The sequence below is a fragment of the Micromonospora sp. C51 genome (genome assembly GCF_018070435.1).
Taxonomy (GTDB): domain Bacteria; phylum Actinomycetota; class Actinomycetes; order Mycobacteriales; family Micromonosporaceae; genus Micromonospora; species Micromonospora sediminimaris.
Map to the genome: position 1 here is coordinate 1 of NZ_JAGPXQ010000005.1, position 57134 is coordinate 57134.

Below are 57134 nucleotides of genomic sequence, written 5' to 3' on the forward strand. Positions count from 1 at the left end.
GCCGCCCAGCGCCGCCCAGCCTCGCCCCGCTGGCGCCCCGCTGGCGCCGCCCAGCGCCGCCCAGCCTCGCCCCGCTGGCGCCCCGCTGGCGCCGCCCAGCGCCGCCCAGCCTCGCCCCGCTGGCGCCGCCCAGCGCCGCCCAGCCTCGCCCCGCTGGCGCCCCGCTGGCGCCGCCCAGCCTCGCCCCGCTGGCGCCGCCCAGCGCCGCCCAGCCTCGCCCCGCTGGCGCCCCGCTCGCTTACGCGCGCGTAGCCAGCCGGCCGGCGGCGCGTTTACGCAGGTCAGCGCGCTTAAGGTAACCCTGGGTGCGTGACCTGGTCGGCGGGGGGGTTCCGGCCTTACGCGCGCGTAGCCGGCCGGCCGGCGGGTTTCCGCAGGTCAGCGCGCCGATCGGCGCCTGCGTGCGCGATGGCCCGTGGCGGGCGCCTACGCGCGTAGCCGGGCCCCGGCCTACCCTTGGCGCTTGCCCAGCGCTTACACGCGCGTGCGCCGCGCCCAGGGCCGCGCGGCCCGGTTGGGGCGCGTTGAGTTGCAGCTCGCGCGCTTGCCGGCCCGCCGATCGCGCACGCCGGCGCCTGGGCGCACGCCTGGGCCCGGTCTGCGCGCGGCGGCCCACGCCTAGCGCGCGTCGCGCCGAGGAGCCGGCCGCGTGCCTACGCGCGGGTGGCTGCGGCCCGCGCTGGCCTGCGCGGCGCGCGCCTCGGGCCTCGTGGCCCGCCTACGCGCGCGTGCCCGTCGCGCGTAGGCGGGGGCGGCGCGGGGGCGCGGGGGCGCGGGGGCCTTTCGGGAATGGGGCGGGCGCGGGCCCGCGCGCCTGCGCTTTTTATTCTTTCGCGGGGGCGGGCTAATTGCGCGGGGCGCGTTTCTAGAGAATTGCGGGGCGGGCGCCGTATTGGGTTTCGGTGAAGCTGGGAAAGCGCTTCTGACCTGGGGATTTGACAAGTAGCGCAGTCGTCTGAAAGCATTTTCGGCATCCCAGCAAAAGCCGTTTCCGAAACGGCCAACCCAACAACGGCCGAACCGTTCGGCCTATCTCAAGGAGGCGCGCGCAATGGTTCACACGCTCGTACTGCCCGCGAACATCGACCCGACGATCATCTGCGCCCAGCAGGACTGCCCGCGTAAGCAGCGACACCACGTCGGCGACCACGGCTGCGGTTACCTCGAATCGCCCGACCACGCTGGGCTGGTGCGCAAGAACCGCTGCAACTCGGTCGACTGCGCCTACAGCGCGCGGCGCCACCACCGGCCGGGCGCCTCGAAGCACTGCCGGTTCCTCGCGCCGCGTAACGGCCGCGTCATATGGCGCTGACCGGCGCTGCCCGGTACTCACCGGCCCGCTTCGGCGGGCCGGGCGGGTGCCGAGTGGTGCCGGGCAGCCCGCCCGATACCCCAACCAGCCCGGCCGAGCGCGCCGGGCACGTCAACAGGAGGAACCAACATGCGAGTCATCAGCGCAACCGAGGTCGAGTTCACCACGCCCACTGAGATCGAGGTCGCCGACCGGCACGCGGAGCTGCTCAACAGCGGGCTGAGCTACGAGGGGGCGGTCGAGCGCATCGAGAACGGCGCCCGCGAGGACGAGCAGAACTGGGTGCTGCAGGCGCTCGCCGAGCCGAAGTTCCGCACGTACCTGAGCACCGGCAGCCCGGAGCTGGCCGCCGACGCCCGACGCCAGCCCGCGTCCGTTCCGGAGCTGAAGGGCGAGCGCACGTCCCACCGGGACGGTCGCTACCGCGTCTACACCCGCGAGCACCTGCCGTTCGACGCGCTGCCGGAGGGTCACCCCGGGGCGCTGGTCAGCCTCGATTGGAGCGTCGCCGTGACGCGCGAGGGCCGCTGCGGGGAGTACACGTACGCGGTCGGCGCCGTCCGGCTCGTGGACGGCAAGGACCTGGTGCAACACGCGCTGGAAGGCACCCCGTGCGAGAGCTACCGCGACGGCTACCGCATCGCGTACGAGGCCGGGCTGCTCGGCTTCATGGTCTACGAGTACGACGCGGCCCGGTACGGGCTGCCCACTGTGGCCGACGCCACCGCCTGACCAGCAACGCCCCACGGCGCCCGCCGCCCCCGCGAACAGCGGGGACGGCGGGCGCCCGCGTTTCTACCACCCCGTCACCGCCCGAAACCCAGCCCGCCCGGCCAGGCACGGCCGCGCGTAACCACCGGAGGAACCGCCATGACCAACACGACCACGGCCGCCCCGATCGCCCCGCGCACCACCGTCGGCACCGCCACCATCGCCGCGCTGCACACCGACCCGTACGTGGCCGTCAACCTCGGCGGCGTCGAGTACCGCCTGAACATCGACCTGGCGCGCGTCTTCGAGCGGACGTCGCGGCCGATCGTCGAGGCGGTGGTCGTCGAGGCGCAGCGGCTGATGCGCCGCCACGTCGGCTACGCCCCCGCCCCGGGCAGCCGCGCGCAGTTCGACAACCGGCGCGGCACGCTCACGTTCGCCGTCGCCGAGATCCCCGGCCGCTGCGACACCTGCCTGCACGGCTGCGCCTGCCAGCCGCTCAGCGACGGCTGCGCCCACTACCGGTGCCGCGCGTTCCCGGCGCCCGACCTGGTGAACTCCTGCCCCGGCGTCGCGGTGATCAACCCGCCGCGCCCGCAGCGGCCCACCACTCGCCACGCCCACCTGGCCCACCGCTGACCACCGGCCCCCGACCGCACGCCGATCCCATCCACCCACGCACGAAAGGCATCGCCATGACCACCACACCCGCACACCCCGCCAACCACACCACCGCCCGCTCCAACGGCGACAGCCGGCCGTTCACCAACGTCCAGAGCGTGATCGACCTTCACCTGGGGCGCGTGCTCAGCGACATCGACGGCGCGCGGACCGCGAACTCGCACCTGCGGCGCACCGCGCCGCAGGACCGGACGGGGCGCGAGGTCGCCCTCCGCCTGTCCGGCGCCGCATTCGGGCGGCGCATCGTCGGTGCGCTGCTGGCCCTGCGCCGGGCGGGCCGGCGGTTCATCGCCGTCGACCGCTGGGAGGCAACCCTGGAGGCGCTAGAGGACCTGCCGGCCCCCGGACGCCCGCTGCAGGTCGTGTTCATCTCCCGCGAAGAGGTCCTGCCGCGCGTCGGCTCCTTCGTCTATGCGATGCAGGACGCGACCGGCGCTCACGTCGGCGTGCTGCGGCGCTACCGCAACGGCGAGTGGTTCGCCGCCCGGCTCGGCCCCAACGGCGAGCGGGCCTGGGCGGGCGGTCACGCGTACGCCGAGGCCGCCGCATACGGCGTCGGGTGGCTGATCGCCGACCGCTGACCGGCGCTGCCCGGCGCTCACCGGCCCGCTCCGGCGGGTCGGGCGGGCGCCGAGTGGCTCCGGCCGCTACCGCACCACATCCCAACCCGCTCAACGCCCGAGAGGACCCACCATGCCCGCGAAAGCCAAACCCAAGACCCCAACCCCACCGCCGGCCGCGCCCAGCCTGCAGCTCACCGTCGGCCGCGACGCGCTCATCGACGCCGTCACGTTCGTCGCCCAGGCGCTGCCGAAGCGGCCGAAGGTGCCCGTGCTGGGCGGTGTGCTGATTCACGCGTCGCACGTCGGCGTGATGCTGGCGTCGTTCGACTACGACGATTCGCGCGAGGTCGACGTCGTTGACGCGTCGACGGTCATCCCGGGCCGCGTGCTCGTCGACGGCAAGACGCTGCAGGCGATCGTCAAGAAGCTGCCGAAGAAGGGCGGCCTCGTCACGCTCACGGGCGTAGGCGTGAAGGTGGCGGTGCAGTGCGGGGAGTCGACGTTCGACCTGCCCACGCTGCCCGTGGACGACTACCCCACGCTGCCCGCCATGCCGCCCGCCGTCGGGTTGGCTTTCGCGGACGCGCTGCTGGCCACTGTGTCGTCGGTCGCGGGCGCCGCCGCCACGTCCGCGAAAGCCGGCGAGTGGCTGCGCGGGGTGAGCGTCAGCGCGCAGAACGGCGTGCTGACGCTGGCCGCGACCAACCGGTACCGGGCGGCGGGCCGTGAGGTCCCGTTCACCGCCATGGGCGGCGCGTTCGAGGCGCTCGTCAACGCGAAGGCGCTGACCGACACGCTCACCCGTTACGCGAAGATCAGCCGCGCGGTGGTGCAGATCGGCTACGGCGACGGCGACGGCGCTCGCCTGTTCAGCGTCGCGGCCGGCCCGTACCGGGCGACCATGCGCCCGATCGACCGGCCCAACGGGGCGAAGGCCCCGCGCGACTTCATGGACGACGCGAAGCGGGCGCGGACGGGGTACGCCGACGTCGACACCACCGCACTGGCGGAGGCGGTCGAGCGGGTGAGCACGGTGCTCGCACGGGAACGGCCGGTCAAGCTGGCGTTCGACAGCGGGCGGCTGGCCCTGGAAGCCAACACGCTGTTCGGCAGCGAGCCGGCCGGCCGTGACGAGGTGCTCTGCACCTACGCGGGCGGGGCGACGGTCAAGCGCGTCCTGCCCAAAGACCTGATCGAAGCGCTCAAGGCGCTGCAGGCGCAGCGCGTGCGGCTCGTGCTGGGCACCGGGCAGCCGCTGCTGATGGAGCCGCTCGACGCGGCCGGTCGGGAGCTTCCCGGCGCGTGGCACCTGCTCGTCAACAACGCGCCGTACGTGGGCCCGCTCGACGCGGTCCGGATCAGAATCGCGGTTGAGGAGCACGCGGCGGCGTGGTTCCGCCACCCGATGGTGGGGGGCGACCGGGAGGCCGTGGCGCGGTACGTCAGCGAGGGGCCGCTCAGCGCGGTGTGCGACCGACACACGCTGCAGGTGGTGTGGGAGAACGTCGCGGCGCTGATCGCGCGACACCCGGAGTGGCTCGAACTGTCCGCTGAGCAGGTTGCGCAGATCGTCGCGCAGCGCGCGGCGGAAGCCGAGAAGGATGCGAACGACGCGTGGGCGAAGGTCCAGGAGGAGAAGTACGGCGAGGCGCTGTCCCTCATCGACGCGGCCGAGCGGAAGGCGCCGGACCACCTGGTCAAGGGCAAGCACACCTGGGCGGACCTTCGGGCGAAGGTGGAGGCACGCCGGACGCGCGCGGAAACGGCCGACGCGGAGAAGGCGCCCACCGCGGAGCCGGCGGACGCGGCCGGCGCGGTCGAAGCGGCGGGCGAGGAGGCGCCCGTGGTCGCGGTCGAGGCGGCGCCCGCCGTCGACCCGCAGCCTGCGGGCGGGCCGTTCGAGCCGCGCCTGGAGCGGCTGCAGCCGTACCTCACCCACGGGCCGGACTACATCCGGGCGGTGGCCGAGGGCGTCAGCTACGCAATGCGCAAGCGCGACACGGGCGGTTCGACGTGGGACATCGACATGCTGGAGGCGGAGGTCGCGGCCGGGTTCCGGGAGAGGACGGACCTGTCGCGGGCACGGGCCGGCCTGCCGGTCGCACCGACGGCGACGCTCGCCCAGGTGGAACGCGCGAAGCAGGTGTTCGACCTGTACGCGGCAGGGAAGTACGCGGAGGCGTTGGCGGCCGTCGAGGTCGGCGAGGCCGAGGGCGCCGACGTGGTGCTGGGCACCACGGTCAAAGGCAACGCGTACGGCTGGCAGCAGGTGCGGGAGCGGATCGTGGCCAAGGCCGGCACGGATGTGCAGCCCGCCCCGGTCGCCCCGCCCGCCCCGGTCGCCCCGCCCGCCCCGGTCGCCCCGCCCGCCCCGGTGGTCGAGCAGACGCCCGCCCCGGGCGAGGAGCCGACGACCGCCGTCGCCCCCATCGTCGGGTACATCGGCAAGAAGACGGGCACGGTGCGTTGCGCATACGACGCCAAGCGGCTGGGCCAGTTCGGCCAGCGCGTCCACGAGGGCGAGCCGGAGGCGGCGCAGCCGTGCGACGTCTGCGGGAAAATGCTCGACGGCAGCGAGCCGCAGCCGCCGGTGGTCGACCTGGAGCAGGTGTTCGCCGCGCCGATCGCCCCGGCGGCGCCCGTCGCCCCGGTCGCATTCGTCGCACCGGCCGCCTCCGAGGTGCCGCAGCCTGCAGTGCAGGCGCCCGCCCCAGTGGTCGACGTATTCACGTCCCCGGCGGCGCACGTCGAGCCGGCCCCCGCGTCCGCCCCGCAGGCGGTCGACCCCGGCGTGCAGTTGGCCGCGCTGACCGACCTGCCGGCGCACGTCATCGCAGCCGCCACGGCGGCGGCCCGCGCCGCGCTCAACACCACGCCCGCCCAGCCGGTCGCGACGCCCGCCCCGCAGGCGGTCGACCCCGGCGTGCAGTTGGCCGCGCTGACCGACCTGCCGGCGCACGTCATCGCAGCCGCCACGGCGGCGGCCCGCGCCGCGTTCAACACCACGCCCGCCCAGCCAGCCCCGCAGGTCATGGAGCGGCTCGTCGGCAACGCCGCGCCGACGGTCGCAGCGGCGGAGCCGGCCGGTGAGCGGCGGACGTACGCGATGGCGGCTGGTACGCGATACAAGGCGACCGGCAAGGCGCTGCAGGGCGCGCTCGACCTGTGGCAGAGCGGCGCGTACCGGGTCAAGGTCCACAAGGACACGCGGACGCTGACCGTCGCGGTGACCGGCGGCGTGGCCGAGTGGCCGTTGGTCGACGCGATGGTCGCCCAGGCGCTCGGCGGGACGCTGACCGTCGTCTGACTCATCCACGCAGCACCCGGGGCGCGCCCTGTCGGCGGGGGGTGCCCCGGTGCTTTCTCCCCATCAACAACACGCTCGAAAGGCCAAACATCATGGATGACATCAACGGCACAACCCCGACGCGTTTGGCGTTCACGGTCACGGAATCCTGGCTCGGCGGAGACGTCGCGGTGTGGCAGGTACGCGTCAACAGGCGGCTCGTGGCGAAGGTGGCGTGCGAGAAGAGCCGCGGCATGATCGACTCCGACGAGTTGCGCGACGCACTGGCGAGCCGCTACGGCGTGCGCAGGCAGGCGGTGCAGTTCGATCGCAAGCGCACCGACCGCTCGCGGATCGTCCCACGCGCCGGCTACATCGACCTACCCGATGGGGTGCCGGCGACTCTGCGGGCAGGCAACGGGTTCGAGTTGGACAGTGAACACGGCGGGGTGTTCCGCGTGAGCCTGCACCGGGGAGGTGTGCTGGTCGACCGGCGCCACGACCTGACCGAGGACCGCGTCGCTCAGGTGATGCGCGAGATGCGGCAGGCACACCGGGATGCAGAGCTGGCCGCGATGCGTTGCAACCACACCAGCGGAAAGCCGGGCTGCGACAAGCGCGGATGCCCGGGTCAGCCGCCGTGGCCAATCGTGCTGGATCGCGACGTCGTGCACATCGGCGCGGAGGCGACTCCGACCGAGACGGGCGCGGCGACGATCGGACGGATGATCGCCGACGGGCTGCGGCGGTTGACCGGCGTGGAGGTGACCGGGCTGACGTGCGGCAACAACGGTTGGGCGGACATCCGCCCAAACGCGCGGAAGATCGGCGGGTGGAGGATGCAGGCGGCCGGCCTGGACGTGACGGTCGTGTCGCACGAAGTCGCGTACGACGGGCGCCACATCCCAATCCCGCAGGTGACGGTGTACATCGGCGACGGAGTGATCCTCGGCGACGCGCAGCGGTCGGCTCGCCCGAAAGCGGAGTGGACGGGTGAGGTGGCGCGGATGGTAGCCCCGCACGTGGAGCGGGCCAGCGACGCTGCGGCGCTGGCACAGCCGGCGCCGAAGGACGGGTGGCGGCTGAAGTGCCCGCCCGTCGGGTACCTGGTACGGCACGCGACCGGGCTGGCGACGGTGGTGGAGCCGCGTGTCGACGGCGCCGTGCTGGTGGTCAACGACTCGCAGGGCCGGGAGCACTACGCCGACCGCGACGCGGGCGGCTGGTGGACGGTGTTCCCGCCGGAGCCGAAGGCAATGCTGCCCCGGGCGCAGATCCGGCCAGGTGTCAAGTTCCACGCCAGCGCGCTGTACGAGTGCCCCGTCTGCCACCACGCGGTACCGATGCAGTCGCTGTCGCGCAACCTCGCGCCGCACGAGGGGTGCGACTTCGCCGGCGGTGAGGGTCTGTGGCTGTGGCAGGCGCCGCCGCTGTGGCCCGCGATGCTGCGCGTCGAGGCGGGTGAGTACGTCAACCGCAGCTTCGAAACGGCGTCGTGGTGGGATCGACACAAGCTGGTGCCGGGCGACTACCCGCTGCGCCTGGTCACCCTGCAGGGTAAGGAGGTCAGCACGCCCGAGTACGCCTACGCCGTGTCGGGGCGGGTGCGGACGGTGCTGGTCGAGTCGTACCGGGAAAACCGGCTGTTCTCGGCGGTCAGCGCGGACCACACCCGCCCGAACACGCCGAGCAGCGTGGCTGTCAGCATACGGCCGTACGTGTGCCACGAGGGCGTGAAGGTGCTCGACGGGCACGCGACCATCGTCCCCGCGGAGCCGGAGGCCGCGACGGAACCGGAGGCGGTGCCCGAAGCGACCATGACGGAGGCCAAGGCGCCGCCCGTGCCCGAGCCAGCGGTGGAGGCAGCGCCGGCCGCCGAGGCCACCCCGCCCGCCCAGCCGAAGCCGGCGGGGATGAAGCCGAGGCGCGAAACGTACAAGGGCCGCAAGCTGCTGGTGCGCAAGCGCCCGCGCCACTGGGGTTACCTGGAGGTCAGCGTCAACGGGCAGGTGGTGTCAATGCCGATCGGGTCGACACCGGAGCAGATGGACGCGCAGATCAGGCAACTGCGCGGTGAGATCGACTTCGTCGACCGGTGGAACATTGTCGAGCCCGGCCGGTACCCCGACCACTGGTTCAAGGGCGCGCCGAAGCCCACCACCGAGGAGATCGCGTCGGCGCACGCGTGGCACAAGGAGGAGCAGAAGCTCAAGGCGCAGCTCGCCGAGCCGGCACCCGCCGAGCCGCAGCCGAGCCCCAGCGGGCCGACATACGACCTGGACCGCCTGCCGCCGATGATGCGCGGTCGGATTGTGAAGCACCTCGACCGGCAGCCGGTGCGCCACGACGGGGAGGTTACGTCCTTCCGGGAGGTGTACAGCCGCGCCGTCGGCAAGTACAAGCAGTGCACGCAGGTGGCGGGCAAGACGGTCACGGACTACCGGTTCAGCCTCGACGAGCAGGGCATCCGGTTCCTGAGCGTCCCGAAGTCGGTGTGGACGGTGGCCCGGTTTGGCGACGCCGATCAGCCCGTCGAGCCCACCGCCACGCAGCCGTCCGGCGAGGCGGCTCCCACGACGGAGGCTCCCTGGCAGGAGCCGATCACGGAATGGGTGATGTGGGGCCGCAACGACGCCTACGTGCCCGAGCCCATCAAGCTCACGGGCGGCAGCCTGCGGCACTGTGAGGCCCGCAAGCGGGAGCGCGAGGCCGAGGGCGGCTGGGGCGAAACCCTGCTGATCCTGCCGAAAGGCCAGCCGTACCCGGCCGAGCAGGCGACGGTGACCGCCGCGCCCACGCCGGAGCAGGAGCCGCAGCGCGAGCTGGCCACGGCCGGGGCGCCCACGGGCGGGCGGCACGACCCATGGGCGTCGGAGCTGGACCTGTAGGGCAACGAACCGCACGCAGAAGGCACCACGCCCCGGGGCACCGCCCCGGGGCACCCACGTTTTAGGGCAACCAGGCAACGCCGGCCCCTCCGCGCACGAGCGGGGCCAGCGCCGTTTCTAACACGCAGGAGAAAGGACATGACGTGAGGGCGTTAACTTCGAACATCAGAGTCGCGGCCGGGCGGTGCGACGGCTGCGGGTACGTCACCGCCCTGTACGGGCAGCCGCAGACCACACCGTGCGGCAAATGCAAGGGCCTGGTCAAGCTGACCCACACCACAGGCACTCCGGGGCGCACGCCGTGCGATGACCGTTGCCAGTACGCCATCGGCAACACCTGTGACTGCCTGTGCGGGGGCGAGAACCACCGCGTCGGGTACATCGCGCCGCCGCCGTGGGTGATCGAACGGGACGCGCAGCGGCACGCCGAGAAACTCGCCAAGGCGGAGCAGGAGGAAGCGAAGCGGCGCAAGGCGGCCGAGCATGGGCGGGCGGAGCTGCTCGCCGCGTACCCGATCCTCGCGGACCTGGACGACAGCCGGTACGCGTTCATGGGCGAGTTCGCCGACAGCATGCGCGAGGCGTTCCGGCGCGGGCAGATGACGCCCCGCCAGATCGAAGCGGCGTGCCAGCTGGTCGAGCGGACCCGGGAGCGCGACGCCCGGGACGCGCAGCTGCAGGCGTCGCGGACTGTTGCCCGCGCGGCGGGCGTGCGGGCACCCGTCGGCAAAACGACGTTCACGGGCGAGATCGTCAAGGCCAAGCGTAAGCAGGTGGCCACGCGGCGGCGCAGCTCCGTCGACGGCAACCGCACGGTGATCAAGGTGACCGTGCGGGGACCGGAGGGGTGGACGGTGTGGGGCACGCTGCCGCGTGCGGCGTACCCGGCGCAGTACACCGCCGACAGCTTCGACGCGTGGCTGCGCGCGCTTCCAGGGCAGACAATCACGCTCACGGCGACCGTCGCGCCGTCTGACGACCCGACGCACGGGTTCTTCGACACCCCGCGCCTGGTCGCCGGGCCCACGGCCGCGCCGACGCCGACCCAGGTGCCCGCCCCGGTGGGGGTGCCCGAGCCCGCGCAAGGGCCTGCCCCCGCACCCCTGCCTGCGCAACGCGACCCGTGGGCGGACCTGCTCGCGGAAGCTATCAAACACCCTTTCTGAGCTGCAGGTTTGACAATCCGTCGAGTCAGTGACCTAACATTGGCCGAACGTTTGAGCCGATGATGTTGCTCCGTTCCGAAGGAACCCACCAGCCCGCAACCACGCGCCCCACGAAGCCCGACGATTCCACGACAGCGACACGCATGACGGCGGCGAATGGCGCCGTCCGCAGCTCACCGGTCCGTCCCAACGGTCCACACAGCTGCGGGCGGCGCCGTTCGCCGCTTTTCGCCCCCCACCCACACCCGAGATAGGAAGGCCACCCGTGATCATCGAAGCCGCTCGCACCGCTCCCGCCCGCAACTCCACCCGCCCCGCCAGTACCCGCCGCCTCGTATCCGTCGAAGCGTTGCTCGACTTCCACCTACGCCGTGCCCGGCTGATGGTCCACACCGTCCGGTACAAGACCTGGAGCGTCGCGCAGCCCTCGGACCGGGTCGCCCCGTGGGATCGCCACACCCGCGCCGACGTAGCCCTAACCCTCCAATGGGTCGCCAGTGAACGGCGTATCGTCGCCGCCCTGCTGGCGCTGCGCCGGGCCGGTGTCGAGCAGCTCACCGACACACGCTGGGCAACCACCCGGTTCACCGTCGCCAACCAGCCGACACCCCCACGGTCGCTGCAGGTGGTCGCATGGGGTGAAGGCGTGATGCGTGACCTCGACGGCCTGCGCGTCGGGACGCTCTGGTGCGACAGAAGCGGCGCCTGGTTCGCGGTCCGGCGCGGCCGGAACGACAACACCCCGGCGGGCTGGATGATCGCCGGCGACTACGAGACCGCCGAGAGCGCCGCGTACGCCGTCGGGTGCCTCATCACCGACCACTGACCGGACCCCGGCTCCACAGATCGGCCCGCCCCAGCACACCGGGGCGGGCCGATCGGCGCTTCAGCCGCCGTCCAGAACAGACCGCTCAACGGGAGGAATCACCGTGTCCGCTACTCGCCCCGCCCCCGACCCCAACGCCGTCCCACCACGTCCCAACACCGGCGAAGCCTGCTACAGCATCGCGTCGCTGATCGACCACCACCGGCGCAAGGCACGCAACTTCATCACGGGTTCAGAACACCACCGCTGGAACCTCGGTCAGACCTGGCACTACATGAGCATCTACAGGTCCCACCCGGGCGACGTCGCTGCCTGCCTCAGCTCCGCGGCCGACCAACGGCGACTCCTGGCCGCCCTGTACGCGTACCGACGGTCCGGGGTGACGCATATCCGTGGTTCGCGCTGGGTGGGCCTCAAGGACGCGATCCTCAACGACGCGCCGCCGAGGTCTCCGCTCATGGTCGTCAACACCGGGCACGGGGGGCTCGTCGAAGACGACAGCGGACGAGGGTCCTACCCGCTGGCCGTCGGCGAGCGCTTCGTCGGCGAGGTGTGGAGCGACCGGGACGGCAGGTGGTGGGCCAGCCGCATGGGACCGGCCGGCACTCCCGTGGGGATGACCACCTCCGGTTCGCACCGCCACCCCGACGCCGCCGCATACGCGGTCGGCTTCCTCGTCGCCGACCACTGACCGGCGCTACTGCCCACCCAACCCGGACTACCGCGGAAGGAACCACCCATGACGACCGATGGCATGCAGGACATTACGGCCGGCGGCAAGGAGCAGGCACAGGCGCTGTACGAGGCCACAGTGGCCGCGTTGAACGAACGCTACGAGCTGGTCTACGTCGACTACCGGGACCAACTGAGTGACCGGGACGTGCAGGACCTGCTCAACGGCGACGCGGACACCGTCTACGACCGGTTCGACGAGGGCTGGCTGAGCGAGAACCGGAGCCACGGCGCGACCTACGAGGTCGAGCAGATCACGACCGAAGAGGAGCGGAACCTCCTGGAGGAACACGGCCGGCTCGACGACCTCCGGCTGGAGATCGAGAACCGCGACGAGTCCGACCCGGTGCGCGACATGTGGCGTAACACGCCACACACGCTGATGACCGTCAAGCTGGACCACGACGTCCCGGACTACACGCTGCGCCCGGATGACGAGTTCGACGAGATTCTCGCGGAGATCGCGAACGCCGCCGGGATCGACCTGGACGGCAACCGGGACGCGCTGACCGATCTGTTGGCGAACGCCAGCTATGGCGGGCAGCTCCTGCTGATCTGGCACGGCGACGCCGAAGACGCGATCGGCGCAACCAAGGCCACCTGGACCGATCCGCACCTGCTGATCCTCAACTCCTTCAACGGCAGCGGCTTCGATGCACAGGTCAAGGGCGCAGTCACCCGCGATCTCAAGCCGGGCGACATCACGGTCGACAAGGTGCGCGCCGGCTACTCCTGGCACCAGACCGCCTGCCCGCACCCGCCCGCCTACGCCACGACGGTCGAGTTCGAGAAGCCCACGGCCCCAGAGCAGCCGGACCTGCACAAGACCGTCAACGGCGCCCCCCGGTGATCGCCTCCGGCACTCGTGGCCACGCCAAGGCGGTCGGCCTCCACACCACTCAGCGCTGACCGTCGCTTCCCGGTGTCCGCCCGCCCCCCGCAGCGGGACGGGCGGGTCGCCGGGTGGCCCCGGCCACTACGGCAACGACCCGATCCACGCTTTAACGAAAGGACTAAGCCCGATGGGCACGCTGCGCTCCTTCCGCGACAAGTTCCGCACCATCCGCAACGGACTGCTACGCCGACACCCGATCGCCGACGCCGCAGTCGCCGCCGTCACCGCCATCAGACCAGCCGCTGCGCAGGGGGACCGCAACGCCACCCGGGAAGCCGGCAACGGTGCGAGGGACTGGATCGGCGGTTGGCGGAACAACGACGTCGACAAGCTGACCCGGCATGCGCGGACGCTCAACGTCAGCCCGGAGAAGCTCGCCGAGATGGTCGAGATGGCCACTCTCCACGACGCCCGAATCAGGTACCTCACCGGCCGCTGGCCGGTCCCTGACGCCGACGAGGCGTTCACCCGCCTCATGCGCGACGCCGCCGACACCGCTGCCGTGATCAACGCAATGGGGCTTCGGACCCAGGTCGCGTTCCTGATCCGCGAGTACGGCCCGACCTACACCGACCTCGCCCTGCGCAACTACGCGGGCTGACCGAGAAGGGAACGATCACGATGGGTGCAATCAACGAGCAGTGGCTGCGGTTGCTCGACCACATCACCGAGCGCGGCCAACGCGACGCCGCCGCCGAGGCTGCTCTACCGACCGACGCCGGGCTGTGGGCGATGGCGCGGCAGCAGGCACCGCTGTTACTGCCAGCCGAGGCCGACCCCGACCTGGTCGACCAACTGTTCGACGCCTACAACGAGGCACGGCGGCCGACTCGCTTCAACATGTACGCCGTGGCCGCGTGGGTCGCTGCGGCCGGTCTCCACGCCGTAGTCGAATCGACGACCGGAAACACGGCCACGCTGTTCGCCGGCAAAGCGCCGGCACGGTGGACGGTCAAGGCGGGCAGCGGCTGGTTCGTGCGTCGCTCGTCCGATGGGACGTTCCCGCCGATCGCGATCGCGGACACCTCCGAGTTCTCGGTCGGAGCAAACGACGACGACGAGACGCCCACGGTGCCCGTTCCGTCGGCGACGACCCCGTACGAAGTCGCCCAGGTGGTCATACAACGGGTCAAGGGCGGGCCGCCCATGACCACGCCGGATGGTCGAGCGCACCCCATCGACGCGCCGCAGCACTCCTGCATCTACTTCGGCTGCGGCGGGCTGCACTGCTGGTGCGGCGGGCCGCTGACGACGTACGCGACGGGGCTCTCGCTCGGTATCAAGCCGGGCATCTGCCGCCTCGACCTGTGGCACATCCCGCACGTGCCGTACGGCATCCGCCGCCGCTGACCATCCGACGCCCGCACGGCGCCGGCCGGACCAGATCGGTCCGGCCGGTGGCCGTGGGGCCTCGGGTGAACCTATCCCGCAACCCCTACGGAAACCCTTCCCGAAACCCTTCCCGCATGCCTCCCCGAAAGGACCGAACCGCCGTGCAGACCATCGCGCTTCCCGTCAACACCCGCCTGTTCTTCCCCGGCGACGCCGAGCACCCGACCCGCGACGACGCCACCACCAACCACCTGCACTGCCTGCTGATCAGCGACGGCGAGGACCGCGTCGCGTACTTGGGCAAGCCGCGCGACCTGGTGGGGTTCGTCGTGCAGCAGGCCGCCCGCGCCCTCGACGCCAGCGCCGCCGAGCAGGCCGCCGAGACCGGCCAGCACCCGGCGGCCGTCAGCGACGCGATCATGTCCACCCTGCTGCAGAACGTGCAGGCCCACGCGGACATGCTCGACGGTTACTACAGCGACGCACAGGACAAGATCGACGACCTGGAACGGCAGCTGCGGGAGCTGCGCCGCGAGACGCGCAAGCAGGTCAACCTGCACGTCAATCGCGCCACCCGAGCGGAGATCAAGGCGGCCGGCCTGGCGAACCTGCTCGAACAGGCACACGCCGACATCAACCGCCTCACCGCCCAGATCCGCAGCCTGCGGGCGTTCAGCGTGCAACTCGCCACCGGCATCTACCCGCTCACCGAGGTCCAGACGCGCGTGCTCGAACTGGTCGAGGCGGAGATGGCCCGCACGACCGACAACAACCACGAGCCCAGCGTGGGCGACTACCTCGCCGACCTGGTGCAGTTCCTCGGCCGTGAACTGCGCGAAGGCCCCGACAGCGAGGCCACACCCGCCGAGCCCCCGGCGGTCACAGTCGACGCCGACCGCTTCAGCCAGTGGATGGGCGAATGGCTGCGGGAGCGCGACGGCGGCGTCGACACCTTCCAGGTCACCGGCGACCACGTCGAGGCACTCATCGTCGGGTTCAACGACCTGCCCGGTCAGGTGACCGGCTGGAACACCCGCCCCGAGATCAAGGGCGTGGAGCTGCTGCGCGCCCGCCACGACGAGGCGTTCGTCCTGTCGATCGAGCTGCGCAACGGTGTGCGGCTCAGTACCGGCCCCCAGGGGCTGGATCTGTTCACCGACCCGATCGCGCAGATGTACACGGGCCTGGACCTCGCGCTGCACATGGCGCGCTGCCTCGCCCACCGCGTCAACGACGCGTTCGCGGCGTACCGCGACCGCTGACCGCCGCCGCCCCCGGTGCCGCACCGGGCGCCGGGGGCGGCCTGGTGCACCGCCCATCACAACCCGAACGACGAAGGGAGACACACCCGTGAGCGACAACACCAACCCCACCACCGTCCTGCGCATCGACAAGCCGTGGGACATCGCGCATCTGCGGGCCGACCCCGCCCGCCAAGCCGCCGACCAGGCCGCCCGAGCCGCCGAGCGGCGGTACGCCGCACTCGCCGGCGCGAAGGCCGCCGACATGCTGACGCAACTGCTCCCCACGGCACACACGGTGCTGGTCGAGGTCAAGGAAGACGAGGACAACCGCGTCACGCTCGACCTGCTGACCGTGCGCGCAGCGGACGGCGCGCTGCTGCTGTTCACCGGCGACTTCGAGGAGATCCCCGAAGCCATCGCACTCCAGGACGCCGCCGAGTCCGGCGGTAAGCCGGTCCCGTCCTTCGACCGCGACACCCACCAGGCGATCGAGTCGCTGCTGTTCGAGGTCGTCGAGTGGGGCCGCAGCTCGGTACTCACGCAGGTGATCGAGGACATCCCGGTCCCCTTCTCGTACAAGCGCAGCCTGCGCGACGGCCTGCTGTGGGAGATGACGCTCCCGGACGTCACCGAGGAGGCCAGGAAGGCACATCCGCAGGTGATGAGCGAGGGCGGTCGGCTGTTCCCGGTGTCGTACGAGTCGCAGGACGTCGACGAGCGCGATGGGGTCGTCACCTACTGGCTGCCGTTGGTCGATGAGCAGGGTCAGTCGACGTTCCTGGACATGCGGTGCTGGGCGGGCCGGGAGGCGGAGGCGTCCGACCTCGCGGTACGCACGATGTGGCGGTTCCCCGACGGGTCCACCTGGTACGGGTCGGCGCTGCCGAGCGACGCTGACCCCACGCCGCAGGAGCACAAGACCGACGGCGAGCGCACCCACACCGTCGTCGGGCTCACCGACGAGTGCCGCCGCCTGACCGTCGCGGGAGTCTTTGAGGGCGAGCACCACGCCGCCGACAAGTCGCCCGGCGACAACGGGTCGGACCGGGTCGCGCTCGTGGTCATCGCCGCCACCCCCGAGGAGGCGGAGAAGAAGGCGCACAACCTGGCCGCCCACTCCGACGACGACCCGCCCCGGCGGTACACCGAGCACAACAACCAGCTCGGCGACTGGTGCCCCTGGTCGGGCAAGCACGCCCCCGCCGACAGCGACGACGACGACCCGTGCCCGGCGCTCTGCCCCGACAGCGGCACCGAACAGGCCGACGAGCCGGACGACACCACTGCCTGACTGGCGCTCACGGAGGCCGGCCCCCACGCGCGGGGCCGGCCTCCGGTCAGCACTGGCGTCTTCCAGCGCCAGTGCCCGCGCTTCCGCACCCATCCAACCCGAGACAGGGAGACGTCATGCCAGACCTACACCCGAGTGTCCGCGAGGCCCTCACCAACGCCGAGGTGACCCGCAACCACGTCAAGATCCGCGAGCAGTTGCCCCGCCCCGTCTACGAGGCGGTGGACGCGGCCCTGCAGGCGATCGGTGGCAAGTACAACCGCCACGCCAGGGCGCACGTGTTCGACACGGACCCGACCGGCGCCATCGCACAGATCCTGGCCAGCGGTGACGTGCCCCTGCCGGCCCGCACCGCCGACGGCTTCGTGGCCACACCGCCCGCCGTCGCCACGAAGCTCGTTGACGTCTACAGCGACCTGCTCCTCAGCGACCCTGGCGTGCGGGTGCTGGAGCCGTCCGCCGGGGACGGGGCGCTGCTGCGCGCCATACTCGACGCCCAGCCAAAGGCAGAGGTGTGGGCAGTCGAGCCGGACCGCGAACGCGCCCACAAGGCGGCCGACGTCGCCCGGCTGATGGTTGAGCCGACGATGGTGTGGGAGAAGACCAGCGCTCGCCGCGCCGCGATGCCAGCGCCGGGCAGCGTGACGGTGGTGCGCAGCAGCCTGGAAGAGTTCGCCGCGCAGCGGGTGAAGCTGGGCAAGGGCGCGCCCGTGTTCGACGTGGTGGTGATGAACCCGCCGTTTTCCGTGCCGGGCAACGACGCGCTGTGGGTCGACCACGTGAACCTGGTGTGGGACATGCTCGCCCCGGGCGGCCGGCTCGCCGCAATCGTCTCCAGGGGCTACGTGTTCCGTCAGGACAAGAAGCACGTTGCGGTGCGGGCGCTGATCGAGGAGCACGGCGGCTGTTGGGAGGACCTGCCCGACAACACGTTCGCCGTGGGCCGGGCGAAGGCCGGGTTCCGTACGGGCATCATCTACGCGACGAAGCCCACCGCCCCGCCCGCCCCTATGGGGCGCAGCGCCCCGGCCGCCGCACCGAAGACCGCACCCGCGGTGGCCGAGACGCCGCGCCTGCCGTACCTGTTCCGCGACTACCGGGAGCCCATCGAGCCGGTGCGCGTCGAAGAGCCGGTGCTCACGTGGGACGCGGCCAAGACGATGCCGGCGCAGGTGGTGTACGTCTCGTGGCTGGAGCGCGATCGCGTGTTGCTGCACCTGGCCAAGTGCGCCACCTGCCCGGAGCCGGTGTGGGGTTGGGCTGACGGGGACCACGAGGCGGGTGACCTGCTCGGCGTGCACTCGTGCGCGATGAGCCTGTGGGCCGAGAGCGAGGGGAGGCAGGGCCCGGCCATCGCCCTCTGTGTCTCCTGCGGGAGCGACGGGGCCAAGTACGACCAGGCGTTGAAGCTGGCGGAGCCGCTGTGGACCGACCGGGACGACGAGGACACGCCCGACGTCGAACCGGCAACTCCTGCTTACGACGGCCGCGAGGTACTCCAGGCGGCGCAGGTCCCGGTCGGCGCCTACGTCGCCGCGTCGGGCGTCGACGCGAGCGGTCGACCCGTCGCCGCGACCGGCTACGTCAAGAGCTGCAACGAACGGCGGCGGCAGGCGGGGGCACAGCCCACGTGGACGTGCCTGACACTGACCCCGACGCCCACGGGCGACGGTTGGAAGCCGCAGGAGGTCCTGCTGGAGCACACCGCCCCCGTCTACCGGGCGCCCGTGCCGGTGCGGCCGGCCGACGTGTTCCAGCAGGTGCAGGCCGCCGTCTACCAACAGGTGGTGGGGCCGCGCGGCCTCAAGGGCACGTGGACCCTCACCAAAGGGCCGCTCGACGAGGACTGGATCTTCCGGGCGCCGCTCGACGAGCACGGCCGTGAGGTGATCGTCGGGCGGGCGGCGTGGACGGGTGAGCGGGTGCTGGTGACCGTCGAGAAGAAGCTCACCACGGTCACCGGGATGCTCTACAACGCGGACACGCAGATCGCCGAGGCGCTCACCACCTTGGGCCTGCCCGTGGTGGCGAGCGGGGCCGGACGCGAGCGCAGGTACGAGATCGGCGGGCGGAGCATGCTGCGGCCCGAGGCGGCGAACTTCCTCCTCGCGGGCGGGTACGACGCCGCGATCAAGGGCGGCCCCGTGGTCGTGCACCCGGACAGGCTCGCGGGGCACACGGCCCTGCAGGCGCTGGCGGGCGGCCCCGCCCCGGTGGGGGTGGGTGTGCAGGTGGGTGCCAGCGGGGACCCGTGGGAGGAGCTTCTGCGGCTTGCCGTCCAACTCTGACAAGCCGCTGACCTGGGGGTTTGACAGACCGCGAACCCTCCGACCTAACATTGGCCGATTCGTTGAGCCGTTGTCAGCGAGGTGATCGAAAGTGAGCTTCAACCAACCCGCACCCGGCCCCGTGTGGCGGGCGCTCCTGGAGGCCGGCGGCAACCTGCCGGTTGACGAGAAGGAACGTGCACGCTACGCCCGAGTCCAGGAGTCCATCCGCGCGGCGTACTGGCTGCCGCCCGAGGCCACGGAGGAGGAACTGGCCGAGGTGCGGGACGACCCGCACGACCCCCGCCCGATCGAAGCCCTGCAGGCGGTGTACCTGAAGGAGTACGCCGACCGGCTCGACCCGAACGCCGCCCTGGACGACGTCGACCGGGCGGCGTTGCCGTGGCGCACGTTGACCCACGCCGAAGCGCGGGCCGCGTATGCGGCGGCGGCGAAGGCGGCCAGCGGCGCCCGCCAGCCGCCGACGGAGCCGCCGCGAACGGCCGACCCGTGGATTCATCTGCTTCACGTCGCGCGCCGGATGTGACCTCGGGGCGGGCGGGACTCACCGTTCCGCCCGCCTCACACCCCGGCCCCACCTACGCCAACTACGGCCGAAAGCATCGGCCGATGATCTGGAGGGATGCTCCATGACCGCTACCGTGACCCGCGAACGCCCCCACGATCCGTTCGCCGACCTGATCACCGACGTCGCCAAACGAGCCGCCAACCAGGCCGCCCGGCTGCTCACCGCCCAGCAGTCCACCGGCGACCCGCTGTGGACCCCCGCTCCCGCCAACGGGCTCACCTTCGTCGACATCTTCTGCGGCGCCGGCGGCAGCTCCATCGGCCTGGCCAACGCGGGCTTCACGCTCAAGCTGGCCGCCAACCACTGGCAGACCGCTATCGACACGCACGCGGCGAACTTCCGCAACGCCGAGCACCTGTGCGCCGACGTCAACAACTACGACTTCCGCCGCCTGCCCAAGCGGGCGGACGTGCTGTGGGCCTCGCCGATCTGCACCGAGATGTCGCCGGCCGGCGGCAACAGCGGCTACAACCGCGACGACGACAGCGACGGGCCGGATCTGCTCCAAGAGTTGGGGCACGTATCGCAGGCCGGCACGCAGCGCACCCGCGCGACGTTCATGGACGTCATCCGCGCCACCGAAGTTCACCGCTTCAAGTGCGTGATCGTCGAGAACGTCCCCGACGTGGCCGTGCGCTGGGAGTTGTTCGATTGGTGGCTGATGGGCATGGAGCGCCTCGGCTACCACTACCGGCTGGTCAGCGTCAACAGCGCCCACATCGGAGGCGAGGGCATCGCCTACGCGCCGCAGTGGCGCGACCGGCTCTACATCGTTTTCATCCGCAAGGACATCGGCCGGATGCCCGACCTCGACCCGCGTCCCACGTCGCGGTGCTTCACCTGCGAGAAGGACGTCCACGGCGTGCAGACCTGGGCGCCGTCGATGGCTCGCAAGAAGTTCCGCGTCGGCCGCTACCGCCGCATGGCGGGCAGCTCGTACGGCCAGTATTGGTACACCTGCCCCAACCGTGGCTGCCACCAGCGCGTCGAGCCGTACATCCTGCCCGCCGCCGCCGCGATCGACTGGACGAACCTGGGCACGCGCATCGGCGACCTGCCGAAGACGAAGAACAAGCCCGAAGGGCTCGCGCCCAACACCATGAAGCGCATCCGCGCCGGCCTGCTGAAGTACGGACCCCAGGCGATCTCTGCCGCCATCGCCGGCAACACCTACGAGCGCAACGGCTATCTGCGGGCGTGGCCGGCTGCCGGCACACTCCCCCCGGGCGCGTTCACCGTCAACAGCAACCACGACGACATCCGTGTCCACCCGGCTGACGGCGCACCACTGTCGGCCCGCACCACGAAGATCGGCGACGGGCTGGTGGTGCCCCCGCCGATGCTCGTTCCCTCCGGCGGCACGTGGGCGGAGGAACCGCTGAACGCGCTCGGCGAGCCCGCCCGCACGGTGATGGCCAACGAGAAGGGCTGCGAGTCGGTTGTCATGCCCGGGTCGTTCATCGCGGTCCTGCGCCGCAACGCCGACGCCGCGTCGCTGCGCGGCCCGATGCCGACGGTCACCGCCGGTGGCCGGCACCACGCGCTGATCGTGCCCTACTACACCAAAGGCGTCGCCACCCCGACCGGCGACCCGCTCCCGACCCTGTCGACCCGCGACCGGTTCGCCCTCGTCGGCGCCGACGAGCTGGCCACCCGAGCCGAGCTGGACGCCCGGGAGGCGTTCTACCGGATGCTTATGCCCCGCGAGAGCCTGCGGGCGCAGGTCTTCCCCGACAGCTACGTCGTGCTCGGCGGGCTCGGCGAACAGACCATGCAGGCCGGCAACGCCGTCTCATGCAACGTCCCGCACTGGATCGCCATGCGCGTCGCCCCCATCCTCCTCACCCACGCCGCCCTGTAACGCCCGCCTCTCACGGAAGGAAGCCCGACATGACCAGCCCGACCCAGACTACGCACGACACCGCCCACCAGACCCCCGGCGCCGACGCGACCGCGATCAAGGAACACGACCGCATCACCATCCTCAACAAGACCGTCGAGTTCGCCATCCTCGTCGGAACCGCGAAGCCGTCGCCGCGCGGTGAGGGCGCCGTCTACGTCCACGGACGGGAGCTGAACGGGCGCGGCAAGCCTTACGCCCGCAGCGGCCACGGCCTTGACGTGTCTGGACCGGCGGGCGGCACCTGGGACTGGTGGCGCTTCCGCAAACCGAACCGGGACCCGATCACGGGCCGGCGCCGGCTCATCCGAGCCAATGGCGATGGCGAGGCCATCTACCGGGCGGCCCGCCGGTACGACGCCAGCGTATCGATCGCAGTCGCCCCGGACACGAGCACGCCGGTAGACCTCTTCGAGCACCCGAGGGTCGCCCTCACCGTCAAGCCCGACGGGTCGTGGGAGGTCGCCCAGCGGGCGGCCGGACCCCGAGCCGACTACGTCGTGGTGGCCACCGGCCACATCGACCAGGTGCCGGCGCCTACCCCGCCGAACACCGCCAGCTAGCCCAGCCACCTGCGACCCCGAGCCCCGCCCCGGCGGCCCGCGCCACCCCGGCACGGGCCGCCCGCTCCTCATCCCAACGCGACGACTGGAGGAACCAACGATGGCCGCAATCGGCGGATTCAAGGGACAGGACCACTCCCACGAACTGCAGGTGTGCCTCGCTCCCGGCGACCGCAAGCCGTGGACGCCGGCCCCCACGAGCACCTACGACCCGCAGGCTGCGTTCCAGCTCGGCGAGCACATGAGCGCGATATCCGAGGACGTCTACTCCGCCAGCTGGATCCAGGGCAACGAGTGGACGCTCTGGCGCGCCCTGCTCGACTGGCGCGCCACCGGCCGCGCGCTGTGGGACCCAAAACAGCCGGCGTTCGGCGACATCACCGAGTACATGCCACGCCTCGACGAATTGAAGCGGGAGGCCCACGGGTGGGTGTGGTGGCTCAACGGCCGCCGCCAGTGGGTGCCCATCGCCCGGTGGGAGCAACTGGTCGCCGCCCGCGAGCAGGCCCACCTCAGCAATGACCAACTCGACGAGCAGCTGCCCGGCCGCAACGAACCCGCCGACACCTACCTGGAGAACCGATGACCACGACCCCCACGACCGCGTCCACCACCGCGGCCACCACCGCGACCGGCCCCGTGCCGCCGATTGAGAAGGTCCGCGTACGGCCTGGCGACATCGTGACGGTGAAGCTGCCGTGGTCCGGCGCTGTAATGCACCTCCGCCTGGCCGATCAGATCCACTCGGTGCAACTCACCCCGGCCGGCATGGCACAGATCCTCACCCCCGACGGTCAGCCCGTGTCCTTCCCGGTCACCGCCGGCGAGGCCGGCATCTACCACGACGCCGATGGCTACTACACCTACCCGGCGGTCTAACCACCAGCGCAACGGCTGACCCACCCAACGCTGCGAGAGAGCGAGACTAATCATGGTCACCTACGAGAAGCTGCGCGAGCGGGCCGACGACAACATCGACCTTCGCGTCCTGCCCGACGTGCACGCGACGGTGGCGGACGCGCTGGACGAGGTCGAGTCGGAGACCGACGAGCTTGCCCAGCGGGCCACGTTCCTGCGGATGTTGGCCGAAGCCATGCGCGACGGAAAGCGGTTCGACCTCCTGGAACTGATCTACGTCATTGGCGGGGTCGAGGCCGCATTGGTCGACGTCGACGACGCCGACGAACTCATCGACCAGGTGTCCAGCCTCAAGGCCCTGGACGAGGCGCTGGTCGGCAACGAGTGGGCAATTCACGACGGCCGCACGATGATCCCGAAGAACAACTGGGAAACGTTCTGCCGCGACTTCGCCGAGGGCATCACCGGCGACATCGACCTGATCGCGTCGTACGTCGACTGGAAGCGGTTCGCCGACGACATGCAGACCGACTACAAGGAGATCCGCGTGGAGTCGGGCGACTTCCACGGGACGTGGTACGTGCACGGCTGATCTCCCTCCGGCTTTCGGCGGCCTCCGTTGCCACCACGGGGGCCGCCAGCGCCACAGAACCCCTTGCACGCACCGCCGACCGAAGGGAAGGCCAGAATGCCCGCCATCACCACCACGGACACCCGCCCCGCCGAAGAGATCCGACGGGCAATGCTCAACGAGATGTGGCGCGGCCTGTCCCGACGGCAGGGTTGGGCGCGCCGTGACAGCGCCGCGGGTTTCGAGTGGGGCGCCGAGTACACGCCGACCCGTGCCCTGCTGATCCCCCGCGTGACCACGCCCGGGATCGGCGGGTTGCGGCCTGTGCGGGACTGGCTGGTATGCGTCCCCCCGGCGCCGTACACCGGCGACCCGTACGAAAGCGTCAGCGAGGCGGTCCGTTCGGCGGAAAGCCTGCCACGTTTGGTTCGTCCGCACCGCACGCCCACGCATTTCGACGGCAACAACGAGCCGTGCTGGTGTGCCGAGCCGGCCGCCGTGACCAGCTGATCCGGTGGCCAGATCCGCACACGCCCAACTTAACAACGGCCGAACGATTCGGCCGCTTACGAAGGGATCGACCATGCGAACCATCGCCGACTTCCGGCGCGCCGCCACACCCGGCAGCCGCTGGCTGTGCATCAACTACCGCTATCCGAACGTGTCCGGCCTGCGCACCATCACCGGCGGCAAGAGCGTGCTCGCCTACAGCGGCGCCCAGGTCGACGGCACGACCTTCGACAACGGGCGCCTGGAGTTCCCCAAGACCAGCGAGTGCCGTATCGAGGGCAACAGCCTGCACTACCTGGGCCGTCTCGGCCCCGGCGGGGTCGACTGGACGTGGACGCTCATCCCCGACGGCTCCGGCGATGACGCCGCCCGGCTGCCCCGCTTCTTCGTCGCCCGGCCGGTGTCGCGGCTGCTGCGCGGCACCAACGAGATGCCGTGGTGCGTGTACGACACCGCGCGGGCGGCCGTGGCCAACGCGGGCGGCCCGAACGCCAAGGACAACGGGCTGGGCGCCTACTTCCCCTCCGAGGCCGACGCGCACGCATGGGTGGCCAAGCACACCAGCACCGGGGCTGCCGGCGGACCGTCGCCGCAGGCGCAGGCATGCCCGAACGGACACGGGCCGATGGCGCTGCGACGCGGCCCGCAAACCCCGGAGCAGCGGGCCTGCGGCACCTGGTACGACTGCGCGCAGTGCAAGTCGTCGCTGCTGGTGCCCAGCCCTGAGCTGCGCGACCAGCTCGACGCGCAGGCTGCCAAGGCCGACCCGGCCGCGCCGTACACGGCCGCGGTGAAGGCGCTGGACCTGCCGGCCGAGTGGTTTTGGACGGTGGTGGTGCGGCAGCGCAAGGCGATCGGCGCCACCGTCAAGGCGGGCGGTTCCATCGTGTTCCGGGTCCCGCCGGCCGCGACCCCGGAGCAACTCGCGCGGTTCGTCAGGGCCAACCGCCCCAAGCTCGGCCAGATGGTCGCCAAGATGACCGGCTACAGCGCAGCGCCGCCCGTGAAGGAACTGGTCAACGGCGAGGGGTTCCTGTGGCTTGGCCGCAACCACAAGCTGCGCATCGCCGACCCGGGCCCGCAGCGGTGCTGCCCGTACTGCAAGCAGGAGGTCGTCCGGGACCCGGCGGTTCCGGTGCTGGCGCAGCGGCGTCACGCGGCCGGGCTGTCCAGCGGCCCGAGCTTCGAGCTGTCGGTGCTCCGGGACTCGCTGTCCCGCAAGGCGATCGTCCGCTGGTACATCCAACGGGGGCAGGCGTGGGTCGACGAGCACGCCCCCGCCTGGATCCAGCGCATGGGGGTGGCTGACGGGCTGCGCATCGTCGTGAGGGACCTGGGCAAGCGCACGTGGGGCCGCTACGTCCGGGCCGGGCACCTGATCGAGCTGGACTGGACGCTGTTCCAGCTCGAACGGCAGCACGTCGAGTCCGTGCTTGTGCACGAACTGGCGCACGCAACCCGCCCCGGTGGTAAGCCGCACGGCCCGGCGTGGCGGCGAGTGATGGACCGGGCGATGTTCGACTGGCCGGACCGCGCCAAGCGCATGGAAGAGGCGGGACACCACGTCTGGCAGGGCGACGTCGCCGGGCCAAAGGCCCGCCCGGTCGAGCCGGCGCCCGCCCCGGTGGCGGGGCCCGCCACCGAGACCCGGCGTGAGCTGCCGGCCCCGGGAGAGACCGACCCGGCTGTGCGATGGAGGTTCCTCGGCCAGATCAGTTCGGGTGCGGGCGGTCCGGAGCACCGCGCGCGGTGGGCGCGCTATGTCGCGGCGATCCGCCGCGTGCACGGCCTCGCCGACGGCGCGACCCACGACGAACTGATCGCCGCCCGCAACGCGGACGGGCGCTCGTGGGCCGAGAAGTGCACCGCCTACTGGCACATGTACGCCCACCTCATGTTCGAGGAAGGGGCCGCCCGCACCGCAGCCGCAGAACCGTACCCGGCGCGACTCGACCCGGAGCGGTCGGCGGCCGACGTGGGGGCCGGCCCGGCGTTGGACCCCTGGGAGCAGCTGGTGCAGCTCGCGCTGACCTTCCCTGCGCAGGTGGCTCAGTGAACGCCAAGCGTCTTCCCCTGGCGGTCGTGCGGCGCACGCCGCCCGCCCCGGTGGTGCCGGTGGTCGACCTGACCGCGTGGGACTTCATCGTCGTGTGGTCGTCGGGCGGGAAGGACTCCCAGACGGCGCTCGCCGAGACGGTGCGGCAGGCCCTCGCGGCCAGCATCCCGCTGTCGCGGATCATCGTCGCGCACAACGACATGGGCGACGCGGAATGGTTGGGCACGCTCGACCTGGCGCGCCGGCAGGCCGGCCGCCACGGGCTGCGGTTCATCGTGGTGCGCCGCCGCGACGGCATGTCCCTGCTCGACGACATCCGCCGGCGCAGGAAGTTCCCCGACGCCGCGCGGCGGTGGTGCACCTCCGACCACAAGCGCGGTCCCGGCCGGACGCTGCTGACCCTGCTCGTCGACGAGCTGGGCGGCCGGAAGGCGCTGGGCCGGCCCGCCCGGGTGCTGCAGGTGTACGGGTTCCGGGCGGCCGAGTCGTCCGGCCGTGCTGCTAAGCACCCCTTCACGCGCAACGACGGCGCGAGCACGAAGACCACTCGGGACGTGTGGGACTGGTACCCGATCCATCACTGGTCCGACGCCCAAGTGTGGGCGGACATCCGGGCAACAGGGGCTCCGTACCACTGGGCCTACGTCAGGGGCATGAGCCGGCTGTCGTGCTCCTTCTGCGTGCTCGCTTCCCGCGCGGACCTGGTCACCGCGGCGCGGCTGCTGCCGGTGAAGGCCGCCGCGTACGCGCAGGTGGAAGCGGAGATCGGGCACTCGTTCCAGGTCGGCGGGAGCAAGAAGAAGCCGACGCCGAAGCCGATCGCCGGGGTGATCGCCGGGGCCGGGCGCGCCATCGAGGACGCGCCGTGCCCGGCGTGCGCGGCCGAGTTGCACGGCGCCGACCCGGCGGTCGTGCACGAGGTGCCGGCCGACGTCGCGCAAGCGATGTTCGGGCGGGGCGGGCTGGTGTGCAACGGCCGGTTCTACCTGGACCCGGCCACCTGGCAGCCGGCGTCGCCGTTCGTCGACGACGAGCTAGCCCACGTGGTCGCCGCCGCGTCGGACGAGGAGCACGCCGACGCGTGGGAGCAACTGCTCGCCTTGGCGGTGACGCGATGAGCCTGCCGGTGATGCTGTCGATGGGGATGGGCGTCGACTCGTCGGCGCTGCTCGCGCGGTGGCTGCTTGACCCGTCGGCGCGAGACTTCGACCTGGACGACCTGGTCGTGGTGACCGCGATGACCGGCGATGAGTACGCCCGCACCGGGGAGCTGATGCAGCAGTACATGCTGCCGCTGATGGCCGCCCAAGGGGTGCGGTACGTGCAGTTGGCCCGCGCCGGCCAGTCGGATGACTGCGGGTATGAGGTGTTGTCGGACTCCCGGCGCACGTCGCGGATGGTCATGCAGGGTTCCCGGTGGCGGCTGCGCGATGAGCAGCAGGCCAACGGGGTCGTGCCGCAGGTCGCCAGCGGGCGACGTTGGTGCTCCTACCGGGCGAAGGGCCAGGTTCTGGACTGGTGGGTGGCCGACGAGTTCGCAGGCGGCGAATACCGGCACGTCGTCGGGTTCGCCGCCGAGGAAGTGAAGCGGTCAGTCCGGGACACCAGCTACACCAGCGCGGCCCGGCACCCGTGGTACCCGCTGATCGAGTGGGGCTGGGACAGGGAATCGTGCCTGGCGTACCTGCGGGACACGTTCGGGGTGGCCTGGTCGCGGTCGTGCTGCGGGTACTGCCCTTTCCAGGCCGGACGGGAGATGGAGCTGCTGTGTGAGCGGTGGCGGCGGGACCCTGCCGCTGCCGCGCTGGCGCTGCAGCTGGAGGTCACCGCGGTCGCTATCAACCCCCGGTCGCTGCTGTTCAACTCCCGGTCGGCGCGCCGGGTGGCCATCCACGCGGGACTTCGGCACCTCGTCGACCAGGTCGACGCGGAGATGGCGGCGCAGCCGTGGGCGGTGTTCGACGTCCGCCGGGCGTTTCCCGCCCGCAAGCTCAACAAGGACGGGCCGAGCGTCCCCGCGAACTGGGACCCGTACGCCAAGGGGAAGGCGCCCCGCTACCTGCAGACCCTGGCGGTGGAAAGCTGCGCTGAGGCGCGGGCACTGCTGGTCGACCAAGGTGGCCGGCCGGAAGGCGAGCACGGTCTGGTGCGGGTGTGGAAGCACCGGGCCGGGCCGCCGTACCCGAGCCGCGAACAGTTCCTCGTTGCGGCGCCCGTCGGGCCGGTCGACAAGGTCGGTCGCGGCTTCCACACGGTCTGGGCCAACGCTCAGGCAGCCCCTGGGGCGGAGCTGCAGCCCTCCCAGGATGTGTGGGAGCGGCTTATCGCCGTGGCGGTGGGACTGTGAGCGCGACGCCCGTGCTGGAGGGCTACTGCCAGCGGTGGGATCGGCGGCGGCCGTCGTGGCGGCACGCCAGCGAAGGTGGGTTCCGGGCGTCGCGGTACCGGGTGGTGCCGTTGGCGGAGGCACCGGCGAAGGCGTTCGTGACCGTCCACCACTACTCGAAGGCGTGGCCCAGCGCGAAGCTGCGCTACGGCATCGTCGAGGGCGACGACCTCGTCGGTGTGGCTGTGCTCGGTGTGCCGATGTCGCAGCGGGTGCTGACCAAGCCATTTCCGACGCTCAAGCCGAATCGGCAGAGCATGGAGCTGTCGCGGCTGGTGCTGTTGGACCAGGTACCGGCCAACGCGGAGACCTGGTTTCTGGCCCGCATGTTCCGGCTGGCGGCTGAGGAAGGCGTGCGGGGCATCGTGGCGTTCTCCGACCCTATGCCCCGTATCGTCGGCGGTCGCATCCTGATGCCCGGTCACCTCGGCGACGTGTACAAGGCGTTCGCCCGGTCGGTGTACACCGGCCGGGCCACCAAGCGGACGCTGTCGATGCTGCCCGACGGGACGGTCCTGACTGCCCGGTCGGCGGCGAAGGTGACCGGCTGGGAACGCGGGGCGGGCGGGGTGGTGGCGCGCCTGGAGGATTTGGGAGCGCCCCGCTTCGACCCTGCTGGATGGATGACCCCAACGGCATGGCTGTCCCACGCGCTCGACCGCATCGCCGTGCGGGTGCGCCACCGGGGCAACCACCGCTACGCCTGGACGATCGGTGACCGCGCGACCCGCCGCCGCACGCCGATTGCCCTGCAGGAGCGCCCGCGCCCGCAGGAGATCGACCCCGCCGCACGCATCCCTGAGTCTCTCGCGCACCAGCTCCGCCCGGAGCAACTCGCCCTGATAGCCCGCGACCCGTGGGCGGCCGTCTTGGAAGGAGCCCTGCTGTGACCAGCCCATTGAGAAGTGAGGCAGACCTGATACGCGCGCTGGAGACCGGAACGTACACCGTCAAAGACCTGTACGAGCGCGCCGTGGCCGCCGGCTTGGCGGACCGCCCGGGAGGGCGGACCATCATCCGGGACGGCCAAGAGCAGTACAAGCGGCGCGTGCGTACCGCACTGCAGGATCTGCGGCGGCGGGGACGGGCGCGCCGCGTCACCGACCAGGGTGCGGCGGCGTGGCTAATCGAGGGGTCGACGACCAGGACGCGGCGGGCGCTGTTCGTGTTGCTGCCGCACGACCTGTCGCAGCTGGAGCTAGTGCTCGGGCGCGCGGCGCAGGTGCTGCAGCAGGCCGACGAGCCGATCGACCTGATCGTGGCGGACCCGCCGTGGGCGCTGGGGCGGGGCCGGCCCGGGTCGGCGTACCGGCGCACGTACGGCCGCAACCACCGGCAGGTCGTCGACGGGTACGTGGACGTCGACCCGGAGGCGTACGCAGACTTCACCGCCGAGTGGGTCGCGGCGGCCGGGGCGGCGCTGCGCCCCGGCGGCTACCTCGCGGTCGTCACCGGCGCGCAGCAGGCCGCGCGGGTGCAGGTCGCGGCCGAAGACGTCGGCGGTTTGACCTACGTCAACTCGATCGTCGTCCCACGCGCGTTCGGGATGTACACCACCCGCCGGTTCGTGCATTCGCACCACCGGGTCACCGTCCTGACGAAGGGCGCGTTGGAGTCGCCGCAGCGGGTGTTCGAGCGGCCGGCGGAGATGCCGCGCGGCCGGAACGGGCACATCTACGCCACCGACGTGTGGGCGGACATCCCGGAGGAGCGCCGCGTCGGGCTGCTGCGCTACGACAACGCACTGCCGACCGGCCTGGTGTCGCGGGTGGTCCGCTCGACAACCCGCGAAGGTGACCTCGTCGCCGACCCGTTCAACGGGTCCGGCACGACCGCCGTGGTGTGCCTGACCGAGCGGCGCCGCTTCTACGGCGGCGACGTTAACCCCAACAGCCTGCGCTTCACCATGGCGCGGATCCTCGCCGAAGTCGTGCCGGCGATGACCACAGCGGCGGCCGTCGACGTGCCGCGCCACATGGCCTTGGCCGCCTACGACCCGTGGGCGGCCCTGCTTGAGGAGGCTGTGCTGTGAGCGCCGCGCTGCTCGTGCCGACCGACCCGTGGGAGAGACTGCTCGCGTCCATCGTCCGCCCCGTACCTACGCCCGGTCAGGTACGACGGGAGCGGTACCTCGCCCGCATCATCGACATCGCCGCCCGCGTCGACGCGCATCAGGTCACCGGTTGGACACGCGATCCCGCCCGTGCGGGCGGCGACATGGGGTTCCTGCTTGGCGTGCACCGCGGCCGGTGGCTGCAGGATCAGAAAGGGCTGCCGGGTGTGCCGATGTACCTGTCGGCGCACGTGCTGCAGGAGTACGCCAGCCGGGGCGACGACTTCCCGAAAGGTCAGGTGCCGGCGTGGGGCATCGACTCCGGCGGGTTCACGGAGCTGAAGCACCACGGCACGTGGCGGGCCGGCGCCGACGAGTACGGCGGCATGATCACCCGGTTCATGGAGGATGTGGGCACCCCGCCGTTGTTCGTCTCACCGCAGGACTGGATGTGCGAGCCGTGGGTGATCGAAGGTGGGGTGCACGACGGCCAGCGGTTCGTCGGCACGGGTTTGACGCTGCGGGACCACCTGGAGCTGACGGTGGAGAACTTCTGCTACCTGCGGCAGGAGTTCCCGTACGTGCCTTGGGCGCCCGTGCTGCAGGGCTGGCAGCTCGACGACTACGAGTTGTGCTACCAGATGTTCGCCGAGGCGGGGGTGAACCTCGCGGCGGAGCCGCTGGTGGGGCTGGGCAGCGTGTGCCGGCGTCAGGCCACCAGCGAAATCGGGCAGATCGTGCAGACGTTCCACGCCCGGGGGCTGCGGATGCACGGGTTCGGGGTGAAGGCGGACGGGCTGCGCCTGTACGGGCACATGCTGGTCAGCGCTGACTCGATGGCCTGGTCGAGGGTCGCGCGGTCGGACCGCGACGACATCCGGCTGCCGGGATGCGAGCACAAGGGCAACTGCAACAACTGCCTGCGGTGGGCGCTGGTGTGGCGGGAGTTGGTGCTGCAGGCGCTGCGCGAGCGACCCGTGCTGCCTGCCCAGCGTGAGCGCGGGCGGAGCGTACCTGTGGACCCGTGGCACTTCGTGCTCGACTCCTGACTCCCTGACCTGCGGATTTGACCCCCGACGTAACGACCTGTAACGTCGGACGAACTCTTTTGCCGTTGTCGCGGATCGACACGGCATCCCCACCCATCCATGCCCGGTAGCGCCGGATTGACGGCGTTCCCACACGCACGCTACTTTGGCCGAACGGTTCAGCCGATTGGCCAGAGGGAGGAGAGAACCGTGAGTACGCCTGAGCCGAAGACCACGGTCCGTCTCGCCCCCGGCGACCGGATCCTCATCACCGAACACAGCGGCTACGCCGGCAAGCACCGCCCCGTCGGCGCCTGGTCCCCCGCCATCAAGGTTCGCCGCCCGTCCTGGGCCAGCCCCAACTGCGGCGAGCCGGTCGGCGTGCACGCCGCCACCGTCGAGCGGGTTGAGGCGGCCGGCAAGGTCGGCGGGCAACGCCGCTACAACGTGGTCACCAATCTCGCGGTCGTGGAGAACTGCAGCCCCACGCAACGCTTCCGCCCCGCACCCGCCGAGATGAAGGACAGCATCGTGATCCGTCAGGAGATCCAAGACAACGGGGCACGTGAGAAGGCCCGCGCGGAGTACAACCGCACCCACCCGCAGGACATCGACCGCACGCGCGGCGGCGTCGGCGACCTGGTCGAGAAGCTGGACCTGGGCGGCGGCGGACGCGCAGGCCGGCCGTGCCGGGTCCTACAGGTCGTCGAGGTTGGGCTGATGGGCGGGCGCGCCCACGACCCGGTGAGTGGCGAGTTGACGCTGCTGGTCGGCGGGGCGTTCCGGTACCTGCCCCGGCCGGCCGACGGGCAGTCCGTGCGGTGCTCCTGCGGCTGCCCTGCCGAGCTGGGAGCCGACAGCGTGACGCACCTGGACTGCTGCATGTGGTCCGATGAAGGTGCCCCCGCCCGCGCCGTCAAGGCCATCGAGGACGGCAAGGGTGGCTTCCAGGTCCACAACGCGACCGGGGTCAGTCGGGGCGAGACATGCGGCCACATCGAGCAGTACGAGGGCCGGCTGCTGGACGTCCGCACGCAGGAGGAGGCACGGCTGGCCCTGTTCCCGCCGCTGCTGTTCCCCGACCGTGCCGACGTGACCAGTTGGGTGACGTTCGCGGACTGCATCCGGCTGCCCGAGAACGCCGACGCGCTGGTGCCGCCCCGCACCAACGAGGCCCGCGAGCGGCTTGTCGCCCGTGTCGAGAAGATGTCCCTTGCGACGCTCGCTCAGGTGTCCGAGGAGTTGATCCCGAAGATCAGGGCGACGAAGGACCCGGACGACAAGCTTGCGCTGCGCATCCTCCTCAACGTGGTAACCGCCGAGCAGTTTCGGAAGGAACAGGCGGCGGCCGTGCCGCCGCCCGTCGCACGGGACCCGTGGGGCACAGCGCTGGAGACCGACACCACCACCTAGTGATCCGTACGGGGGCCCGGCGAGGTCGGGCCCCCGTACCCGCTCAGATAGCCGCACCATCAGGAGTTGACCGACATGACAATCGCGCGAGCGACGCTATGGCCCGAAGACGTGGCACGGATCTGGACGGAGGAGGAGCGCAAGAAGGATCCCGACGCGGCGGAGGTTTCGGTAGCGACCGTCTACTCCTACCGAGCGAAGTCCAAGCCCGCCCAGCCGGGCAAGAAGAGGAACCGTTACCAGGACCACCCCGTACCCGAGCCAAAGGCCAGCCGAGGCAAGCGGCAGCCTGGCTGGGAACCAGCGCAAGAGCAGGAGCTGCGAGACTGGTGGAACGAGCGGCCCGGCCGAGGCACCCGCACCGACCTGCAGTCGGAAACGCAGGCCAGCCCATGACCATCCCTCCTCGGCAACCACAGAGGCGACGGTGGATGGAACCCAACCAGGCGGCATACTACCGTCCCTCCGGAAAGACGTCGCCCGCCGACATCGGCCGAGCGGCAGGGGTCGTAGCGATCAGCCCCATCCTGTTCCTCTTCTCCTACGCCGCCGCACGCGCCATCGGCGGCGATGGCGCCACCATCCTCGCGCCAGCCGGAACCCTCGTCCTACTCGTCTTCATCGTCCCTGCACTCAAACGCCGCTGACACCCATGGAAGGAACCGATCACCCGTGAACATGCAGGAGCCCTTAGCGGGCAGCCCCTGCCCGCAGTTCTGCCAGATGCACGTCGACGGCCGGCACGTCGGTGAGTTCGCCGGCCCCGGGCACGTCGGCGAGGGCTACCACGTCTACGCGCGCCGCAGTATGGGCCCGGACGGGGTTGACTCTGTCGAAACCGTCGTGACGAAAGAGGACGGTCCCGAACGTCGCGTCATCATCGCCCTGAACGGCGATCCGCAGGCCGTCATCGAGAAGCCGGGACCCGTCGCCCCAGACGACCACGACCTCGCCTGATCGCGACAGGCGTCACACCCACTCAAGGGCGTCCATGCGGCGTGCCCGCGCGACCGCCGCGACCAGCAAATCCTGCGCCCGGTCTGCATCATCGCGCCCTCAGGGGAGGTAGGCGCCAGCGAGTCTGAGGATCCGGTGTGTACAGCCGAATCCTCGGGTCAACGCCAGCCGCGAGTAGTGCCTGGCCGGCTTCCGATCAGGGACACGGCCCTCTCCGGCCGCAGCCCGATCATTTCCCCGGGCCACGCCCCGCAGCGGGCATAGCCCTGCCTCCCCCTGCCCTAGTACCGTGTCTGCAGTTGTCGACAAACGCAGACAGCGTGGATAGGCTCTACCACAAAGAGGGGCCCCGGTCGGTGCGGCTACACCCCCGGGGCCCAATGGAGAGAGGACTCCAGTGCCCATCATGACACCCGCCATCCCCACCCGAGACGCCCGCCAGCTCGCCGTCGCGCTCCGGGAGCACAACCTTCCCGGACGACGGTCGGCCACCGCGATCGTCCGGCTGCGCCGAGACCGCAACCGGCGGCAGCAGACGCAGCCCACCGTGCCCCTGCGCGACCGACTCGCCTTGGCGCTACTCGACCGTTACCGCGCCGAGATCGAGCGCCGCGGCGGCGAGATCGCCATCGTCGGCGACCGATCGGAGACGCCCCTGTCGATCGAGCATCGCCGCGACGGCCTGGTACTGCTGCACGCCCGTGGCTGGCGGTACTACTCGCGCAGACACGGGGGCCACATGGCCGCGCTGTCCTACCTCGCCGGCATGGAGGATGGCTGGCCTTGGGCCGTCCGCGTGCCAGGCACGATCACGGACGTCGGTGCCGCTCTCGACTGGCTGACCCCGGCAACGGTCAAGGCGGCACGGGGCGACGGCAGGCGCGTGCGCCGCCAAGGGGACATCTACGCCATCGAGACGACACCGGCGCACGACGGCCGGGGTCGCGAGGAACTGCCCGAATCGCACCGCTGGAACCCGGCGACCCGCTACCTGACCCACCGCCCAGCCGACGGGCGCCGGCATCGCCCCCTGCGTGTGCCTTACCCCGTTCGGTTTGTTCGGCAGCGGGCCTACGAGATGGGCCGCAGCGGGGCCTGGGGGGCAGCTGATTGACCACCAGTTCACCGTCGCCTACACGAGAGACGAGGCAAATCGACATGGACGACAAGGTAAGCACCCGGGTTGGTCCTCCGACCGCTCAATGGCTGGCCGACCGAGCCGCCCGCATGCATACCGGCTCCGTGCACCTGCAGGTCCGCGCTGAGCTGGAGTTGCTGCAGTCGCTGCTCTCGGCCGAGCTGCGTCGCGTACGGCTCACGGTGGAGGAGGCGAGTTGCATCGCGGATGTCCTCAACGGTCTGATGCTCACCTCCGGCGTCGCGGTGGGGGCCGGCCGGGTCTACGCGGAGTGCTACGACGCCTTCCGGATGGCCCGCGAGACACCACTGCACGGCGAGCCCAGCTACGGCAGCAAATGGGGCATCGACGAGGACGACTTGTTGCGCCGGCTCGGGGACTTGGGACCAACCGCCGACTACGCCCTGCGCGACGCGATGTCGCGCTGGTGGGAGAAGGGCCACGAGGCTAGCGTCGAGGGGTTCGCCGCCGTCGGCCTGCGAGTGGTTTCCGTTCAGGGCGACGGCTCCAAGGCGGCGCAGCCGCAGGGGTGAGAAGGTGACGGGGGCGGGCCGACAGATGTCGCCCCGCCCCCGTCACGTCCGCCCAGAGTCGGATGGCTGACGCACGACGGCTGATTGACCACTCACAATCCTGGGATGAAGCGAACCGCCTCCGCCTTGGCCGCCACCTTCGCACTGCTCCTCTCTTCTGCCGGATGTGGTGCCAGTAGCGATTCGGCGAGCCCGACCAGCTCGTTGCCGTCTGCGGTCGCAACGTCCGCCAGTCCGTCTTTCTCGCCCTCGCCGAGCCCGTCTGGCGCCTCGGTCACGACCCCGCCGGCCTCGCCGAGCCCTACCCCCGCGTGGACTCCATGCGATCGCTCCCTGTCAGAAGACGAAGGCGGCTGCGAGGAGGATGTCTGGACCGGGGATTCCTGCGACGTCTCCTACGTGGCTGAGGCCGACGGAAGCCTTCTCGATCTCTACATCGAAAACAGTCACCACGTCGATGCCAAACGGCTCAACGACTGCCCGCGCTTCCTCAAGACCTGGAAGCGGGCGAAGACCGGCTTCGCGGAAGGCAGCCACGACGTGGGTAAGGAGATCAAGGCGGGGACCTACGAGACGACCGCCCACCTGAGCGGCGGGCGGGTCGGCGACTGCTACTGGGAGCGCAGCACGGATGGCGGACGCACGATCGCCAACAACTACATCACCGCAGCCAAGAAGGTCCGGGTGACCATCCGCTCAACGGACGGGATCTTCACGAGCCGCGGTTGCGGCAACTGGGTCCGGGCGTAGGCCGCCGCCGTGACGCCCCCGCCCGCTTCAGGGCGGGGGCATCACCACGTCAACCCCCTACCGTAACCAGCTCGGCTGCGCGAACGTCGCCTCGGTCCGCAGCAGCATCCTGCTCCAGCGATCGGAAGCAGGTGTCGTGCATGCCCTCGCCGCATGAACGGATGTGCTCTTCCACGCGTTCCAGGAGGCGCTGCCCTCGTGTGCCGAATCCCGCTCCGGTGAGGCGGCGGATCTCACGGGTGCCCCACTCGAAATCCGAGCGAGGGTGCTCCGCGAACAGCTTGGCGAGGTCGACAAGGTCGGCTCGCTCCATCCTGGCTGTCCGCCGGTCGCGGAACGGGGTCACAATGCCCGGCTGACCGTGCTCCGCCTGCTCACGCTCCGGGTGCTCCGTCGGCGGCTGGTGTCCGTTCCGCCGTCGGGCGCTCCGCCGCTCGGCCTGCTCCGCGTTGAGCCGCTCCGTTTGCTCCGCCAGGGCGGCACGCAACTGCTCCGCAGAGGCCACACTGAGCCGCTCCGCTTGCTCCGCCAGCGCAGCCTTAACGCGCTCCGTGTGCTCCGCTTCCAGCCGCTCCGCTTGCACCGCCAGCGTCGCCTCGAACCGCTCCGCCTGCTCCGCTAGCGCCGTCTCAACCCGCTCCGTGTGCTCCGCTTCCAGCCGCTCCGCCAAGCCTCGGCGCTCCGCCTCGAACCGCTCCGCCTGCTCCGCCAGCGTGAGGCGGGCATGCTCCGCCTGCTCCGCGTTGAGCTGCTCCGCGATGCTCCGGTGCTCCGCGTGGATCCGCTCCGCTTGCTCCGCCATGGCGGCGCGCAACCGCTCCGCCTGCTCCGCTAGCGCCGTCTCAACCCGCTCCGTGTGCTCCGCTTTCAAGCGCTCCGTCTGCTCCGCCAGCGCCGCCTCGAACCGCTCCGCTTGCTCCGCCAACGTGAGGCGGGCATGCTCCGCTTGCTCAGCTCGGAGGGCGTTGAGCTGCCGGATCCGCGCCCAGGGAGCAATGCGGTGCCACCACTGCTCGCCACGCTCCGCGCGTAGCAGGTCGTTGTCGCGCTGTTTCTGTCGCTTGAGGACGCGTACCTCTTCCAGGTGGGCGATGGCGTGCTTGACGGAACCCCAGAAGGCGATGTGGTCGTCGTCTGCGTCTGCGCGTAGTGGCGTCGGCGGGTAGTTCTGCCAGGCCAGCCAGGCGCAGAAGGTGTTGGGGAACATGGTCGCCCAGCGGAGGCCGAAGTGGGGCTTGGCTCGGCGGACGGTGCCGTTGCCGTCGCCGAACTGGTCGAGGAACTCGTGGAACATCACGACGCCTAGGACGCTCAGCAGCGCGAGGTAGGAGCCGCCGAGCCAGGTGCCGTCAGGCAGGTTGACTTCGTGCACGAAGTTGATGAGCGCTGAGGCGAAGGCTGCGCCCTTGACCATGGCGTTGCATCGGTCTGGTGACCGGTTCGTCTTGATCGCGCGGAAGGCTAGGAAGCCGAACGCGATGGAGACGCCGTCCAGGGTGGCGGGGACGAGTAGTTCGCTGCCGTCGCGCCAGTTCAGGTCGTCGCGTCCGAAGGCGATCAGGCCCTTGAAGCTGCCGAACATGACGGCGAGCCAGAACAGGATGGCCGGGATCATCGCGGCGACGAGCAGGGCGTCGGTCTTCCTGTCGCGGCTGCGTTTGCCGACCGAGAGTTGGCCGGCGATGTATGCCTGGCGCTTGGCCCACGGCCAGGTGATGACGACCGAGAGCAGTAGGCCGCCGGTGAGGTACGGCCACCACGCTGCGGGGACCGTGTCTACGAGGAAGTCGACGAAGCGTTCCAGGCCGTTGCGGTCGTCGGCGGGCGGCGCCGGTGGCGGTGTGTCGTCGGTCGGCCAGCCGTCACCGGGCGTTGGCCGAAGCCCTTGGGTCTGGGTCATGGCCCGGACTATGCCACGGCTTTTCCGGGAGTTCCAGGTTTTCCGGTCTCTCCGGGCTTTCTGGGTTCGGGTAGCGACGCCTTCGACGACCGGCGAGTGCCGGGGGTGCGGGTGTTACGTGGGTGGCGGCCGGTCTGGGATGCTGTGCAGACCTGCTGCACGAACTGGATGACGGGACTGGGCATGGCCAACGACGCACCGCAGCTGACCACGGGCGAGGTGGCGAAGAGGCTCGTGCTGAACGAGACAACCGTGATCAACTATGCGAAGCAGGGGCTGCTGCGCGCGACCCGTACCGCAGGCGGTCACCGCCGCTACCCGGCAGCCTCGGTCGAGGAACTGCAGCGAGTGCTGGCGATGCCCGACGGGGAGGCCCGCACGCAGGCCATGGAGGCTCTGCGGCGCCGCAACGGGACCACAGCGTAGGCGCAGTCGACGAATACGCCGAGGGGCCCGGACCAGGTTGGAACTTGGTCCGGGCCCCTCGCCACCTCGGCGCTGTCGGGTTCAGCGCCGGGCGGGCCTAGCGGGCGCTTCGCTGCGGGCGGAGATCGATTCCGGTGCGCGCTCGCAACTGCGACAGGCAGTTGCCCCAGGCGTGGTAGGAGAGCGTTCCGCTGCCGTCGGGGATCACGCCTACGAGCGCGCCCTTGAGCCGCACCTTTCGTCTCCCTCGGTGCGGCTCGTCCACCGTGTAGCCGGCCTCCCGGAGCCGGTGGATCATCCGCCTTCGGGCCTTGTCGTCTAGGTACACGCTGCTCAGATCCCCCTTCGCGCGGGCCGGGGAGGATGGGAGCCCCCGGGGAGCCGCGCCAATCTGCAATCCTGCGCTGCAACGAGTTGTAACGATCCGGGCGTTACAGTAACGTCCGGGCTGCTACAAAGCATGCCACCGATCATCGAGGAGCAAAAGAGTGGCGGCAGCGGAAAACCTCAGGGCAGGGTGCCTGCTGGAGGAACGTCACCTGCACCTGGGCCGGGAGATCGCCACAGCCGCCGGCTGGCGAGTCATCCGCGACATCACCACGCGGAGCACGGCCGACGGCGCGATCGTCGTCGACGTTTACGCCGACGAGCCTCTCGTCGTTTGGCCGCACAGGCACGTGTCGGTGCGCAACCGGACGCCGCTGGATGCCGGCAACTGCTTCGGCGTCTACAGCCGGGGCCTGATCCTGGAAACCCACCCTGACCGGGACAGCGCCGACTTCGCCGCCCATGACCCTGCTGACTCCTGCTCAACCAGCTCCCACGTCGTCCTCGTGTGCCCCGTCCATCCGGAGCACATCACCGACGGCTTCTGTCCTGACTGCACCGACGCCGATCTGCCGGCCGTGGTGAAGGCCGAAGACGACGCCGAGGGGCGCGGGCTGACCGCCGGGCAGCGGAGGACCTGCCACACCTGCCACACCTGGGCCACCCCCGAGCATCTCGCGGGGCGCGCCCACCGCATCGCCACCCCCCACCTGGCTAACCGGCGAAACCACCTGCCGAACGCCGCCTAACCCCGGAGTCTCCCCGTGCCCGAACCCAGTCCGGACTCTCTCATCCCCTACGTCACCGCCGCCCTGCGCTACCACGGCCGCCGCAGCGCCACCATCCAAGAGTTGGAGGCCCTGCACGGCGCCTCCTACGCCCCCCAGAGTCCACTCGGGGCGGCGCTGCTGCTCGGCATCGAACAGGGACACTTCCGCCGCGACGGCGACCGCGTCGCCCTCGCCGACGCCCCAACACGCCCGATCAGCCTGGTGCCCATCGCCGTTCTGGAGGCCGTCGCCGACATCGTCCGCGACAGCGCCGCCCCACTCGTCGACCTCGACCCGGCGCTGACCGACAAGCTGACCCATGAGCTGCAGCGCTACACCGAGGCTCTGCTCGCCACAGCGCTCGACGCGTACAAGCCCGTCGTCGACCAAGCGGGCAACTACCTGTGGTTGCACCTGGAATGCGCGTGGCCGCAGTGGGGCGACGGCAACCAGCCGCCCCACGACTGCCGACGCTGCGCCGTATCCACCGGCGCCTGGACCGCAGCCTACAGCCGTTCCAACGTTGACGTGCAGCGCAACCGGCAACCCCACCTGACCGCCGAACCGGCCCTCGTGGCCGCGCTGCGGGGGGCCTTCGGCGACGCCGAACTGAACGCCCTGTCCGAGGACGTGAACTGCGGCGACACGCCGGCCATGATCCGCCTGCGTCAAGCCATCGACGACGCAGCCGGCGGCCAGTAATGCCCCACAGCCTGCAGGTCTTCAGCATGCGCCAGGCGTTCCTGCCCTACACGGTCACCGAGGCGGCCGGCCTGCCCCAGCACATCGCTCACGCCGACGTGCTGATCGTGGTGGCGCTCAAGGACCATGCCGCAGCGGTCGCCGAGCGGGTGGGCCTCGACCTCGGCCCGCGCCTTCAGCGCATCAAAAGGGCAGATGTACGCGACAAGCGGGCCTTGGTCCGGCTCAACCTGATCAACGTGCCGAGGCTACTGGCCCACCCTGACCTCGACCAATACGCAGATGGGCACCTCGTTTCCGTACGGTCCACAGGCTGGGTGTGGCAGGTCTGCACGCTTGCGCAGTTCCGCCAAGCGCGGGAAACCCTGCGGGTGTCCTCCCCGTACTGACGACCCGCCGCCGCGGCGGCCACCCTTCGGAGGGGGAGGCGGGCCGCCGCGGCGGCGAACCCCCGGACGCACACACCAACCTCCGAGAGAGGGAGCCGTGACCCACATCCAGCCTGATGGTCTCGCGAGCGTCATCGCCGTTCCAGCACCACCCGACGAGGACGTTGACTGGCTTCGCAAACGCATCGCCGTCCGGGATCTGCTGGAACAGGTCCGCCAACGGATCGACCCGGACAGCCAGATGGCAGTTTGCCCTGCGTGTGCCCAGCTTGTTCCGCGTCAGGCCGCGGTGGACGAGCATCGGAGTATCCGGGGGGCATCGGCTATCTGCGACCCGACCATCACCCTGGGGGATCGTCTGGCTGTTGCCCAGCACCGAGCCCAGGCCGCTCGTCACGCTGAGGGCGAGTCCCACGTGACCGCCCAGCCCGTTACCGAGGAGGTCGCCTGACATGGCGCACGAATCCGAGTCAGCGCTAACCAAGCTCACTGTCAACCTCACGCCGGCGGCCCTCGCCGCATACAGGGCTGCGGCCGACGATCTGGGCGACACCCACACCGACACGATCAACCGGGCCGTCCAGCTCTACCGCCACGTGACGACCTTGCGGCCTGGTCAAGCGGTTCACTTCGACATCCGACCCGGGCAGCGGATGACTCTCCTGTGCACCAGTCCGCTGTTGCGGACGGAACGTGCGTGCCTTGTCGCGCTGCTGCTGGTGCTTGCGTTCGCCGCTGGTGCGGCGCTGTTCTGAGGAGACGCTGATGCCTGCTTCGGCCTCCGACGCGTTCTGGTCAGGCCCGCAGCCGGGCTTGAGTGACAAGGACGTCCGGATGTTCGATCCCGTCCCCGATGCCGTGCTGCGCGGCCTGGAGCACCGCGCCGTTGCTCTGCTTCCCGCCGCCGGGGCAAAGGTCAGGCCGTCCCTTCAGGAGCTGGCCTACCTTGGCGCACGCCTCGGCCCTGTCCTGTCTCGCCTAGCCGCCGTCGAAGCCCAACTGGAGCAGGCCCTCGAAGAGCTGAGGCGGACCCGGCCGGTGGCCGAGGCAGCACTGGCTTTGACGGCCGCCAGGGACAATCCGTCGGTCGTTGACCGGTCGCTGCTGGACACGCTGCACGACACCGCAGGCAGCCTGCAGGCATGGCGAGCGGTCTCCGGGGGTGAACCCGGGCCACAGCGTTGGCTGATCTGGTCCAGGGAGTACCGCAGCTGGCGTGGCCCGAACGGATCCGGCTACTTCGGCGACATCACGCGCGCCGGTCAGTACAGCCACGCCGAAGCCGTCGAGCAGGTCGCACAGCGCGCGTGGCGCCGCAAAGGCGACCCCCCCGAAGTAGTCGTACCCGCCCCGCCGGACTGCCTACTCGGGGCGTCACACCGACTGGAGGTGTTCGTTCACCAGCACATTCAGGCGGCCACCGACGCAGCCGTGCGCCAGCACCAAACCGCACCGCGGTCAGGCGCTGAGGCATGAGAAGTGAACCTGCCCCGGTCCAGCCGACCGTGCCGGAACCGCACCCACCCCCGATTCTGGTGGATCCGGCGACCACGACCGCACACGGCGACCTGGTCGTAGCGCTGGCGGACGCCGGAATACGCCCGCAACTGCTGCCCGGCGATGTGGTGACAGTGAGGTGCCGCAAAACGGGCCGCATCGGACTTGCCCGCGTGATGCTGGTGGCCCTTATCGTGCCCAGGCACATCCGCCTGGCCGTGACGTGGCCCCGCCTCGCGAGGAGCACCACAGACCATGACCACCCCGCACGTGGAGCTGATCGCGTGGACCCACTTCTCGCCGCCGCAGGACGTGCCCTGGTCGACTGACGCCGAGGGCGGTCAAGCGCTGGCAGAGTTCGCGGGCCGGGCCTGCTACCAGAGCTGGACGAAGCCGAACCCGGACACCGCAACCAACGCAGGCTACCTGGCACACATCCTGGACGTCGGTCACCTGTCGGTCCTGGAGCACGGGACCGTGACCTTCTACTTCACCGGCGTGTCTCGGTCGTTCACCCACGAGCTGATCCGGCACCGGCACTTCTCGTACTCCCAGTTGTCGCAGCGGTACGTGCCCGAGCGTGACGCGGCGATGGTCGAGCCTGACATCATCGCCGGGGACCCGTACCTCCACCGACGGTTCAGGGAAGCTACTGAGGCGACGCTTGCCGCCTACAACGAGCTGCTGCACGGCCTGGAACGCACGTACGCCAGCGAGCCAAACCCGACGCTCCGACGCAAGCTGGCGCGGCAGGCGGCACGGGCCGTCCTACCCAATGCCACCGAAACGCGCATCGTGGTCACAGGCAACTACCGGGCGTGGCGACACTTCATCACCATGCGCGCCACGCAGCACGCAGACGTGGAGATTCGGCAGCTCGCCGTGATGTGTCTGCGTCAGCTGCAGCGGGTGGCTCCGAACGTCTTCAGCGACTTCGACATCGTGCGTCTGGTCGACGGCACCGAGGTCGCCTACAGCGACCACCGCGAGGCCCTGTGATGCTCGCATCCGATGTCGACCTGCGCGAGGCCATCCGGTCCGGGACGCTCGCCCTGGACCCGTTCGACGACAAGCTGGTCCAGCCGGCCAGCATCGACCTGCGCCTCCATCGCTGGTTTCGGATCTTTCGCGTCGAGCGGCACACGGTCGTCGATCCGGCGCAGGAGCAGGCGGACCTGACCGAGCTGGTCGAGGTTCCCGACGGCGAGCCGTTCGAGTTGAGGCCGGGCCAGTTCGTCCTCGGCACCACGCTGGAGAGGGTAACCATAGGGTCTCAGGTCGCCGCACGGCTCGAAGGCAAGAGCAGCCTGGGCCGACTAGGACTCCGCAACCACTCCACCGCGGGGTTCATCGACCCGGGGTTCGACGGGCACATCACGCTGGAACTGTCCAACGACCTGCCGGTGCCGATTCGGCTGTGGCCCGGGATGCTCATCGGGCAAGTCTGCGTCTTCACGCTGCAGACGCCCGCGTCCCTGCCGTACGGCGCGACCAGCTACGGCAGTCACTACCAGGGTCAGGTTGGGCCGACGCCGTCACGGTCGTGGCAGCGGTGGCGCACCTGGCCGACAGCAGCATGACCGGGGTGAGCCATTACCGTTCGGGCGTAACGGTCAATTATCGCTAACACTCCTTCCCTCACAGTTCTGCATTCATCGGAATCGGGGGATGCAGAACTCACGAACGTGCAGTACGGTGACGTACTTCGGTGATCAACCGCTCACTGACCACCGGAAATGCAGCTAGGAACCGAAGGCAGTCACAACGGGGTGGGGGTGGCAGCGACGTGAACGGGAGCATTCTTCGCGCTGCCGTCGTTCGAATCGGTCTGACGCTTGGCGCGGGTATGTTCACTTTCGCCCTCGTGAGTGCAGCCGACGAGGATCCTGCCCGCGCGGATGACAGCCGGCGGCTGCTTCCCGACCTTCCGCTGGTCACGGAAGTCATCGACGGTGTCAAGCCCGTGGGGCTCCTCCTGCCGCCGCCCACCACGACCCGTTCAAGCAGCGAACCAGCCGCGAGCAAGGGCACCTCCGGTGACCGTGCCGACGCTCGTCGCGAAACACGACGTCGGGCTGACGAGCATCCCGCCGAGGCCCGCAAGTCCGTTGCGGACGTGGACAAGCCAGCGGGCCGGCAGGTGCGGGAGAGCCCAAACCGACGGCCCGCGCGGACGGTCAAACCGACAACCGATCAGACAACCCCGTCGCGTGACACGCCATCTCTGCTGCCCGATCCCGTGATCAACCTGGGCAACCAAACGAGTGTGGTCCTCGTGACGGGCATATCGGACACCGCAGAGATCGTCGAACCGGTCCTCGCGCCCGTGCTCGCACCCACCGTGAACGCCCTCGAACCGGTCCTCGCGCCCGTGCTCGCACCCACCGTGAACGCCCTCGAACCGGTCCTCGCGCCCGTGCTCGCACCCACCGTGAACGTCCTCGAACCGGTCCTCGCGCCCATCACGCAGGTCGTCAGACCCGTTCCAGCCCTCGGCCTACAACCAACCACCGGCCCAAGCTGGGCCGGATGCTCGCTCGGCCCTGCCTCTCCCGACAAGCCGGCCGTTGACGGGTCGACACCAGAGCGAACGTCTACGGAGGCGCCACACACAGTCGCCCCCTACGTATCCGAAACCCCAGGCAGCACAACGTCCGCAAGCCGGGCCGCTGCACCGGCAGCCAGTGTGGCCGCCGTGCAACCGGGCAGCGCCCTTCCTGGCGCCCCTTGGCCGTTGCCGCACCCGGCATCGCATGGGGCAGGCTCGTGCGAGGCAATTGCTCCGAGCACCGGCAGCGGACTAGACGTCGCAGAGCCTTCCCGCTGCACCACCGCTCCACCCGTGACCGGCCGTGTAGCCATGCGAGCGGGGGCCCTATACCTCCTCGGCCGTATCCCGCAGCCTGACGCGCAACCCGCCTAGCCCGCCTGCGGGCTGCAAGCCCGCCCCGGGCTCGCTGTGGAACGAATCGTCACGGCGGCGGGAGGTGCGCGGCACCTCCGATCCCCCTCCCCTGAAAGAGATCGGAGCACCTGATGGTCCAAAAGATCACTATCATCGCCCTCACAATCACAGGCGGCCTGCTCGCGCTGCTCTCGGCCCTTCTGTTTGCGATTCTCGCTACGGCATGCGTCGTCGACCCCGGACTGTGGACACCGGCCGCCATGCTCACTGCGATGGCCGCTGCCACCGGGTTCATCCTCGGAAGCTGCCTGCTCCTGAGTGCCCTGCTGATCCGAGTGACCGGCAGCGCGAATGCCGCGTTCGCCGAGGGAGTGCTGCAAGGCGTGGAGGCGAGCGTGGGTCGCCTCGCGACGCTCGTGCCGGATCATCCGGGCAATCTTCGGTACCACCCGACTCACGACCGGCAGTCAGGCCCCTGACCGCGAGCGTCGTGACGGCCTCGGGGATGCCACATCCCCGAGGCCATACCGCCGTAGCTACTCAGCCCCTGCGGTGGTGGCTGTGGTGGCGGGCTGGCCTTCGACCGCAGTTCGTTCGGCCGGGACTCGTCCGACGGGACTGGTCTCTGTGTGCCCGTCTGAGTTCCGAGCCGGCAGAGGGCCGTCCGCCTCCGGGTTGGACACGTCGCCGTCGAGCGGGGACGTCGGAGGCGTGGTTGTGGTGTCGGAGTCCGGCCCGGTCGGCTCCTCACCAACGACAGCGGGTGCATCACCCGCGACGATGCTGGGAGCCGGCACGGCGAGTTCGTTACCGGAATCGAGTGTAGGAGCCTGTTCGCTCGGGCTTTCGCTGCCGGTAGGCGCAGACGACGTTGCGGGCGGACTCGGCGTCGGCACGGGATCCGGTGGCGCGGAGGGGACCGAAGTCGGCGCGGGTGGCGCCGGGGTAACGGCGGACGGCGCGGGTGGGGGCAGCAGCGGCGCCGGGGTGGTGGCCGGCGGCGAAGGCTGCGGCGCCGGGGTGGCGGCCGGCGGCGCGGCTGAAGGCAGCGGCGCCGGGGCCGGCGCCGCAGGCGAAGGCGGCAGTGGTGCCGGGGCAGGAGCCTCGTCGTCTTCCGCTGGCACGTTCAGCGGGAGAGCGGTCGGCATGGCGGTGACACTCGGCAGCGACGCGTCACCAATGATCACACGAGCGGCGGTACTGCGGACCGCTGCCGGGACATTCGATTCCGCCACCTCGTCGTCCTGGTCTCCATCGAGGGCCGGCAGCAGGCCCATGGTGATCGCGGCATGAGTGACGTCACCGGGCAGGATTACCTTAGTCCCGAGGCGCTGCGCCCACCGCTGCAGCCGGTCAAGGTCGCTGCCGTACAGCACCCAGCGCTCTCCCCTGATCATGTTGGGGTGGGCGGCTGGGTCGGGTGTCGCATCGAGCCACGCCTGGAGACCTGCCGGCGAGCTGAACACCATCATGGTGTTGCGGTGCGCCACGTCCTGCTTGTCTCGGTAGCTGAAGGTGAAGGTGACGCTGTTCGGCCCGACCCACGCCTCGGCATGCATAACGGTGCCTTCAGGCGTGGCACACAGTGCAACCAGGTCGGAGCTGGCGGCAGCCTTGCACTCCCAGGCAGACTCCACCTCGATCCTGCTGAAAATCTCGTTCTCCCAGGCTTGGGAGGCAACCACCACCGTTGGCTCAGCACCCTGCAGCAGGGGAACGGTGATCGCGCCGAGAGCAACCCAGACAGCGACCGCGGTGAGACGTCGAGTGGTTCTTCCGGCGGCCAGGGCCGCGCCGCGAAGGGACGCCATGGGGCGGGCGCCGACGCTCCGCTCCTCTACTGATAGTGGGGCGGCGGTCGGTAGGACCGCCTCCACCCAGTGCTGGACGACGTCGGGGTGAGCGTCGGGCAGGGCTTGTTGGATTGCCTCACGAGCACTGGACGAGTCCAGTGCCGGGTCAACGAAGATCACCTGATCTTCGGGTAGGGCGATGCATCTCGCACCGGTCTGCAACCGGACGATCTTCACGGGCGCTTCCTCGGGGAGGGGAGGGTGCGGTATGGAGATAGATAGATGCGGGAGCCTACCTGTTGTCGCGCCTCCAGTGTTCGACCAACGCAAGGATCGAGTCGAGTTGTCGCTCATCCAGTTCGCCCAGATGAGCGATGATCGCCCGCGCCTTCGGATCGCTCGGCAGCGTCGTCTCGGTGCGGGTCCATCCACAGGCCGTCTGGGCTGCCGCCCGCACCACCGATGCGTCCGGGTGCCCCAGACCTGCGGCGAGCTTCTCCAAGTTGGACCGTTCGGGCATTCGCTGTAAGCCGTTCCGGCGGAGGAACTGAACGGTCGACTTTGGGATGTTGCCCCGTTTTGCAATGTCCTGCAGCGAGTCTCCGGTGAGTCGCTGATGTTCTTCGATGAGTCGCGCTAGTTCGAAGCGCGGGTCCAGGTCCTGCGTCTGCTCAGCTGTCATCGAATTCCTTCGGGCGCTGGGACGAATGGACCGTACAGCACCCCACCGTCGACCAACAACGTTGGCCATCCGGCCAGTGACGCTGTACAGCACGTTGCGGGACGTTTACTTTTGACGACGCAACTAGCAATACCCGCAATCTGCAAATTGCACGCCGCTTCACGGGAGCTGAACCGCGAGCCCCCGCCCGGTTCGGGCGGGTAGGAAGGATGAGCCAATGTGCGACACCGACCAGCGACGGACCGGCTTGGCGGTCCAGGTAAGCCTGCGTGGCGCTAGCTTCGTGCTCGCGGCCCTGCTCGGATGTGGCGGCGGCGGCATCACACTCGCCCTGGCCGTGATGGCCGTCCTCAACCCCGAGATGGAGTTGAACCTCGCGGTGTGGCTGGCCGGAGTCGTGGGCGCATGCATGGGGATCGCCTCGCTGACCATCGTCGGCTTCGCGATGACGGCGGGCGCAGTCGCCAAGCGGGTCGACGCAAACGCGGAACGCATCCGCGTCGAGCTGCTGGCCCACCGTCAGGCGTTCACCGGCGACGTCGCGGCGTTTCAGGAGGGCGTGGCGGCTGGCGTCGCCCGGACCGTTGATCCCATCGCTAACGCGATCGCCCAGGCAGCCCGGACGGACAACGTGGTCCCCTTCCCCCACCCGGGAGCAGCGGATCGCGCCAGCTTCAACTGACCGAGGTAGTTTGCGCGCGTGCAGCCCACTGGATGCACGCGCGCATCCAGGATGCATCCATGCGACGAGTAACGCCCCTCCGGAGTGATCTCCGGAGGGGCGTTGCTGCAGGTCAACCCTTGCGCGCCCGAAGGGACTCGAACCCCTAACCTTCTGATCCGTAGTCAGATGCTCTATCCGTTGAGCTACGGGCGCTGGTGCTCGGCCAGTCTACACACCCGGCCTTCGCGCGGAGACTCCGGGATTCGAACCCGGGAGGGGCTTTAAGACCCCAACCGCATTAGCAGTGCGGCGCCATAGACCAGACTAGGCGAAGTCTCCCAGGTGGCCCGCAGACCACCGGGCCCGAGGATACAGGCCGCGCCCGGCCGGGAGCAAAGCGACTACCGGAACGAGTTGCGCCCAGTGATCCCGGACGGCTCCCCGCTGTGCGTTGGTGTGATCAGGACTACGCTCCATCGGCATGCAGGAGCAGCCGCCCAGCGAGCAGAACCGCCGTGAGCCTGCTGAGGGAGCCCGCCGACGCACCGCGAAGGCTACCTTCACGCCGCCTCCGGCACCGGCACCGTCGCCTCCGGAGGAGCAGGAGGACCCCACCGGGTCCCGTCCTCGACGGTCGAAGGCGGCCCCGAGCGTGCTCTTCCAGCCGCCACCGACGCCAGAGCAGCCGCTACCGCGCCAGTCCGGGCCGGCCGCGTCCCGGCCTCCGGCCACGCCGGCGCCGCCGTTCACCGGTGCAACGGAGGCGGCGGGCCGGAGCGAGCGCACGGCTTCGCCGGCCACCGGAAAGGTCGGGGAAGCCACGTCGGTACCTGCGTCGCGTCGCCGTGGTAGCACCGGCCAGCCGCCGGCAGCGGGTGCGGACTCCGTTGGAACGGACGTGACTCCGGCTGACGCCCTACCCGCCCGCCGGAAGTCGGCCAGGCGCGAGACATCGCCGAAGCAGGTTGGATCTGCCGACCCCGGTTCCAACCTTGGCGCCCCGGCCACCGACGCTTCAGGCTTCGACACCACGGAGACGGACAGCGGCACTACCGACGCCGAAAGGACCGCCCGGACGAGCGATTCCCCCTCCGTTGACACTGGCAAGCCGGCCGCCGAGCAGGCGGGCGGGGCAGCGGCCGGCCCCACGGCGGCCGAAAGGGCTCCGGCCCGGAAAGCGGCCAGGACGACGGCGGCGCAGAGAAGAGTTCGGGCGAGCGACGAGAGGGTACCCGAGCCGACCAGCGAGGCGACCGGCGTCGAGAAGGCGACGAGGAAGGCCACGCGGCGAGCGGCAACCGGCGCGGCTACCGCCCCAGGCGAGGCTGCTCCGACGGCGTCGGCTACCGAAACGGCGGCGGTCACTGCCGAGGCAGCACCGGTCAAGGCAGCCCGAAAAGCCACGAAGAGGGCTCCCCGTAAGAGGGCCACCGGCGAAGCGGCCAGCGGCCACCCGACCACCAGCGAGACGACCACCAGCGGGACGGCGGCCACCAGCGAGACGGCCACGAGCGCGACGACCACCGACGGAGCGGTTGGCGAGCCAGAGTCCGGAGTGCCAGGCAGTGCCGTCATGGTGCCGGTGGCCGGGACCGCGCCTTTCGGCGACGGCAGCGGGCGCGACATTTCGGGGCGTACGCCGGAATTGAAGCTGGAGATGCTCGTGACGCGGGTCGTCGACCATCCGGGCTTCGCCCCGGAGCTACTGGCGCTGACCGCGGTGGAGGTCCTCGGGCCTGGCGCGGCCGAATGGGGCCGGCGGCTGCGGGAGTTGTACCCGGGGGCGCGGGCGGACGGGCTGGCCCGGCTGGCCAACCGGCGCTTCGTCCGGCAGGCCGGCGTCGGTGGGGCGACCGCCGCGCTGAGCGGGGTCTTCGCGCCGGTGGTCGAACTGGCGGCGGTGCTCTGGTCGCAGGCGAACCTGGTGCTGCACCTGGCGGCGGCGTACGGCCATGATCCGGCGCATCCGGACCGGGCGGCGGAACTGCTGATGCTGACCCAGGTACATCCGGACCTGGCGAGCGCGGAGGCGGCAGTGGCGGCGGCGCGGGCGGCGCAGGGGCCGGAGGAGGAGCCCGGACTCCGCGCGGTCGAGGCGGCCTGGCGGCTGGCGGCCCCGCTGGCCGCGCAGGCGGGTGGCTGGCTGGCGCTGCGGCTGGTGTCTCGGCTGCTGCCGGGTACGGCGGCGTTGACCGCAGCGACCGGCAACTCGGCGGGGGCCGAACGCCTGGCCGCCCGAGCCGCCACCCTCTACCGCCCACCCCACCGCCCCGCCACCGAAACGCCCACCTCAGCCCACTGACCCGACCGCCCGTCAGCCGTGAGCCGTGAGCCGTGAGCCGCCGACGAGAGCCGGTTGACCAAGGAGCATTCGTCACGACACGCCGGTCGGGCAGACGCAAACCTCTTGATCGACTACGAGAGGCGACCCGGGAGTGGTCAGAGCCAGGAGAACCATTCTCGCGGTAGCAGGGCGTAGCCGAGGAAGGCGACGATGTCGAGCAGGGCGTGGGCCACGATCAGTGGCATCACCCGGCGGGTACGCAGGTAGAAGAGGCTGAACACCACTCCCATCACCGCGTTGCCGAGGAACGCCCCGAACCCCTGGTAGAGGTGGTACGAGGCGCGCAGCAGCGCGCTCGTGGCGATGATCGCGCCGACCCGCCACTGGAGTTGGCGCAGCCGGGTCATCAGGTAGCCGACCACGATCACCTCCTCCAGGATGCTGTTCTGGAACGCGGCGAGGATCAGTACCGGCACCGTCCACCACAGGTCGGGCAGGGCGGCCGGCACCAGGGTGGCGTTGATGCCGAGCTGAGCGGCCGCCCAGAACAGCGCCAGGCCGGGGAGTCCGATCAGCGCCGCCAGCCCGGCCCCCCGGGCCAGGTCGGAGCCGGGTCGTCCGGGGTCCAGGCCGAGGGTACGCACCGGATCGCCCGGGTCCCGCGCCAGCAGGTGTACGGCGAGCAGCACCGGCAGCAGCGCGAAGACGATGCCGAGCAGCTGGTACGTCAGGTCCAGGTAGGGGCGGGCCGAGGCGGAGGTGTTCAATGCGGCGGTCTGCCGCGACAGGCCCCCCTCAGCGGTCAACTTCGCGATGATCGACACGGCGGCGTAGACGGCCGACTGGCCGAGGGAGAGGCCGAGTACCAGCATGGTCTCGACGCCGAGCGTCTGGCGGGACACCGGGCGGGTGAGCTCAACGGTCACCGAACCACTCTGCCCGACCGGAGGCGCTCCTGGTGACACCCGCCCACCGGCGAACAGCCCTCACGATGCGATCGCACATTCTGTGCGACCTTCATGCACGCTCCGTGGAGATTCTGTCTGGGCCCGATCCGCCGTCAGAAGAAGGAGCGCCCCCGGTGGACAACTTCGCGCGGCTGCTGAAGGAGAGCTGGACCCTGGTCGAGGAGGACCGGGTCCGGCTGAGCGGTCACTTCTACGCCCGGCTCTTCCTCCTCGACCCCGAGCTGCGCACGCTCTTCCCGGTGCAGATGACCGGCCAGGGCGACCGGCTGCTCGAAGCGATAATCGCGGCGATCCACACGGTGGACGACCCGGAGGGCTTCGACGAGTTCCTGCGTGCGCTCGGCCGGGACCACCGCAAGTACCACGTCGAGGCGGACCACTACGACACCATGGGCGTGGCGCTGCTGGACGCGTTGCGCAGCATCGCCGGCGACGGCTGGAACCTGGAGTACGACCAGGCGTGGCGGGACGCGTACGCGGCGATCGCCGAGAAGATGCTCGCCGGGGCGGCGGCGGACGACGACCCACCGTTCTGGCACGCCGAGGTGCTGACCCACCAGCGGTACGGCCCGGACACGGCCGTCCTCACCTGCCGGGCATTGCAGCACCCGTTGACCTGGAAAGCGGGTCAGTACGTCAGCGTGGAGGTGCCGCGCCATCACCCCCGGGTGTGGCGGACGTACTCGATCGCCAACGCGCCGAACGATGACAACGTGCTGGAGTTCCACGTGCGTACGCCGGCCGACGCCGCCGGTTGGGTCTCCGGCGCGTTGGTCCGGCGGACCAGGCCGGGCGACCTGCTGCGGGTGGCCGCGCCGATGGGGTCGATGACTGTCGACCGCTCGTCCGAGCGGGACATTCTCTGCGTCGCCGGTGGCGTCGGACTGGCCCCGATCAAGGCGCTCGTCGAGGAGTTGGCCGGTTACAACCGGGCCCGTTGGGTGCACGTCTTCTACGGTGCCCGGACGGGGGCGGACCTCTACGGTCTGGACCGGCTGCGGGAGTTGGTGGCCACCCATCCGTGGCTGTCGGTGACGCCGGCGTGCAGCGACGACCCGGACTTCGACGGCGAGCAGGGCGACATCTCCGACGTGGTGGCCCGGTACGGGCCGTGGACGACGCACGACTGTTTCGTCTCCGGATCGGCACCGATGGTGCGCGCCACACTCCGAGTGCTGGCCGCCGACGACGTACCGCCGCAGCGGACCCGGTACGACACGTTCGGCAACCTGTAGAGCTTTGCTCCCCCCGAACCGGGGCGCGTGCCCCTGCCCCCTGGGGCACGCGCCCCGGCCCCCCGACCGGGCGGACCGGCACCGCCCCGCGCCACCTCGTCCGTCCGGCTGTCGTTCCCACCTGGGCGGGCGGGGGGTCGCGCTCCGTGCCCGGCCAGTGGAGCTACCCGCGGGCTCAGTAGCGCCACGGGTGGCCGGATTCGCGGTACTCCTCGATCGGCACCAGCGGCACTCCGGGTGCCATCCGGTCGACGTAGAGCCGGCCTTCCAGGTGGTCGATCTCATGCGCGACCAGCCGGGCCATGCCGAACTCGAAGGAGGTGATGACCCGACCGCCGTCGAACTGCGCGTGTTCGACATCCAGTCGCAGCGGTCGCGGCACCAACCCGCGATGGTCGAAGAAGGAGAGGCACCCCTCGTACTGTTCGTCGGTGTGCGGTGCCGCATCGACCACCCGGGGGTTGAGCAGCACGACGGGCTCGGCGGTGCGGTCCGGCGGACGGACCACCGCGGCGGCTCGGTCGACGTCGAGCTGTGGGGCGGCGATTCCCACCCCCTTGGTGAAGGGGTGCAGTTCGTCGAGCCGGGCCAGCGCGGTGATCAGCCGGTCGACGATCTCCCGGGCGAGCGGTTCCTCGCGCGGCAGGTCGAACGGGCGGGCCGGCTGGCGCAGCAGATCGGCACCGCGCTGCACGATGCCGAGCCCACGCATCCGGTCCGACGGTCGGACTCGCCCACCCTCCGCCTCGGGCTCCGGTTGGGCCCGGAATCGCCACTGCAACCGGTACCGGGCGTTCAGCGGCGGCTCGTCGGTCGCCCAGTCGAAGATCGCCCGGTCGCCCTCGTCGTGACGGGTCACCGCCGTCCGCAGCGGGCCCTCCTCCGCCGAGAGCGAGGTCTCCGCGCCCCAGACCTGCGGATCCAGGGCCACCGGCAGGTCCAGGCGTACGGCGAGGTGCCGGGTCGGTACGCGGACCGCGCGCTGGAACCACGGCCCCCACTTTTCCCGCCCGACGGTGTACGCGTACTCGATGGTGGCGCGGCGGCCGGGGTAGAGCGGGAAGCGGCGTTCACCGTTCTCGAAGAGCAGCCAGATCTCCTTGAACGCGTCCCGGTCGTGCTTGGCACGCCAGTGCATGGTCTCCCGCTCGCCGGACTCCTCGCGGCAGGCGACCAGTTGCAGTTCGGCGAAGCTGAGCGGGTGTTCCCGGTGGTGGCGGTTGGAGCGGCCCGGGTCGCTGGGGTAACGGTCCACGGCCACCCGGATCAGGTATCGGGTGACCGGCTCGACACCGGCGTTGTACAGCTCACGCCGGATGACGCAGCGGTAGGCGTCGTCGGTGTGGGTGAGGACGGCCGTCTCGCGTTCGACGATCAGACCGGTGCCGGGCGGCATCCACTGGCCGGGCAGGCTGGCTTCCCGGTGGTTACGGTCGCTGCGGGCGTGGCGAAGGTCGTCGTACTCCCGGAAGCGTTGCCAGATCGCGCCGCTGGCCTCCAGGACGGCCTCGGCGCGACGGGCGAAGTCCTCCGTCGGTCGGTGCCGGCGTCCCTCGACGTGACTGACGTACGAGGGGTCGAAGCCCATCAGGGTGGCCAGTTGTTTTTTGGACAGCCCCCGCTCCGTCCGGTGCCGGGCGAGTTCGGCGGCGAACGAGTCGGCAGCCCGATCGAGCGGTGAGGTCGTCATCAGCTTCCTCGTGGCCGGGAGTACCAAGTTTCACGTTCAGTCGCCGGCCGCACACACATCTGGCACCTAGTCGACAAGAACCTTGACTGATGGACGATTCATACCGATACTGCCCCGAGTTTCCAGGCCGATACCGACAGTAGTTTCACCCCGCCCCCGTCCCGGGTCACCCACCTCACCCCGCCCCTCGGGTTCCCCTGCGCCCGAAAGTGTGGTTAGGCTAGCCTTAGTACGACCATGGACGCTTCGGATCGAGTGGGTCAGGTGACGCGGGGGTGGATCAGGTGACAGCGGTGCTGCCCCTTCGGGATCCAGCCAGCGCGCCCCTGACGCCGGTCACCGCAACCCTGCGGGCCATGTTCGGCACCGACGACCTTCCCGGTCTGGCCCCGGGCCTGCTGGTCGCCGACGAGGCCGGTTGGGCCCCGGCGACCACCCTGACCGGAACGCGACTGCCGGAGCTGCTCGAATCGGCGGTTCGGCTCTGGGGTGGCACGCCACATGCCTCCGCCGCGCTCGCCTGGAAGGCGTACAGCTACTGGGCGGCGCTGCCGGTCGTGCTCGGCTGGGCCGCCGCTCGGCGAGTGCCGCTGCTCGACCACACCGAGGCGCTGATCCACTTCGCCGATCGGCGCGCCTTGGTGACCGTCGGCCTACGCGAGTCGATCCCGGTCGCGGTGCTGCCCAACGATCCGTTGGCGCTCGCCGGGTTGCCCCAGGTCCGAGTGGTGGCCGACGAGCGGGAGTTGCTCGCCGCACTGCGCGCCACGCTGCTGGACGGGCACCTGTCGCCGGTGATCTCCGCGATCCAGGGCGAGGTCCGCATCGGTGCCCGCACCCTCCTCGGCTCGGTGGCGTCCGGCATCGCCCACGGGCTGCTGCGGGCCGCCGACGGCCTGCCCGGTTCTGCGGTCGAGGCGATCGACACGCTGCTCGACGCGCTCGGCCTGGCCGACCTGGTGGAGCTGGTGCCCGGCCCGAACGGCGAGCCGATCGTGCAGCGCCGCACCTGCTGCCTGGCCTTCACCCTGCCCCAGCCGAAGGTCTGCCAGGGCTGCTGCATCCGCAGCTGAGTCGGCCCGTCGGTCATCCCGTCAGCGGGCGCACGTCCCAGATCCAGACACCACCGGCGTACCTGGGCTCGATGCCGGTCAGCTCGGTCATCCCCGTACGAAGCGCGTCGGCGTGCTCGTGCGGCCCGAGGATCACCACGCCGGCCCGCCAGTACCGCAGGTCCTCCACCGCCTCCCGGCGGGTCCGCTCGGTGATCGACGGCACCTCGCCGGTGCGTCGGATGCTGCCGAAGAAGGTGCTGGTAGGGCGCGGGGGTGCGGAGAAGAGGGCGACCCGGTTCCGGCCGGGCCGGGTGTCCGGTCCGAGGAAGTAGCCACGAGCGATCGGCATCTCCTGCCGGGTACGGGCGGACCAGCGCAAGGGTTCGGCGTACTCGGTGTCGGGCAGCGGCAGGGTCACCACGCTGCGCCCACCGGTGAGGTAGGGACGCCAGGCACCCGAGGTGACGAACTCGGGGACCGGTTCGAGCCGTTTCGTCGGCAGCGGGGTGGGCAGCACCGGCACCAGCGCCATCGCCAGTCCGGTCGCTGCGGCGAAGCGGATCTGCGACCGGCGGTCCGGATACCGGGCCGTCAACTCGCGGACCTTCGCCACGCCGTACGCCAGGATCAGCCCGATGATCGGGGTGATGGCCAGCGCCCAGCGGGTCGGCACCACCGAGTGCAGCACCGGCAGGTCCTCCAACAGCGCCCAGGGTCCGGGTACCCCGGTTCCGCGACGGTCGACGCGGATCTCCCGGCCGAGCGCGAGCACCGCGAAGAGCAGCCCGAGCACGGCCAGACCGATCACCACGGCGCTGCGCCGCAGCCACCACACCAGCGCCACCACGAGAATCACCAGCGGCCAGCCGAAGAAGGCGTTCTCCTCGGTCGGGTTCTTGGCCAGTCCGGCGGCGCTGCGGGCGTCACCGGCCAGCGACTCGCGGGAGTAGGCGAAGTACGAGGCCAGGTCCGTGGAGTAGCCCCGGATCAGCCGGGGCAGCCCGTGGTAGGCGCCGGGGCCGAAGAACTGCACGTACAGCGGGTAGGCCAGCAGCACGGCGGAGACCACGGCGGCCATCCCGAGCCCGGCGGCGAACGGTCGGACCCGGGCCCGCAGCTCGGGCCGGCCGATCACCATCGCGACGATCACCACGGCGAGGCCGATCGCGGTCATCAGCAGGATCTCCAGGTTCAGGAACGCCTGCCAGACGATCACCAGGGCCAGCAGCAGACCGTTGCGCAGCCACCGCCCGGGTTCGGCGAGCCGCAGGGTACGCCAGATGATCAGCGGCACCACGTACTGCGACACGATGTTCGGATGCGCGTTGGCGTGGGAGACCATGGCTGG

Annotated in this window: 57 protein-coding genes and 2 tRNA genes (1 of these 59 running past the window's edge); 49 read left to right on the forward strand and 10 right to left on the reverse strand. The window is 70.7% G+C overall.

Going from position 1 to position 57134, the window contains the following annotated elements; genetic code table 11:
* Nucleotides 1–1051 precede the first annotated feature (1051 nt).
* The 34 genes from KBX50_RS08260 to KBX50_RS08425 all read left to right on the forward strand — a co-directional run bounded on the left by KBX50_RS08260 (nucleotide 1052) and on the right by KBX50_RS08425 (nucleotide 35749).
* Nucleotides 1052–1312: a hypothetical protein gene (locus KBX50_RS08260; protein ID WP_210936023.1), complete on the forward strand. Its 261-nt coding sequence runs from the start codon at nucleotides 1052–1054 to the stop codon at nucleotides 1310–1312.
* 129 nt (nucleotides 1313–1441) lie between these two features.
* Complete coding sequence (locus tag KBX50_RS08265; protein WP_210936025.1) at nucleotides 1442–2044, forward strand: hypothetical protein; 603 nt, start codon at nucleotides 1442–1444, stop codon at nucleotides 2042–2044.
* A gap of 138 nt (nucleotides 2045–2182) precedes the next feature.
* A complete protein-coding gene (locus KBX50_RS08270; protein ID WP_210936027.1) occupies nucleotides 2183–2662 on the forward strand; it encodes a hypothetical protein in 480 nt (159 codons plus the stop codon).
* 56 nt (nucleotides 2663–2718) lie between these two features.
* A complete protein-coding gene (locus tag KBX50_RS08275; protein ID WP_210936028.1) occupies nucleotides 2719–3285 on the forward strand; it encodes a hypothetical protein in 567 nt (188 codons plus the stop codon).
* 112 nt (nucleotides 3286–3397) lie between these two features.
* Complete coding sequence (locus tag KBX50_RS08280; RefSeq protein ID WP_210936029.1) at nucleotides 3398–6574, forward strand: DNA polymerase III subunit beta; 3177 nt, start codon at nucleotides 3398–3400, stop codon at nucleotides 6572–6574.
* 92 nt (nucleotides 6575–6666) lie between these two features.
* On the forward strand, nucleotides 6667–9441 hold the full coding sequence (locus KBX50_RS08285) for a hypothetical protein (protein WP_210936030.1): 2775 nt from the start codon (nucleotides 6667–6669) through the stop codon (nucleotides 9439–9441).
* Nucleotides 9442–9584: 143 nt separating this feature from the next.
* On the forward strand, nucleotides 9585–10607 hold the full coding sequence (locus KBX50_RS08290) for a hypothetical protein (protein WP_210936031.1): 1023 nt from the start codon (nucleotides 9585–9587) through the stop codon (nucleotides 10605–10607).
* A gap of 265 nt (nucleotides 10608–10872) precedes the next feature.
* On the forward strand, nucleotides 10873–11433 hold the full coding sequence (locus KBX50_RS08295; protein WP_210936032.1) for a hypothetical protein: 561 nt from the start codon (nucleotides 10873–10875) through the stop codon (nucleotides 11431–11433).
* Between the two features lie 103 nt (nucleotides 11434–11536).
* Complete coding sequence (locus KBX50_RS08300; protein ID WP_210936034.1) at nucleotides 11537–12124, forward strand: hypothetical protein; 588 nt, start codon at nucleotides 11537–11539, stop codon at nucleotides 12122–12124.
* Nucleotides 12125–12172: 48 nt separating this feature from the next.
* Nucleotides 12173–13015, forward strand: a complete 843-nt coding sequence (locus tag KBX50_RS08305; protein WP_210936036.1) for a hypothetical protein — start codon at nucleotides 12173–12175, stop codon at nucleotides 13013–13015.
* Nucleotides 13016–13187: 172 nt separating this feature from the next.
* Complete coding sequence (locus tag KBX50_RS08310) at nucleotides 13188–13661, forward strand: hypothetical protein (protein ID WP_210936038.1); 474 nt, start codon at nucleotides 13188–13190, stop codon at nucleotides 13659–13661.
* 20 nt (nucleotides 13662–13681) lie between these two features.
* Nucleotides 13682–14410, forward strand: a complete 729-nt coding sequence (locus KBX50_RS08315; protein WP_210936040.1) for a hypothetical protein — start codon at nucleotides 13682–13684, stop codon at nucleotides 14408–14410.
* A gap of 116 nt (nucleotides 14411–14526) precedes the next feature.
* Nucleotides 14527–15654: a hypothetical protein gene (locus KBX50_RS08320; RefSeq protein WP_210936041.1), complete on the forward strand. Its 1128-nt coding sequence runs from the start codon at nucleotides 14527–14529 to the stop codon at nucleotides 15652–15654.
* An 88-nt stretch (nucleotides 15655–15742) separates the two neighbouring features.
* Nucleotides 15743–16927 carry a hypothetical protein gene (locus KBX50_RS08325; protein WP_210936042.1) on the forward strand — a complete coding sequence of 395 codons (1185 nt, stop codon included), beginning with the start codon at nucleotides 15743–15745 and terminating at the stop codon, nucleotides 16925–16927.
* 116 nt (nucleotides 16928–17043) lie between these two features.
* Entirely contained in the window at nucleotides 17044–19215 is a 2172-nt protein-coding gene (locus KBX50_RS08330; protein ID WP_210936043.1) for a class I SAM-dependent methyltransferase, read from the forward strand.
* Between the two features lie 91 nt (nucleotides 19216–19306).
* Nucleotides 19307–19741 (forward strand): hypothetical protein, encoded by a 435-nt coding sequence (locus KBX50_RS08335; protein ID WP_210936044.1) that lies wholly within the window; start codon nucleotides 19307–19309, stop codon nucleotides 19739–19741.
* 103 nt (nucleotides 19742–19844) lie between these two features.
* Complete coding sequence (locus KBX50_RS32710; RefSeq protein ID WP_247673357.1) at nucleotides 19845–21644, forward strand: DNA cytosine methyltransferase; 1800 nt, start codon at nucleotides 19845–19847, stop codon at nucleotides 21642–21644.
* 29 nt (nucleotides 21645–21673) lie between these two features.
* Nucleotides 21674–22246: a hypothetical protein gene (locus tag KBX50_RS08345; RefSeq protein ID WP_210936045.1), complete on the forward strand. Its 573-nt coding sequence runs from the start codon at nucleotides 21674–21676 to the stop codon at nucleotides 22244–22246.
* A gap of 100 nt (nucleotides 22247–22346) precedes the next feature.
* Nucleotides 22347–22832 (forward strand): hypothetical protein, encoded by a 486-nt coding sequence (locus KBX50_RS08350; RefSeq protein ID WP_210936046.1) that lies wholly within the window; start codon nucleotides 22347–22349, stop codon nucleotides 22830–22832.
* On the forward strand, nucleotides 22829–23125 hold the full coding sequence (locus KBX50_RS08355; protein ID WP_210936047.1) for a hypothetical protein: 297 nt from the start codon (nucleotides 22829–22831) through the stop codon (nucleotides 23123–23125). Before KBX50_RS08350 ends, KBX50_RS08355 begins: the two co-directional genes overlap by 4 nt.
* Nucleotides 23126–23177: 52 nt before the next feature.
* Entirely contained in the window at nucleotides 23178–23696 is a 519-nt protein-coding gene (locus KBX50_RS08360; protein ID WP_210936048.1) for a hypothetical protein, read from the forward strand.
* A gap of 96 nt (nucleotides 23697–23792) precedes the next feature.
* Nucleotides 23793–24185, forward strand: coding sequence for a hypothetical protein (locus tag KBX50_RS08365; RefSeq protein WP_210936050.1), 393 nt, complete (start codon nucleotides 23793–23795; stop codon nucleotides 24183–24185).
* Nucleotides 24186–24258: 73 nt separating this feature from the next.
* A complete protein-coding gene (locus tag KBX50_RS08370) occupies nucleotides 24259–26241 on the forward strand; it encodes a M48 family metallopeptidase (RefSeq protein WP_210936052.1) in 1983 nt (660 codons plus the stop codon).
* A complete protein-coding gene (locus tag KBX50_RS08375; RefSeq protein ID WP_210936054.1) occupies nucleotides 26238–27359 on the forward strand; it encodes a phosphoadenosine phosphosulfate reductase family protein in 1122 nt (373 codons plus the stop codon). Before KBX50_RS08370 ends, KBX50_RS08375 begins: the two co-directional genes overlap by 4 nt.
* Nucleotides 27356–28588, forward strand: coding sequence for a hypothetical protein (locus KBX50_RS08380; RefSeq protein ID WP_247673358.1), 1233 nt, complete (start codon nucleotides 27356–27358; stop codon nucleotides 28586–28588). Before KBX50_RS08375 ends, KBX50_RS08380 begins: the two co-directional genes overlap by 4 nt.
* Nucleotides 28585–29517: a hypothetical protein gene (locus KBX50_RS08385; RefSeq protein WP_210936056.1), complete on the forward strand. Its 933-nt coding sequence runs from the start codon at nucleotides 28585–28587 to the stop codon at nucleotides 29515–29517. Before KBX50_RS08380 ends, KBX50_RS08385 begins: the two co-directional genes overlap by 4 nt.
* A complete protein-coding gene (locus KBX50_RS08390) occupies nucleotides 29514–30659 on the forward strand; it encodes a site-specific DNA-methyltransferase (protein WP_210936057.1) in 1146 nt (381 codons plus the stop codon). Before KBX50_RS08385 ends, KBX50_RS08390 begins: the two co-directional genes overlap by 4 nt.
* Complete coding sequence (locus KBX50_RS08395; protein WP_210936058.1) at nucleotides 30656–31729, forward strand: hypothetical protein; 1074 nt, start codon at nucleotides 30656–30658, stop codon at nucleotides 31727–31729. Before KBX50_RS08390 ends, KBX50_RS08395 begins: the two co-directional genes overlap by 4 nt.
* Nucleotides 31730–31918: 189 nt before the next feature.
* Nucleotides 31919–33121, forward strand: coding sequence for a hypothetical protein (locus KBX50_RS08400; protein WP_210936059.1), 1203 nt, complete (start codon nucleotides 31919–31921; stop codon nucleotides 33119–33121).
* A 75-nt stretch (nucleotides 33122–33196) separates the two neighbouring features.
* On the forward strand, nucleotides 33197–33517 hold the full coding sequence (locus KBX50_RS08405) for a hypothetical protein (RefSeq protein WP_210936060.1): 321 nt from the start codon (nucleotides 33197–33199) through the stop codon (nucleotides 33515–33517).
* 35 nt (nucleotides 33518–33552) lie between these two features.
* The gene (locus KBX50_RS08410; RefSeq protein WP_210936061.1) at nucleotides 33553–33768 is read left to right on the forward strand and encodes a hypothetical protein; all 216 of its coding nucleotides are present in this window, start codon (nucleotides 33553–33555) and stop codon (nucleotides 33766–33768) included.
* 25 nt (nucleotides 33769–33793) lie between these two features.
* A complete protein-coding gene (locus KBX50_RS08415) occupies nucleotides 33794–34078 on the forward strand; it encodes a hypothetical protein (RefSeq protein WP_210936062.1) in 285 nt (94 codons plus the stop codon).
* 406 nt (nucleotides 34079–34484) lie between these two features.
* Nucleotides 34485–35192, forward strand: coding sequence for a hypothetical protein (locus tag KBX50_RS08420; RefSeq protein WP_210936063.1), 708 nt, complete (start codon nucleotides 34485–34487; stop codon nucleotides 35190–35192).
* A 44-nt stretch (nucleotides 35193–35236) separates the two neighbouring features.
* Nucleotides 35237–35749, forward strand: coding sequence for a hypothetical protein (locus tag KBX50_RS08425; protein WP_210936065.1), 513 nt, complete (start codon nucleotides 35237–35239; stop codon nucleotides 35747–35749).
* 92 nt (nucleotides 35750–35841) lie between these two features.
* Here the strand turns inward: KBX50_RS08425 and KBX50_RS08430 are convergent, their stop codons facing one another.
* Complete coding sequence (locus KBX50_RS08430) at nucleotides 35842–36027, reverse strand: hypothetical protein (protein WP_210936067.1); 186 nt, start codon at nucleotides 36025–36027, stop codon at nucleotides 35842–35844.
* 121 nt (nucleotides 36028–36148) lie between these two features.
* On the opposite strand from KBX50_RS08430, the gene KBX50_RS08435 reads away from it, so the two are divergent.
* Nucleotides 36149–36499: a hypothetical protein gene (locus KBX50_RS08435; RefSeq protein WP_210936069.1), complete on the forward strand. Its 351-nt coding sequence runs from the start codon at nucleotides 36149–36151 to the stop codon at nucleotides 36497–36499.
* Between the two features lie 49 nt (nucleotides 36500–36548).
* Here the strand turns inward: KBX50_RS08435 and KBX50_RS08440 are convergent, their stop codons facing one another.
* On the reverse strand, nucleotides 36549–38399 hold the full coding sequence (locus KBX50_RS08440) for a DUF2637 domain-containing protein (RefSeq protein ID WP_210936071.1): 1851 nt from the start codon (nucleotides 38397–38399) through the stop codon (nucleotides 36549–36551).
* A 183-nt stretch (nucleotides 38400–38582) separates the two neighbouring features.
* Here KBX50_RS08440 and KBX50_RS08445 point away from each other — a divergent pair, with 183 nt between their 5' ends.
* Nucleotides 38583–38825 (forward strand): MerR family DNA-binding transcriptional regulator, encoded by a 243-nt coding sequence (locus KBX50_RS08445; RefSeq protein WP_210936073.1) that lies wholly within the window; start codon nucleotides 38583–38585, stop codon nucleotides 38823–38825.
* Between the two features lie 97 nt (nucleotides 38826–38922).
* Here KBX50_RS08445 and KBX50_RS08450 read toward each other — a convergent pair whose 3' ends face one another.
* On the reverse strand, nucleotides 38923–39123 hold the full coding sequence (locus KBX50_RS08450) for a hypothetical protein (RefSeq protein ID WP_210936075.1): 201 nt from the start codon (nucleotides 39121–39123) through the stop codon (nucleotides 38923–38925).
* Nucleotides 39124–39313: 190 nt separating this feature from the next.
* Here KBX50_RS08450 and KBX50_RS08455 point away from each other — a divergent pair, with 190 nt between their 5' ends.
* The 9 genes from KBX50_RS08455 to KBX50_RS08495 all read left to right on the forward strand — a co-directional run bounded on the left by KBX50_RS08455 (nucleotide 39314) and on the right by KBX50_RS08495 (nucleotide 45894).
* On the forward strand, nucleotides 39314–39901 hold the full coding sequence (locus KBX50_RS08455) for a hypothetical protein (RefSeq protein WP_210936077.1): 588 nt from the start codon (nucleotides 39314–39316) through the stop codon (nucleotides 39899–39901).
* 15 nt (nucleotides 39902–39916) lie between these two features.
* Nucleotides 39917–40624, forward strand: coding sequence for a hypothetical protein (locus KBX50_RS08460; protein ID WP_210936079.1), 708 nt, complete (start codon nucleotides 39917–39919; stop codon nucleotides 40622–40624).
* Complete coding sequence (locus KBX50_RS08465; protein WP_210936081.1) at nucleotides 40624–41013, forward strand: hypothetical protein; 390 nt, start codon at nucleotides 40624–40626, stop codon at nucleotides 41011–41013. The genes KBX50_RS08460 and KBX50_RS08465 overlap by 1 nt, the downstream gene beginning before the upstream one ends.
* A gap of 97 nt (nucleotides 41014–41110) precedes the next feature.
* The gene (locus tag KBX50_RS08470; protein WP_210936084.1) at nucleotides 41111–41464 is read left to right on the forward strand and encodes a hypothetical protein; all 354 of its coding nucleotides are present in this window, start codon (nucleotides 41111–41113) and stop codon (nucleotides 41462–41464) included.
* Between the two features lies 1 nt (nucleotide 41465).
* Entirely contained in the window at nucleotides 41466–41768 is a 303-nt protein-coding gene (locus tag KBX50_RS08475) for a hypothetical protein (RefSeq protein ID WP_210936086.1), read from the forward strand.
* A 10-nt stretch (nucleotides 41769–41778) separates the two neighbouring features.
* Nucleotides 41779–42489: a hypothetical protein gene (locus tag KBX50_RS08480; RefSeq protein ID WP_210936088.1), complete on the forward strand. Its 711-nt coding sequence runs from the start codon at nucleotides 41779–41781 to the stop codon at nucleotides 42487–42489.
* 276 nt (nucleotides 42490–42765) lie between these two features.
* Entirely contained in the window at nucleotides 42766–43509 is a 744-nt protein-coding gene (thyX, locus tag KBX50_RS08485) for an FAD-dependent thymidylate synthase (RefSeq protein ID WP_210936090.1), read from the forward strand.
* The gene (dcd, locus tag KBX50_RS08490; RefSeq protein ID WP_210936093.1) at nucleotides 43509–44090 is read left to right on the forward strand and encodes a dCTP deaminase; all 582 of its coding nucleotides are present in this window, start codon (nucleotides 43509–43511) and stop codon (nucleotides 44088–44090) included. The genes thyX and dcd overlap by 1 nt, the downstream gene beginning before the upstream one ends.
* Nucleotides 44091–45546: 1456 nt before the next feature.
* A complete protein-coding gene (locus KBX50_RS08495) occupies nucleotides 45547–45894 on the forward strand; it encodes a hypothetical protein (RefSeq protein WP_210936095.1) in 348 nt (115 codons plus the stop codon).
* A gap of 57 nt (nucleotides 45895–45951) precedes the next feature.
* On the opposite strand, the gene KBX50_RS08500 is transcribed toward KBX50_RS08495, so the two are convergent.
* Nucleotides 45952–47445 (reverse strand): hypothetical protein, encoded by a 1494-nt coding sequence (locus KBX50_RS08500; RefSeq protein WP_210936096.1) that lies wholly within the window; start codon nucleotides 47443–47445, stop codon nucleotides 45952–45954.
* Nucleotides 47446–47500: 55 nt separating this feature from the next.
* Nucleotides 47501–47890: a transcriptional regulator gene (locus tag KBX50_RS08505; RefSeq protein WP_210936097.1), complete on the reverse strand. Its 390-nt coding sequence runs from the start codon at nucleotides 47888–47890 to the stop codon at nucleotides 47501–47503.
* A gap of 217 nt (nucleotides 47891–48107) precedes the next feature.
* Between KBX50_RS08505 and KBX50_RS08510 the strand changes: the two genes are divergently transcribed.
* Nucleotides 48108–48572 (forward strand): hypothetical protein, encoded by a 465-nt coding sequence (locus tag KBX50_RS08510; RefSeq protein WP_210936098.1) that lies wholly within the window; start codon nucleotides 48108–48110, stop codon nucleotides 48570–48572.
* Between the two features lie 122 nt (nucleotides 48573–48694).
* Here KBX50_RS08510 and KBX50_RS08515 read toward each other — a convergent pair.
* Both KBX50_RS08515 and KBX50_RS08520 read right to left on the reverse strand, forming a co-directional pair.
* Nucleotides 48695–48767: transfer RNA gene (locus KBX50_RS08515), tRNA-Arg, on the reverse strand.
* Nucleotides 48768–48802: 35 nt separating this feature from the next.
* Nucleotides 48803–48893, reverse strand: a tRNA-Ser gene (locus KBX50_RS08520).
* Nucleotides 48894–50136: 1243 nt separating this feature from the next.
* On the opposite strand from KBX50_RS08520, the gene KBX50_RS08525 reads away from it, so the two are divergent.
* The gene (locus KBX50_RS08525; RefSeq protein WP_247673359.1) at nucleotides 50137–50856 is read left to right on the forward strand and encodes a hypothetical protein; all 720 of its coding nucleotides are present in this window, start codon (nucleotides 50137–50139) and stop codon (nucleotides 50854–50856) included.
* Nucleotides 50857–50993: 137 nt separating this feature from the next.
* On the opposite strand, the gene KBX50_RS08530 is transcribed toward KBX50_RS08525, so the two are convergent.
* Nucleotides 50994–51764: a CPBP family intramembrane glutamic endopeptidase gene (locus tag KBX50_RS08530; protein WP_210936099.1), complete on the reverse strand. Its 771-nt coding sequence runs from the start codon at nucleotides 51762–51764 to the stop codon at nucleotides 50994–50996.
* A gap of 155 nt (nucleotides 51765–51919) precedes the next feature.
* Between KBX50_RS08530 and KBX50_RS08535 the strand changes: the two genes are divergently transcribed.
* The gene (locus tag KBX50_RS08535) at nucleotides 51920–53041 is read left to right on the forward strand and encodes a globin domain-containing protein (RefSeq protein ID WP_210936100.1); all 1122 of its coding nucleotides are present in this window, start codon (nucleotides 51920–51922) and stop codon (nucleotides 53039–53041) included.
* A gap of 175 nt (nucleotides 53042–53216) precedes the next feature.
* On the opposite strand, the gene KBX50_RS08540 is transcribed toward KBX50_RS08535, so the two are convergent.
* Complete coding sequence (locus KBX50_RS08540) at nucleotides 53217–54731, reverse strand: peptide deformylase (RefSeq protein ID WP_210936101.1); 1515 nt, start codon at nucleotides 54729–54731, stop codon at nucleotides 53217–53219.
* Nucleotides 54732–55087: 356 nt separating this feature from the next.
* On the opposite strand from KBX50_RS08540, the gene KBX50_RS08545 reads away from it, so the two are divergent.
* Entirely contained in the window at nucleotides 55088–55804 is a 717-nt protein-coding gene (locus KBX50_RS08545) for a hypothetical protein (protein ID WP_210936350.1), read from the forward strand.
* 13 nt (nucleotides 55805–55817) lie between these two features.
* Here the strand turns inward: KBX50_RS08545 and KBX50_RS08550 are convergent, their stop codons facing one another.
* Nucleotides 55818–57134 carry the 3' portion of a hypothetical protein gene (locus KBX50_RS08550; RefSeq protein ID WP_374224590.1) on the reverse strand. The gene runs 351 nt beyond the window's last position, so 1317 of the gene's 1668 nt are visible here — the last part of the coding sequence; the start codon falls outside the window, past its right edge; the stop codon is at nucleotides 55818–55820.

Excerpts from the sequence above, each read along its gene's own strand:
- KBX50_RS08285 (WP_210936030.1), top strand. The coding sequence starts at position 6,667 with ATGGATGACATCAACGGCACAACCCCGACGCGTTTGGCGTTCACGGTC.
- KBX50_RS08405 (WP_210936060.1), top strand. The coding sequence starts at position 33,197 with ATGACAATCGCGCGAGCGACGCTATGGCCCGAAGACGTGGCACGGATC.
- KBX50_RS08545 (WP_210936350.1), top strand. The coding sequence starts at position 55,088 with ATGTTCGGCACCGACGACCTTCCCGGTCTGGCCCCGGGCCTGCTGGTC.
- KBX50_RS08305 (WP_210936036.1), top strand. The coding sequence starts at position 12,173 with ATGACGACCGATGGCATGCAGGACATTACGGCCGGCGGCAAGGAGCAG.
- KBX50_RS08365 (WP_210936050.1), top strand. The coding sequence starts at position 23,793 with ATGCCCGCCATCACCACCACGGACACCCGCCCCGCCGAAGAGATCCGA.
- thyX (WP_210936090.1), top strand. The coding sequence starts at position 42,766 with ATGACCACCCCGCACGTGGAGCTGATCGCGTGGACCCACTTCTCGCCG.
- KBX50_RS08345 (WP_210936045.1), top strand. The coding sequence starts at position 21,674 with ATGACCAGCCCGACCCAGACTACGCACGACACCGCCCACCAGACCCCC.
- KBX50_RS08480 (WP_210936088.1), top strand. The coding sequence starts at position 41,779 with ATGCCTGCTTCGGCCTCCGACGCGTTCTGGTCAGGCCCGCAGCCGGGC.
- KBX50_RS08330 (WP_210936043.1), top strand. The coding sequence starts at position 17,044 with ATGCCAGACCTACACCCGAGTGTCCGCGAGGCCCTCACCAACGCCGAG.
- KBX50_RS08465 (WP_210936081.1), top strand. The coding sequence starts at position 40,624 with ATGCCCCACAGCCTGCAGGTCTTCAGCATGCGCCAGGCGTTCCTGCCC.
- KBX50_RS08445 (WP_210936073.1), top strand. The coding sequence starts at position 38,583 with ATGGCCAACGACGCACCGCAGCTGACCACGGGCGAGGTGGCGAAGAGG.
- KBX50_RS08425 (WP_210936065.1), top strand. The coding sequence starts at position 35,237 with ATGGACGACAAGGTAAGCACCCGGGTTGGTCCTCCGACCGCTCAATGG.
- KBX50_RS08310 (WP_210936038.1), top strand. The coding sequence starts at position 13,188 with ATGGGCACGCTGCGCTCCTTCCGCGACAAGTTCCGCACCATCCGCAAC.
- KBX50_RS08495 (WP_210936095.1), top strand. The coding sequence starts at position 45,547 with ATGGTCCAAAAGATCACTATCATCGCCCTCACAATCACAGGCGGCCTG.
- KBX50_RS08320 (WP_210936041.1), top strand. The coding sequence starts at position 14,527 with ATGCCTCCCCGAAAGGACCGAACCGCCGTGCAGACCATCGCGCTTCCC.
- KBX50_RS08265 (WP_210936025.1), top strand. The coding sequence starts at position 1,442 with ATGCGAGTCATCAGCGCAACCGAGGTCGAGTTCACCACGCCCACTGAG.
- KBX50_RS08475 (WP_210936086.1), top strand. The coding sequence starts at position 41,466 with ATGGCGCACGAATCCGAGTCAGCGCTAACCAAGCTCACTGTCAACCTC.
- KBX50_RS08540 (WP_210936101.1), bottom strand. The coding sequence starts at position 54,731 with ATGACGACCTCACCGCTCGATCGGGCTGCCGACTCGTTCGCCGCCGAA.
- KBX50_RS08450 (WP_210936075.1), bottom strand. The coding sequence starts at position 39,123 with ATGATCCACCGGCTCCGGGAGGCCGGCTACACGGTGGACGAGCCGCAC.
- KBX50_RS32710 (WP_247673357.1), top strand. The coding sequence starts at position 19,845 with ATGACCGCTACCGTGACCCGCGAACGCCCCCACGATCCGTTCGCCGAC.
- KBX50_RS08355 (WP_210936047.1), top strand. The coding sequence starts at position 22,829 with ATGACCACGACCCCCACGACCGCGTCCACCACCGCGGCCACCACCGCG.
- KBX50_RS08410 (WP_210936061.1), top strand. The coding sequence starts at position 33,553 with ATGGAACCCAACCAGGCGGCATACTACCGTCCCTCCGGAAAGACGTCG.
- KBX50_RS08440 (WP_210936071.1), bottom strand. The coding sequence starts at position 38,399 with ATGACCCAGACCCAAGGGCTTCGGCCAACGCCCGGTGACGGCTGGCCG.
- KBX50_RS08360 (WP_210936048.1), top strand. The coding sequence starts at position 23,178 with ATGGTCACCTACGAGAAGCTGCGCGAGCGGGCCGACGACAACATCGAC.
- KBX50_RS08280 (WP_210936029.1), top strand. The coding sequence starts at position 3,398 with ATGCCCGCGAAAGCCAAACCCAAGACCCCAACCCCACCGCCGGCCGCG.
- KBX50_RS08270 (WP_210936027.1), top strand. The coding sequence starts at position 2,183 with ATGACCAACACGACCACGGCCGCCCCGATCGCCCCGCGCACCACCGTC.
- KBX50_RS08315 (WP_210936040.1), top strand. The coding sequence starts at position 13,682 with ATGGGTGCAATCAACGAGCAGTGGCTGCGGTTGCTCGACCACATCACC.
- dcd (WP_210936093.1), top strand. The coding sequence starts at position 43,509 with ATGCTCGCATCCGATGTCGACCTGCGCGAGGCCATCCGGTCCGGGACG.
- KBX50_RS08260 (WP_210936023.1), top strand. The coding sequence starts at position 1,052 with ATGGTTCACACGCTCGTACTGCCCGCGAACATCGACCCGACGATCATC.
- KBX50_RS08275 (WP_210936028.1), top strand. The coding sequence starts at position 2,719 with ATGACCACCACACCCGCACACCCCGCCAACCACACCACCGCCCGCTCC.
- KBX50_RS08380 (WP_247673358.1), top strand. The coding sequence starts at position 27,356 with ATGAGCCTGCCGGTGATGCTGTCGATGGGGATGGGCGTCGACTCGTCG.
- KBX50_RS08350 (WP_210936046.1), top strand. The coding sequence starts at position 22,347 with ATGGCCGCAATCGGCGGATTCAAGGGACAGGACCACTCCCACGAACTG.
- KBX50_RS08510 (WP_210936098.1), top strand. The coding sequence starts at position 48,108 with ATGTGCGACACCGACCAGCGACGGACCGGCTTGGCGGTCCAGGTAAGC.
- KBX50_RS08420 (WP_210936063.1), top strand. The coding sequence starts at position 34,485 with ATGACACCCGCCATCCCCACCCGAGACGCCCGCCAGCTCGCCGTCGCG.
- KBX50_RS08505 (WP_210936097.1), bottom strand. The coding sequence starts at position 47,890 with ATGACAGCTGAGCAGACGCAGGACCTGGACCCGCGCTTCGAACTAGCG.
- KBX50_RS08370 (WP_210936052.1), top strand. The coding sequence starts at position 24,259 with ATGCGAACCATCGCCGACTTCCGGCGCGCCGCCACACCCGGCAGCCGC.